Raw genomic sequence first — 57671 nt, 5'->3', positions numbered from 1 at the left:
AGGTCACGCAGGGCAGGCGCTGGCAGACGGCGTTCTCTGGCGATACGCGGGACCTGCCACAGGGCGGCTGCCGGGGTGATGTGCGGATCCAGCCCGGATGCCGAGGCGGTGACCAGATCCACCGGGACCTGAGCCGGGGCGTCCGGATTGGCGGCGCGCAGGGTGTTCACCCGCTCTGCCACCGCGTCCACCAGCGGTCGGCTGCTGGGGCCGAGATTACTCCCGGAGGAATTGGCGGCGTCATAGCCGGTTCCGGCGGCAGAGGGGCGGCCCTGAAAATAGCCGGGCCGGGTAAAGGTCTGGCCAATCAGGTCTGATCCGATGACGGTACCGTTATCATGGACCAGACTTCCCCCGGCCTGCCGGGGGAACAGGGTCTCCGCCAGTCCGGTGACAGCCAGGGGATAGGCCAGCCCGGTCACCACGGTCATCACACCGGTCAGGACCAGGGCAGGGCGCAGAAGCGACAGCATTGCAGACTCTCCTTTTATTCGCTCAGGCAAGGCCCAGGGCGGTAACGATTAGGTCAATCACCTTGATTCCGGCGAAGGGGACGATCAGTCCGCCAAGGCCGTAGATCAGCAGATTGCGCTTCAGCAGGGCGGCGGCGCTGGCCGGGCGGTACCGCACCCCGCGCAGGGCCAGCGGGATCAGGGCAATGATGATCAGGGCGTTGAAGATGATTGCCGACAGCACCGCAGACTGAGGGCTGCTCAGACCCATGACATTCAGGGCCTGAAGCTGCGGATAGGCGGGGATGAACAGGGCCGGGATAATGGCGAAGTACTTCGCCACATCGTTGGCGATGGAGAAGGTGGTCAGGGATCCCCGGCTCATCAGCAGCTGTTTGCCGATCATTACGATTTCGATCAGTTTGGTCGGGTCGCTGTCGAGGTCGACCATGTTCCCGGCTTCCCGAGCGGCCTGTGTTCCGGTGTTCATTGCCACCCCGACATCGGCCTGTGCCAGTGCCGGGGCATCATTCGACCCGTCGCCGCACATGGCAACCAGCCGTCCGCCCTGCTGATACTCGCGGATCAGATCCAGCTTCTTTTCCGGGGTAGCTTCGGCCAGCACATCATCAACCCCGGCCTCGGCGGCGATGGCGGCGGCAGTCAACGGATTATCCCCGGTGATCATCACGGTCCGGATGCCCATATCCCGCAGCGTGGCGAACCGTTCACGGATGCCGGGTTTAACGACATCCTTCAGGTAAATCACCCCCAGCGGGCGGTCATCTCTGGCGACCACCAGCGGTGTGCCTCCGGCTTTCGCGACCCGCTCAACGGCTGTTGTCAGATCCCGGATCAGGGCGGCGGGCAGGGCGCGCCGCTCGGCAATGGCTTTCAGGATGGCGTCGGCGGCCCCTTTGCGGATTTCGCTGACCGCTGTCATCACCCCACCCCAGCTGATGCCACTCAGGCTGACGCCGCTCATCCGGGTCTGGGCGCTGAAGGGCAGGAAGGTCATGCCGTCGCGGGTGGGGTCGGTGAAGCCGAACCGGCTGCGGGCCAGAGCCACCACGGACTTCCCTTCCGGGGTGTCATCGGCGAGCGAGGACAGAAACGCCGCTTCGGCCAGTTCGCGCTCACCCGCGCCACCGACCGGCAGAAACTCGGCAGCCTGTCGCGCCCCCAGTGTGATCGTGCCGGTTTTGTCCAGCAGCAGCACGTCGATATCTCCCGCAGCCTCAACGGCCCGGCCTGATTTGGCGATGACGTTGAAGGTCACCAGACGGTCCATCCCGGCGATGCCGATGGCTGACAGCAGGCCGCCGATGGTGGTGGGGATCAGGGTGACAAACAGGGCCGCCAGAAAGACCAGCGGGATATCGGCTTTTGACCATGCGGCAAACACCGGCAGGCTGGCGACGACCATCAGGAAAATCAGGGTCAGACCGGCCAGCAGGATGGTCAGGGCAATTTCATTCGGGGTTTTCTGACGCTTGGCCCCTTCGACCAGATGGATCATCCGGTCGAGAAAGCTGTCGCCGGGATTGGCGGTGATGCGGATGACAATGCGGTCAGAGACCACACGGGTCCCCCCGGTGACGGCGCTGCGGTCGCCACCGGATTCGCGGATCACCGGGGCGGATTCGCCGGTGATGGCACTTTCGTCGACCGTGGCGATGCCTGCGATGACGTCACCGTCCCCGGGGATGACATCCCCGGCCTGACAGACCACCAGATCCCCGGCCCGCAGCAGGTGGGCGGGGACGGAGTCGCCGCTGACGGCTTCAGCCGTCGGCAGGCGGTGGGCCAGCACGTCACTGCGGGTGCGGCGCAGACTGTCAGCCTGCGCTTTGCCCCGGCCTTCCGCGATTGCTTCGGCAAAGGTGGCAAACAGGACGGTGAACCACAGCCATGCGCTGATCTGGATCATCACCGCCAGATGAGCGGTCTCCCGCAGGGTCAGGACTGTTGAGACCAGCGCAACGGCTGCGGTGGCAAACAGCACCGGGTTACGGATCAGCGACCGGGGATCCAGCTTGCGGACCGCATCAACGGCCGCGTCGGCAAGCACCCGCCGGGTGATCCACGACAGACCGCGCCCTTTGGGCTGGCTGCCAGCAGTATGGGAGGAGGACATGATCATTTCCTCAGAACAGAAGTCCGGCAGCGAGCGAAAGATGCTCGGCAAGCGGCCCGAGGGCGAGGACGGGGAAGAAGGTCAGACCGCCGATGATCACCACCACCAGTGTCAGCAGGGTGATGAACAGGCCGGAGTGGGTCGGGAAAGTCCCGGCAGAGACCGGCACCGGACGGCGGGCCGCCAGCGCTCCGGCAATGGCCAGTACTGGCACGATCACCGCAAACCGCCCGATCAGCATGGCCAGGCCCAGCAGGGTGTTGTGCAGCACGGTGTTGGCCCCAAATCCCGCAAAGGCAGACCCGTTGTTGGCGGTGGCGGAGACATAGGCGTAGAGCAGTTCGCTCAGGCCATGTGGTCCGGCATCCTGCAAAGATCCGGCCCCCAGCAGCAGTGCGGTGGCCCCAAGGCCAAGGATGCAGGCCGGAAAGGCCAGAACGGCAAGCATCGCCAGCGTGATTTCCCGCGCCTCGATTTTTTTGCCGACATATTCCGGGGTCCGTCCGACCATCAGCCCGGCGATGAACACCGCCAGCAGGACGAACAGCATCATGCCGTACAGCCCGGCCCCGACGCCGCCGATGATCACTTCACCCAGCATCATGTTGACCAGCGGTACCATTCCGGCCAGCGGCATCAGGCTGTCGTGCATGGCCACCACTGCCCCGCAGGAGGCTGCGGTGGTCACGACGGAGAACAGCATAGAGGCGGCAATGCCAAAGCGGACTTCTTTCCCCTCCATCGCACCGCCCGGCTGCCACGGGCTGAGGGCCTGATCGGCACCGATGGCGGTCAGGGCCGGGTTTCCTGCTGATTCGGCCCCATAGGCGACGGCGACCCCGATCAGGAACAGGATACCCATGCTGGCAAACAGCGCCCAGCCCTGCCGCATGTCCCCGACCATCCGCCCGAAGGTGTTGGTCAGGCCCGCGCCGATCAGGAAAATCGCGGTCATGTGAATCAGATTGGTCAGCGCATTCGGGTTTTCAAACGGGTGAGCGGCGTTGACGTTGAAGAAGCCACCGCCATTAGTGCCCAGATGCTTGATCATCATCTGGCTGGCCACCGGGCCGAGGGCGATGGTCTGCTTTGCCCCTTCCAGCGTCGTGGCTTCGGCATAAGGGGCCAGAGTCTGGGGCACGCCCAGCGCCACCAGTGCCAGGGCCCCGACGACACACAGGGGCAGCAGGACGTACAGAACCGAACGGGTCAGATCGACGGTGAAATTGCCGATGCCGCTGGCAGACCGGCGGGCAAAGCCACGGATCAGGGCAACGGCAACCGCCATGCCACTGGCGGCGGACACAAAATTTTGGACCGTCAGCCCGGCCATCTGGGTCAGATAGCTGAGGGTGGTTTCACCGCCGTAAGACTGCCAGTTGGTGTTGGTGGCAAAGCTGGCGGCGGTGTTGAAAGCCAGATCAGGGGCAACGGCGCCCAGACCGGCAGGATTGAAGGGCAGCAGCCCCTGCACCCGTTGCAGGGCATACAGCAGCAGGGCCCCCGCAAGAGTAAACAGCAGCAGAGTCCCGGCATAGCGGGTCCAGTGCTGATCTTCTGTATCGGTGGTGCCGCACAGGCGGTACAGCGGGCGTTCCAGCCAGCGCAGGGCGGTGATGCGGCCATCGTATACGCGGGTCATATACCCGCCGATCACCGGGGTCAGCAGGCAGATCAGGGCGACGAACACCACAATCTGCAGGATGCCGTTGGCGTCCATGGTGTGTCCTCAGAACTGATCGGGATGGAACAGGGCATAGAGCAGATAGGCTGCCAGCCCCAGTGCAGTGGCCGCCGTCAGGGCAAGGCCGAGCGGATCGTCGGAAAACGTCATTGCCGCCTTCCCTTCAGATCCGGGCGCACAGGCGCATCAGCAGCGCCGCCGCCCCGAAGAAACCGGCGAGCAGGCCGGTGAACAGCAGATCGGACACGGGGTCCCTCCATCGTCAAATGCCGGGAGGTCTGTCCCGGCTCTACGGAGGCACTGTCGCGCCGCTGACCGTTAAGGATCGATACGGTTCTGGGGCCGGATTTTTATGACTTCTTTATGCGGCTTAAAAATCCACATCGGGAAGGATTGCCCCCCGGGCGATCCGCAGATGCGGCCCCAGACTGTGCAGGCTGTCGGTCAGGGCCTGCGGTGTAGACCAGCGGACCCCGCGCAGGGCCTGTGGGGGCAGGGGGCGGCGGCGTGACCAGCCGATCAGCCAGTATCCGCCATCCTCTGCCGGGCCAAAGACCAGATCGGCCTGACGCAAGGCGCGCAGGGCGGCGGCGATGTGATCCGGGGTGACTGCGGGGATATCCGTGCCGATCAGCACCACCGGCCCCCGACCCGGGGCTGTGCGCAGGGCGTGCAGCATCCGCTGCCCCAGATCCCCCCGCCCCTGCGGGACCCGATGGCAGGGCAGGCCGGAAGGCAGGCGCAGCGACTCCGGGGTCGGGGTCAGGCATAGCCGGGTGATCCAGCGCCGGTCCCGGCTGAACCGGTGCAGCAGGACTGTCAGTTGCCCTTGCTGAAACCGCAGGGCGGCCAAAGCCCCGATGCGTCGGGCCAGCCGAGATTTTCCCGCCCCATAGCGGGGGCGTCTGCCAAACAGGATCAGGCTCGGGGTGTCGTTCATCGGCGGTACCGGTCCGCCAGAGTGCGCGGGTCTTCCCCCAAAGCATAGCGCAGCAGCAGGGCCGCATTTTTCAGGGGGCGGCGGATCCAGCCATCACGGCGGTACCGGTCCGCCCCGGTGGTCAGGGCGGCAGGCAGCAGGCGCAGTTGACGGCGGCCGATCCGCCGGACCAGATCGACATCCTCCATCAGGGGCAGGGGGCGGTACCCTCCGACGGCCCGATACAGGGAGGCCGAGAGGAACAGCCCCTGATCCCCCCACGGCAGCCCCAGCCAGCGGCTGCGCAGGGTGGCGGCCCCGGCGATCACGGTGGCCAGTGGGTGAGGGTCGTCAAAGCGTAGGGCAAAGGCGGCGGCATGGCCGGGAAAGCGGAGGCGGTGATCGGTCAGCAGGTCGGCCCATCCCTCCGGCAGTGTGCTGTCAGCATGCAGGAACAGCAGCCAGCCGGCCCCGGCCTGCAGGGCAGCCTCGGCTCCGGCACTCAACTGTCTGCCCCGCCCGGGTGGGCAAGAGAGAATCCGGGCTCCACAGTGCCCGGCACTGGCAAGGGTCGCATCGTCTGACCCGCCGTCCGCCACCCAGATCTGCGCCACCCCGCCTTTGTGCAGGGCTGGTAGCAGCCGGGTCAGTCCCGTTCCGGCGTTCAGGGTGGGGATGATGACATGCAGCATGCCCTGACTATAGCCGGGATCAGTCCAAAGAAAAGGGAGCCTCCGCACCGGCGGAGGCTCCCCTTCAGGAGTGTTCAGGAATATGGCCTTAACGGCCTGTGGTCAGGGATGCGGACACCAGCGGCAGACGCCAGCCCTCAATCGGGGTTCCTTCCGTGTTGAGGTGGGCGACCATGTAGTACAGGCGCTGGGCTTCCGGGGTGTCGTATTCCCAGCGTTCCTGCAGATAGTACGGCGGGATCGACTGGTAATAGACCGTCGCGGTGACGGTGGCGACAGAACCGGCAGCAGACGGCACCACATAGCGGATGGTGCGGCTGGCCGGGTCATCGCCGACCGGCAGCGGAACGTGCCGGGCCTTCTGCACATCAAGCAGCCACGGCCGGGTGATGTCTGCATAGGGGCCGGTCGGGGACCAGCCCTTCGGCAGCAGGCGGGTATCCTTGGCCTCATAGGCCACCTCAAGGAACGAGGTGGTCAGACGCATGGTCCGCAGGTCAGGTTCCTGCGGGCCCTTGGCCGCCTGCAGCCCCTTCACCGGGGTGGCAATCCGCTCTTCGAACAGATAGGCCTGATTCTGGCCGGTGATCAGCGGATCGCCGGTCAGGATCTTCAGCGGGTCAGAGGTGGTTTCGTTTTCCAGCACCACACCGTTCTGGTCGGTCAGCTGACCGGCCGCATTGGTGCGTCCCGAAGCCCACAGAACATTACCTGCGGCATCCTTGGCTTCAAACAGGATGTAGGCCCGGCGGAAGCCGACCCCGGACGGGAACTTGTGGCCGGTCTTGTTGACCACAGTCACGTCATAGGCGTTGCCGCCGCTGACCGTACCGCCGGATTTTACGCCGACATCGACGGTCATCTTTTCGGCGAAGGTCATGATTTCCTTCTGTGCCAGCACCAGCGCCGGCTGCCCGTTGGGCACACGGCCCAGCGGCTGGCTGCTGTTGCCCAGCAGGTTCGGGAACTGCTGGAACATCATGTTGGCATACAGGTTCAGGCCCAGCAGGGTATGACGGCGGAAATCTTTCTTCGGTTCCGGGGTGATCGCGGCATCCGGGGCCCGGTTGTCCAGCGGGGGCAGCCACGCGGTTTCAACGTTGGCAATGATTTCCGTAAGGGGCTTGGCTGTGCCGTCAACCGGATCATCCGGCAGACGCGACGGCATGTGGCAATCCTGACAGCTCTGGCCCTGTGTGCCGGTCCGGCCTGAGAACGAGCTGTTCAGCCACTCGACAAAAGTCGATTGCTCATAGGCGGTCCGGTATTCTTTGTTGGCGGTTTGATGTTCGGTCACCACCGGGGTGATGACGGTGTGGCAGGATCCGCACAGGGCCGAATCCTTCATCTGCGGGCCATGCACCGGTTTGACGCCGATGGCCTGTTCCATCAGATAGGGTTTGATGTCTTCGGTCGCGAACGGCCCGTAAACCAGCCCCGGATGATCCGGGTATTTGAAGTTGCCGGTGAAAGACGCTTCCGTCCCCAGTCCGTCGGCTTCAATCTGGTGGCAGATGGTGCAGGTCACCCCGTCACGGGCCAGAGCCCCGTACTTGGTGGCGGCATCAATCGTCTGTTTCGGTTCAAGATAGGTGTAGGCTGTGGAGAACAGCGGCCCCTTCGGCTTCTGATCCGGGGGGAAGATCACCGGCAGGTTTTCTGCGGCATCCTGCCCGTTATCAAGATGGAACTGGCGCTGGGCTCCGGCCTGATGGCAACGGGTACAGAAGTTTCCGGCCTGATCGGCCAGATCCGGGTGGCGCTTGGCTTCCCAGGCGATCTGGGCATGGAAGATCGGGTCACGGCCCGCCAGCCCCATCATCGACGCGCTCCATTCCCCATAGGGGGAAATGTCCCACATCTTGGTCTTGGACGGATCTTTCGGGTCAACCCCCGCCTGATCGATGGTGGTCATCGACGGCTGGGCGTTGTTCTGCAGCACGTAACTCCAGTGGCAGCCGTTACAGTTGTCGGACGTGACGTAGACATCACGGCAATCGACCATTTTGGTGCTGGTGTTGCGCGGTCCGGTCTTGGCGGCATTGCCGCTGGCGGCCAGCAACGAGGTGGTCGGGAAGGGGACTGCCCCATCCGCCCCCTGATGGGCCTTACAGACGTTTTCCGGCAGTTTTGCCGGCAGCGCCGGCGTGTGGGAGAAGATGAAGTCCAGCGGCAGCCAGGCCATGTCCGCCTGCGACTTCGGCAGGGTCGGGGTCTTCGGGAAGGCTGTCGTGATGGCCGGGTTCGGTTCGGGCAGTGGGGGAACGGGTGTCCCTTCAAGGATCGCCCGCAGATACAGTTCGACCACATTGTTCAGGGCCGGGCCGATTTCACCCTTCAGCAGCAGGCCGATATCGCCGATCAGCTTGTCAACCAGCGGCAGCAGGTAGGACGGAATCTGCCCCCCCTGCATCTGGCCGGTCAGGTCCTTCAGCTCCGGGGACTGGGCCAGGAGCGTCTTCAGGCGGGTATGGCGGTCCGCCTCGCTGAGGCCGAGATACCGGTCAAAGTCACCGCGCAGGGTGCCAAGGCGGTCAGGCAGGGTCTTGCCGTTCAGGCCGGACGTGTCCGCCGCGGTCTTCAGACCGGCGGCCTGCATCTGGCTCAGGGTCTTAGAGAACAGCGACTGTCCCGCAGGGGTCAGCGACGGCGGCGACGGCGGGGTCGGGGTCGGGGCCTGTGGGGTGGCGAAGACGCCGGGCTGAACCTGAAAGATCCAGCTGTACTGCTGCGCGGCCCCCTGCAGGTTTTGCAGGCTTGAGAACGTCACCTGCTTGTTGTCTGCGGCGGCGTGACAGCTCAGGCAGAAGTTATCCCCCGGCTGGGCGTAGGAAAACAGGGTCGGCGCATTGAACGGCGGGCCCTTGGGCAGGAAAATAAGCTGCCACATCCAGCCGTCATGACTGGCCTTGCTGTTGCGCACCATGATGGCCCACCCGGCGGTGCGGTCGGCGCCGTAGGTGGTGTCCAGCGGGTCAGAGCCATACATCTGCTTGACGATCATTGCCCCATCGGGAATGTCGCCTTTGCGGCCGTTCTGCAGCCATTTGACCACGGCGTCAGAATAGAACACCCGTACCCGCTGGTGGGTGTCAAAACCCTGCCCCTGAAAAACCGGGCCGGTCATACGGATATCTTCGCTGAAGCTGGCGACATCGTGGGCCCAGCCCAGATGCCCCCCGGCGAGCAGGAACAGGATCACCCCTGCCATCTGATCGCCACCGTACAGCTGACCGCTTTGTAAGGGATCCTGCATCCCGGTCAGATCCTGCACGGCCCGCCACGCGAGGCCGGAGACCAGACGACGGCCGATGCTGTCGAGGGAATTATAGTTCTGCAGGGTGACCTTGCCGTCATAGCACAAGGTCTTCCAGACCGGTTCCCCCGCATTTTTGGCGGCATTCGGCCCGGTACAGAACTGCGCCGCCTGAAAGTCAGGGGCTGTCGGCTGCGCTGCGGCAGCCGGGGTGCTGAGCAGGGCGGGACCAAGCAGGCCCGTCATCAGTGTTAACGATTTCAGCAGGGCACGCAAAGCACGCCCTGCTGGCCGCCCGGTTCGGGCGTCAGGAGTACAGATAGACATAAACACTCTCCCCCACTCTCCTGTGGTGTTCGCAGGGGTTGTGCCTTCCCTAATCCAACCCTTCTGCGTGTGCATTTAGGGTGCTGAATATCCTGAGTAAAAGCAAGGGATACTGTAATGACGCAGGCTGAGGATAAATAGCGCGGGAAGGGATGGGGAGAGAGTGTTCTGCCTGTTCAGCAGCAGGCGGAGAGCGCTGAGGAAGACGGCATCACGGCGCGGAAGGCGGCACGGGCCTCTTCGGGGCCAACACCATCACGTTCCATCACCAGCTGGACCAGCGGGTCAGACAGCAGGTCATCCAGCGTCAGGTCCGGGGCCGGAGCAACCCGCTTCTGGGGGAGCGGGCGCAGCACCGGGGCCGGAACATGAGCAACACTGCGGCGGATTCCGGGACGCGGGGTTGCTCGCAGGGCGGCGGGGCGGATCGGGGTCAGAACGTCGGACATGATGTCACCTCTTGGTCTGGGGGAGGGGGGCCAGGGGTGAGTGGGAGGCGGACTGCACAGAAATGGCGGCCCGCTGGTGAGATATTGGGTCGATGCGAATCCTTCGCAAGGGTTGACCGGTATTACCGCTGTCAGGGGCCGGAAGAGCCGGAGCCGCTATGCGGTGCTGCCGATGGGGCGACACTGCCTGCGGATCGTGGCGAAACAACCGGGCAACTGTGGCGAAACCGTGAAAAATCAACGGAAAGCTGGGGAAGAGAACACAGCGACCATCCGGGGGTTTTAGACCGGAGTCGCGGGGCTGTGCTGTGACCGGCATCATTCAGAGGCAAATCCCTGCGCCGCAACGGCCTGCGGAAGAACCGTCAGTCCGCTATGGCAGGGGAACGCAGTGATCAGAGGTCAGAGTCATGCTGCGCTCTTCGGGGGCTGTGGTCAAGGTTCTGTCTTTGGTCATCGGTTCCTCCTTGCCGGGTCGGCAAAAACACGATATGCAATTGCAAGTCATTTGCAATTATCGGTCTGGGTCAGGCCCGGGAGAACCGCAATGTCGATACAGGATCTTTATGATGGGCAGACTGTCGCCCCTCCGTTGTGGCTGGGCAGTGGTGCCCCGCGAGTCGGATCTGCCGCCGGATGGGCTCCGGACCTGATTGTTCTGATGGCTCTCGGGATGGCGCGGCGGGGTGAAGTGACGGCGCAGGATCTGGCCGCGGCGCTGGAAACGCTGGATCTGCCTGCTCTGCCCTGTGCGGATGTGGTCTGGCATCTGGTGCAGGGGCTGGTTCGCTCTGGCGGGCTGCGTCCGGCAGTGCCACAGCAGGGGGATTCGGGCTATGTGCCGGGGCCACTGGCGGAACGCCTGCTGCTGCGGGCAATGACCGCCCCGCTGGAAGGGGCAGGCGGTGTTTTGCGGACGGTTGTCCGCGTGCGGATGGCTTTTCTTGATCTGCTGTCACCGGCAGACCGGATCCGGGCTCTGGAGCGGATGCTGCTGGCATTGGAAGTGGCGGCAGAAGGGGTCAGCAGCGGGTTTGAGGACCGCTGGGGCGGGGTCTGGGGGAACCGGTGGATCCTGCAGGATCTGGCTGCGGCCAGCGATACCATCCAGCAGGTTCGCGGTCTTCTTGATGAGGCGCGGGTCAATGTCCAGCGTCGGGGCGTGCCTGATGTTGCCTCTGACACCGTATCCTCCCCCCTGTTTTACGCCGCAGAGTGAGGTCTGATCATGTGTGCATCGCACGCCCTGTCCCTGCCGCCCGCCTTGGTGTCGCCGTCCCTGCCGTTGTCGTCCCTGCCTCCTCAGGGGCTGTCGTCTGCGGCCCGGCGTAAGCGGCTGGATGAAGTGCCCAGCCGCTGGCTGTGCAGTGTTATCGGGACCTGCCTGACACTGGCAGACCTGCGCAAACTGGCGATTAAGGTCGGGCTGGCCCTGCCGCCGGATGCCTCGGATTACCGCCTGCATGGGGCGATCGTGCATCTGGCGTCAGAGAACAAAGTGCTGGGGAAGACGGTTGCGCGTCTTCTGGATAAGCGCCATGCCGCCACCGTATCGCGGATCACCCGGACCGGGGATGAGGCCGGACTGGCCCGCCTGTGGGCAGATGCCCGCAACAGCGGCGATATTCCCGGTGCATACTGGGCGCTGATGACGCATCCACTGGACTGCCAGGCCCTGCGGGAGCGGGTTTATGGTGAGGTCCATATGCTGTCGCATCTGTCCGGTGCGGCGCAGCGCAGCGATCTACAGCGCACGGCGGGGCTGGAGCGTCAGGTCGCTGACCTGAGTGCTGAGCTTACCCGCCTGCGGGCAGATCTGACGGTGGTCCGGCAGGAACGTGACGCCGCCCGCCGGGACGCGTCGGTCGGCGAAATCCAGCGTCGTCGGGCTGATCAGCTGGCGGAGCGCCTCGCTGAACTGGAAAGCGGTTCGGCTTTGACGGCGGCACAACAGTCCGTGCGGCAGGCACAGGCAGAGAAAGACAGTCTGACCCGCGCCCTGGATGCGGCACAGCGCCGTCTGGAGCAGATGCAGGAGCAGCGCCAGAAGGATGAGGCGGACCGCCGGGGGCTGGAACAGCGTCTGGCGGATGCCGAGCTGCGCTGGCAGGAGGCCCGGCGGGCGGCTCCGGCCGATCTGCTGGCGGCGAACCGCTCAGGCAGCGGGGAGGTGACGGAAGGGGTTGATCTGGCCCGGCGGCAAATTCTGTACGTTGGCGGCATTGGTCATGCGGCCCGGCATCTGGAGGATGTGGTAAAAGCCTGCAACGGCGTTTTTGTTCACCATGACGGCGGACTGGATGATGGATGCCCCCGTCTGGCCGGGGCGGTGTCCTGCGCGGATGTGGTGTTTTGCCCGGTGACCTGTGTCAGTCACGAGGCGGTGACCCATTTGAAGAGGAATTGCCGGAAGGCTTGCAAGCCGTTTGTCCCGCTGCCGAATCATTCTGTCAGCACGTTCCGTCGGGCTTTGAAGCTGGTGGGGGCACCGTCCTGAGGCCCGCACACGGGGGCTGAGGGGCAACCGAAAACCGCACCACCTTCTTTAATAGCGGCTACAGTGGCAGGCGCAGGGTGGCTTCCAGTCCGCCCAGCGCCTTGCTGTCTCCCAGCAGGATATCGCCGCCGTGAACACGGGCGACATCCCGGGCGATGGTCAGGCCCAGTCCGATGCCGCCGGTCTGGCTGTTGCGGGAAGCCTCGGCCCGCCAGAAGGCGCGGAACACATCCTCCCGCCGGTTTTCGGGAATGCCGGGGCCGTCATCCTCCACCACCAGATCCACCCAGTTCGCCCGTTTGCGCAGGCTGAGGCGGACTGTTTTGCCATAGCGGGCTGCGTTGCCCAGAAGATTGGACAAAGCCCGTTCCACCGCCGTCGGACGGAGGGGTAGAATCAGTGGCGGAATATTGACCCCCCGGATCTGCAATCCGGGATGGGTGCGGCGGAACCGCCCGGCCAGCTGGTCCACCAGATCGGTCAGATCCGTCTCCACCACCGCCTCGGTTCCTTCCCCACGGGCAAAGGCCAGATAGCCTTCGACCATCCGTTCCATCTCTGAGACATCATCCTGCAGATCACTGGCGTCAGGGGAGTCCGGCATCATCGCCAGCTGCAGCTTCATCCGGGTCAGCGGAGTCCGCAGATCGTGGGACACCCCGGCCAGCATTTCCGTCCGCTGGGCGATCTGACGCTGGATTCTTTCCCGCATGACGTTGAAGGCGTGCGCCGCCTGCCGGACTTCCCGCGCCCCTTCTTCCTTGATCGGGGGAACGTCCTGCCCTTTGCCGAAGCGTTCGGCACTGTCAGCCAGCCGTCGGATGGAACGGACCTGATTGGTCAGGAACAGGGTGGCAATCCCGATCAGTACCAGCGAGGTGCCGACCATCCACAGCACAAAAATATAGGTTGTTGAGCTGTACAGGCGCTTGGCCGGTATTTCGATGGTCATGACAGCGGTGGAAAGCTGGACCCGGACCAGAATGATGCGGTCAAACAGGCCGCCGTCGATCACCACCGGGCGCTCGATCCGGTCCTGCAAAAGCTGTTCGACCACCGAGACCATGTCATAGTCCGGCTGGTCATATTGCATATTGGGCAGAATCGCCCCTTCTGACAGGCTGATCGCCAGCCCCATCTGGGTTCGGGCCAGTGTGAAAATCCAGTCCCGCTCTTCTGGATCGGGGAACCGGGTCATCAGCTCCATCACCGTGGCGACATCACCGACAATACCTTCCGCCAGTCGCCGGGCAACGGTATCCCAGTGGCGGTCGTAAAAGATGATCGCCGTGACCACCTGCAGCAGCACCATCGGGGTGACCAGAATCAGCAGGGACCGACCGAGCAGACCACGCGGGGCCAGCCGCCGGACTGGCATCGGGGTCCCGAACAGGCGCAGATGCAGGCGGGTCAGCCGGGCCATCAGGGTCAGCCGGGCCGCAGGGTATAGCCGGTGCCGCGCACCGTCAGCAGGTAACGCGGCTGACGGGGATCGGCTTCGATCTTCTTCCGCAGGCGGGTCATCTGCACATCCACTGCCCGGGCACCGCCTTCAATCCCCAGCGCTTCGGCCAGGGCATCGCGGCTGACCGCGTCGCCGGCCTGCCGGGCCAGAGCCTGCAACAGATCCTGCTCGGCGGTGGTCAGATAGACCGGCTCGTCATTACAGGTCAGTTCCTGCCGTTCCAGATCGAACAGAAAGTCCCCGAAGCGGATCTGGCGCGGGGTTTCCTCCACCACCGGGCGGGGGCGCCGCCGCAGGATGGCATTGATCCGCAGCAGCAGCTCCCGTGGGTCAAATGGTTTGGTCAGGTAGTCATCAGCCCCGCCGGACAGGCCGGTGATCCGGTCTTCCGGCTCGTCGCGGGCGGTCAGCATCAGCACCGGAACATCGGATGTCTCGCGGATGCCCCGGGTCAGGCTGACGCCATCTTCGCCGGGCATCATTACGTCCACCACCAGCAGGTCAAAATCCATCAGCGAGAGGTGGGCTCGGGCTTCGGCAGCATCGGCCACGGCGGTCACCACATAGCCGCGTTCTGACAGAAAGCGCCGCAGCAGGTCGCGCAGACGGGTGTCATCATCGACCACCAGCAGGTGGGCACCGTCGCCGTTGATGTCATTGATCGGGCTCATGGCCGGGACCGCCGCAACAGGGCCGCCGGAGTGCCGGGGGCGGGCAGGAAGCGGTCCCGGTCGGGTTCGTCGATCATCCCGATCATCACTTTCCGGAAGCCGTCGACGGCTTCCCCGCCCGCTTCCCGGAAGGCGCGGGCCACCAGCTGGCGTTGGCGCTCTGACAGCTGCCGCTCCAGTTCCACCCCTTTGTCGGTCAGGTCCAGCAGCCGTTGCCGCCGGTCGTTCTGGCCGGGTTTCTGGACGATATAGCCTTCGCGGACCAGTTCGCTGAGGACACGGGACAGGCTCTGTTTGGTGATCCGCAGAATCCGCAGCAGGTCTGAAACACTGATGTCCTTATGACGGCCGACAAAGTAGATGACCCGGTGATGGGCCCGGCCCAGCCCGAGGTCGGTCAGCACCACATCCGCTTCGGCAGTAAAGTCGCGGTAGGCAAAGAACAGAAGTTCCATAGCCTTGCGCAGTTCCTCCTCACGGAGGAACAGTTGGTTGACGCCTGCCTTGAGATCACTCATCGGATATCAGTTTCCTGCTGCCGGGATCATGTCCGGTCTTTGGGGCCGGATCGTGGCGATTCCATAGCTTCCCTTACGGCAGACCGCAACAGTGCAGCACCGTATTCCCAGAGTAACCGCTCCGGCAGATGATACCAAAGCTGATTTGTGATCACGGCTATCGGCCAGACTTACAGCAGATCCCCTCTTTAACGTTTTCCCCGCGTCTGCTTACAGCAGATCCCCCCCTTTAATGTTTTCCCGCGTCTGCTTACAGCAGATCCCCCCTTTAATGTTTTCCCGCGTCTGCTTACAGCAGATCGCGGAGGCGGTGCCATGCCATTGCCAGCACCAGCAGAGGGGTGCGCAGGTGGGTGCCGCCGGGGAAAGGCAGATGTGGGATGCGGCTGAACACATCAAAACGCTCCGCCTGACCGGCCACGGCCTCCGCCATCAGCCGTCCGGCCAGACCGGTCAGGGCAATACCGTGGCCGGAATACCCCTGTGCGAACAGTACGTTCGGTGCCAGCCGCCCGAAGTGGGGCAGTCGGTTGACCGTGATTGCGACATGACCGCCCCAAGCGTAGTCCATCCGCGTGTCCTCCAGTTGCGGAAAACACCGCAGCATGGTGCGGCGGATCGCCGATCCGACATCGGCGGGATCCAGACGGGAATAACTGACCCGTCCGCCGAACAGCAGCCGGTGGTCCGATGACAGCCGGAAGTAATTCAGCACAAAATTCATATCGCAGACCGCTGCCTCTGAGGGGATCAGGGCCCGGGCCCGCTCTTCCCCCAGCGGTTGGGTGGCGGCGATATAGGTGCCGACCGGCATGATCCGCCGCCCGAGACGACGTTCTGTTGCCCACAGATAGGCATTGCCCGCCATCAGGACAAACTTGGCCCGTACCGTGCCGTGCGGGGTTTCCACCCGGACCGGGTTTCCGGCGTGCCAGCGCAGCATCGGTGTCTGTTCGTACATCTGTGCCCCGGCGGCGCGGGCCGCGGCGGCAAGGCCCAGCGTGTAGTTCAGGGGGTGCAGGTGGCCGCCATGCGGGTCATGGAGGCCACTGGTATAACGCGGGCTGGCGACCTGACGCCGGGTTTCGGCGGCATCCCAGACCGTCAGATCCCGGCGGCCAAGGCGGGTCCATTCCTCATAGGTGGCCTCGATATCGGCGCGGTGGCGGGGTTTCTCCCCCACAAACACCGTGCCATCACGGAAATCGCAGGCAATGGCGTGGGTCCGGATCAGATCCCGGGTCAGGGTCAGGGCCTCTTCGCACAGATCCCATAACCGCAGAGCCTCTTCCGGCCCGGTCAGGCGGGCGATGGCGGCGATGTCACGGTTGAACCCGGCGATCATCTGTCCGCCGGACCGGCCAGAGGCCCCGAAGGCGATCCGTTCCGCCTCCAGAAGGGTGACGCGGTAGCCGCGCTCAGCCAGATGCAGGGCTGCCGAGCAGCCGGTCAGCCCACCCCCGATAATGCAGACATCGGTTTCCCCGTCTCCGTGCAGGGGGGGCAGGGCCGGGGCCGGGGTGGCCGTGGCGGAATACCAGGACGTGGTCGGAGGATGCATGACGCCCGTGCTGTGGACAAAACAGGAGCTAAAAGCCTGAACCAGTTGCTGTGCAATATCAACTTGCGCGACGCGGCAAAGGTTGCGACAGTCACAATACAGCGCTTTTGGCCCGCGTTCCCCGCGTCGGCACGGCGCCTGCCGGGGGGTGTCCGTACCCCGGCGCTGCCCACAACTGCCCGGAACACGAGAAGGGGCCCCACATGCGTAAGTCCAGCGCGTTTCTGTTCGGCCTTGCTGCCGTTATGTTCGCTTCGGTCGGGGCACAGGCCGCCGAAGAAAAGAAGCTGAACCTCTACATCTGGTCTGACTACCTTGGCGAAGACACCATTGCCAAGTTTGAGGAAGAGACCGGCATCAAGGTTACCGTTGACGTCTATGACTCCAACGAAATGCTGGAAGCCAAGCTGTTGGCCGGTAAGTCGGGCTATGACCTTGCGGTGCCGACCGGGGCGTTCTTCCAGCGTCAGGTGCAGGCCGGTGTGTTCCGCCCGCTGGACAAGGCCAAGATCCCCAATCTCGCCAATCTTGATCCGAAGCTGATGAAGAGCGCCTCCGCCTTCGATCCGGATAACAAGAGCGGGATCATTTACATGTGGGGGACCGACGGCATCGCCCATAATCCGGAGAAGGTTGCCGCTGTCGCCGGTAAGGACGCGCCGGTTGACTCCTGGGCGCTGATCTTCGATCCGAAGTGGGCGGAAAAGGTTTCCAAGTGCGGCCTCTACCTGATGGACAGCCCGTCGGAAGTGTTCCCGGCGGCCCTGAAGTATCTGGGGCTGGACCCGAACTCCAATGATCCGAAGGATCTGGAGAAGGTGGAAAAGCTGCTGATGGGCGTGCGCCCGTACATCACCAAGTTCCACTCCTCTGAATCCATCAACGCGCTGGCCAATGGCGATATCTGCGTTGCCATGGGCTATTCCGGTGACATGTTCATCGCTGCGTCCCGCGCGGAAGAAGCCAAGAACGGCGTGAAGGTCGAATACAACATCCCCAAGGAAGGGGCTGAAATGTGGTTTGACTTCATGGGTGTGCTGAAGGATGCCCCGCATCCGGAAAACGCCATGCTGTTCATCAACCATGTGCTGAAGCCGCAGATCACCGCCGGGATCTCGAATAAGGTGTTCTACGCCAACGCCAATGCCAAGGCGACCGAGCTGGTCGACAAGGAAATTTCAGGGAATCCGGCTGTTTATCCGACGGAAGCGGTGCTGAACAATCTGTTCGTCAAGAAGACCCCGGACCAGAAGGCGGAGCGTCTGCGCACCCGCATCTGGAATAAAATCAAAACCGGGAAGTAAGACCCCCGGTGCCTGATCGAGCCGCCCGGCCCTGAGGAAGGTCCGGGCGGCTGCGGTTTTCTGTATCTATGTCCTCTTATCCCGTCTCTCGCATTGTAAAGGGTCTGTCCCGGCATGTCTCAGCAAGCCCGCAGCCTTCAGGATCAGGTCGCCCGGACCGAGAAAGGCGAAGCCTCCGATCTGCTCAAGCCGTTGATCCAGATTGAAGGCGTCACCAAGACGTTTGGCGACTTTGTCGCCGTTAACAATGTGTCGCTGACCATCTATCAGGGGGAGCTGTTCTCTCTGCTGGGGGGGTCGGGCTGCGGCAAAACGACGCTGCTGCGGATGTTGGCCGGGTTTGAGACGCCGACCTCGGGGCGGATCCTGATCGACGGTCAGGATATGACCCGGGTGCCGCCGTATGAGCGCCCGGTCAACATGATGTTCCAGTCCTACGCTCTGTTCCCGCATATGACGGTTGAGCAGAACGTGGCCTTTGGCCTGAAGCAGGATGGCATGCCGCGCGATCAGGTCCGTCAGCGGGTGGCGGAGATGCTTGATCTGGTCGAGCTGGGTCATCTGGGCCGCCGGAAGCCGCATGAACTGTCCGGCGGTCAGCGGCAGCGCGTGGCTCTGGCCCGGGCGCTGGCCAAGCGACCGAAGGTGCTGCTGCTGGATGAGCCGCTGGGCGCACTGGATAAGAAGCTGCGCGAACGTACCCAGCTTGAGCTGGTCAACATTCAGGAAAATCTGGGGATCACCTTCGTGGTCGTGACGCACGATCAGGAAGAGGCGATGACCATGTCGACCCGCGTGGCGATCATGAATCAGGGCCGCATCCTGCAGGTCGATACGCCGCACGCCATGTATGAATATCCGAATACCCGCTTCGTGGCGGAGTTCTTCGGGTCGGTCAATATCTTCGAAGGTCCGCTGCTGGAAGATGAGCCGGGGCATGTGGTGATCGGCTGCCCGGATCTGAGCGTGCCGATCTACGTCGGCCATGGCATCAGCTCCCGCGAGGGGGCGACTGTCTATGCGGCTGTGCGTCCGGAAAAAATCGCGCTGTCGAAAGAGCCGCCGGCGGATGGCACCTACAACACCTCGACCGGGGTGGTGGAGGATATCGTCTATCTGGGCGGTGAAAGCACCTATCTGGTGCGTCTGGACAGTGGCCGTCTGGTGCGGGCAGACCTGCAGAACCAGACCCGCTCTTCTGAGCCGGAACTGACCTGGCATGACCGCGTTCATGTGTCGTGGGAACATTCCAACGTCGTGGTGGTGACATCATGAGCGCGCCGATGCTCGGCGGGGGCGGCGGTGCCCCGAAGGAGCGTCGCCATCCCAACAGCGCCGGGGCGGCGACCCGCCGTCTGGGCGTCGGTGGCCGGGGGCTGGTGATCGCAGTTCCCTATTTCTGGCTGCTGCTGTTTTTCCTCGCGCCGTTCCTGATCGTTCTGAAGATCAGTTTCGCTGAATTTCAGGTCGGTGTTCCGCCTTACACTCCGCTGGTGGAATGGGTGGATGATCAGTATCTGCAAATCCGCATGTCGTTTGCCTCGTACTTCTATCTGTTCGGGGATGAGCTGTATGTGGCGGCCTATTTCAACTCTCTGAAGATTGCTTTTTTCTCGACCCTGTTTGCCTTGCTGCTGGGGTATCCGATGGCCTATGGCATTGCCCGGGCTGATAAAAGCATTCGTAACCTGTTGCTGCTGGCGGTGGTTCTGCCGTTCTGGACCAGCTTTCTGATCCGTGTCTACGCGTGGATCGGGATTCTGAAAAACAACGGTCTTCTGAACAATTTCCTGATGTGGGCCGGGGTGATCAACGAGCCGCTGGAGATTCTGAACACCGAAATGGCGGTGTATATCGGCATCGTTTACGCCTATCTGCCGTTCATGATCCTGCCGCTGTATTCGACGCTGGAAAAAATGGACATGTCGTTGCTGGAAGCGGCGATGGATCTGGGCTGCCGCCCGTGGAAGGCGTTCCTGAAGGTGACGCTGCCGCTCTCCATGCCGGGGATCGTTGCCGGATGTATGCTGGTCTTTATTCCGGCGGTGGGGGAATTCGTGATCCCCGATCTGCTGGGTGGGGCTGATACCCTGATGATCGGTAAGGTGCTGTGGGCTGAATTCTTTAACAACCGTGACTGGCCGGCCGCATCAGCTGTGGCTGTGGCGATGCTGGTGTTTCTGGTGGTGCCGATCATGCTGTTCCAGAGTTATCAGGCCCGGCAGGAAGCCAAAGCGAAGGAGCAGGGCTGATGACCAACCGCTCTCCGTTTCTGATTTCGGCTCTGGCCTTCGGGTTTGCCTTCCTCTATGTGCCGATTCTGCTGCTGATCGTCTTTTCGTTTAACGAATCAAAGCTGGTGACGGTCTGGGGGGGCTTTTCTTTCAAGTGGTATGGAGAGCTGTTTCAGGATGAGCAGCTTCTCGGTGCCGCCAAGGTCAGCCTGCTGATCGCGGCGATGTCGGCAACGCTGGCCACCCTGCTGGGGACTATGGCCGGGCTGATCATGGCCCGTTTTGGCCGCTTCAAAGGGCGGACGCTGTTCTCCGGCATGATCACCGCCCCGATGGTGATGCCGGAAGTGATCACCGGTCTGGCGATCCTGCTGATGTTTGTGGTGCTGGAAGAGCTGACCGGCTGGCCGGATGGCCGTGGCATCACCACCATCACCATCGCCCACACCACCTTTGCCATGGCCTATGTGACCATCGTCATCCAGTCGCGCCTGTCGCAGATGGATGACAGTGTCGAAGAGGCAGCAATGGATCTGGGGGCGCGACCGCTGAAGGTTTTCTTCCTGATCACTCTGCCGATCATTGCCCCGGCGCTGGTGTCTGGCTGGCTGCTGGCTTTTACCCTGTCTCTGGATGATCTGGTGACCACCAGTTTTGCCGCCGGTCCGTCGTCTTCGACGCTGCCGATGGTGGTGTTTTCCAGCGTCCGGCTGGGCGTTACCCCGAAGATTAATGCTCTGGCGACAATTCTGGTCGTTCTGGCGACGATGGCGATTGTTGTTGCCGGGTACATCATGCATCGGCAGGAACAGCAGCGGAAACGGGCGATGCAGCGGGCGCTGGCTGAGCAGGATGCGATGTAACCCTTTTGCGTTTTGATACGTATTTCAGAAAAGCGGCATCCGGAGGGGTGCCGCTTTTTTTCATGTCGTTCTGTAGGTACCGGCAGGCGTCCCATGCATGGGGCGCAGGGCGGCATGCAGGCAGGACATACGGTATATAGGTCAGTTTTATTGACCTATATCCGAATGAATGATACCAATAAACTATCAATGACGTAATTTTATGTCTTTGATGCCGGGCGGCCGCCTCTCACCTCTGTCACCCTGTCCCCGCTTTGCGGGGATGGGGAGGACTGTTTCAACCCTTCGACAGCATCAGTCTGATGGGGTCGTTGCTGACCCTGACGATGCCGTCTTTACAGGCAAGAGGCCCCCGATGAATGTTTTGCCCTTTGATGATCGTGATGGGTTTATCTGGTTGAATGGCACTTTGGTGCCGTGGCGGGATGCCCGCCTGCACGTTCTGTCGCATGGATTGCATTACGCCAGCTCGGTGTTTGAAGGGGAGCGGGCCTATCGCGGGCGCGTCTTCAAGTTGACCGAACACAGTCAACGCCTGATCGACTCCGCTGATATTCTTGGTTTCCGGCTGCCTTACAGTGTGCAGCAGCTGAATGCCGCCACTGAGGCGGTGATTGCCGCCAATGGCTTTTCAGACTGCTACATCCGTCCGGTGGCATGGCGCGGGTCGGAGATGATGGGCGTTGCAGCCCAACAGACCACGGCGCAGGTGGCGATTGCAGCCTGGGTGTGGCCCAGTTATTGGGATGCTGAAACCAAAATGCAGGGAATCCGGCTGACGGTCGCGCCGTGGCGGCGTCCGGCGCCGGAGACTGCGCCAACCCGATCTAAGGCTGCCGGTCTCTATATGATCTGCACCCTGTCGAAGCATGCGGCGGAGCAGGCCGGATACGATGATGCCCTGATGCTCGATTATCGCGGACAGGTGGCGGAAGCCACCGGGGCAAACATCTTTCTGGTGCAGGATGGGGTGATCCATACGCCGGTGGCGGATTGCTTCCTGAATGGGATCACCCGCCAGACGGTGATCGACCTGGCCCGTCGCCGGGGTTATCAGGTGGTTGAGCGGGCAATCCAGCCGGAAGAGTTTACCAACACGCAGGAAGTGTTTCTGACCGGAACGGCGGCAGAGGTGACGCCGGTGCGCCAGATTGCCGACTGGCACTTTACCCCCGGCACCGTCTGCCGGACCCTGATCCATGACTATGCCCTTGAGACCGGGGCAGCAGAATAAGGAGGCCGCAGGAGTCCCGCTGTTTCCGGCGGGGCTCCTGCCCCGGAAACTTGCGCCAGAAAAATGTCTGACCGGACAGGGCTGCCCTTGCCAACGGCGCGGGGATGGAGTTCTGTCAGAAAAATCCTGCAGGCTGTATGGAGCAGGTCAGGTGCGGCGAATTCTGGTGTTTGATTCCGGGTTGGGCGGATTATCGGTGCTGGCGGAAATCCGTCGGCTGATTCCGTCGGCGGCCCTTACATATGCCTGCGATGCGGCAGGATTTCCCTATGGCAGTTGGGAGAAGGGCGCGCTGGTCCGGCGGATCCGCAGTGTTCTGACGGCCCTTATTGCTTCCGAGGGGCCCGATGTGGTGGTGATTGCCTGCAATACCGCCTCGACGGCAGCGCTGGCTGAAATAAGACAGGATCATCACGGGCTTCCGGTGATTGGCACAGTGCCTGCCATCAAACCGGCAGCAGCGGCCAGCGCAGCGAAAGTGATCGGGGTTCTGGCCACGCCGGGAACGGCCTCCAGCACCTATCTTGAGGATCTGTGTCAGCGCTTTGCAGGCGACTGCCGGGTTGTGAAAGTCGGGGCTCCGCATTTGGCTGAGCTGGCGGAGCGCTATCTGGGGACCGGAGTTGCCGATGCCGGTGCCGTGGCCGCCGAGGCGGCGCCACTGTTTGCCGATCAGGATCTCGACACCGTTGTGCTGGGGTGTACCCATTATCCGCTGCTGTTGCCGGTGTTGCAGCAGGTGGCGCCCCGTCCGGTCTTGTGGCTGGACTCCGGGGCCGCGATTGCCCGCCAGACAGTGCGGGTGCTGGAGGCACCCGGTCTGACGCCGCTGACGTCTACCGCAAGGGGCGCCGACAACCGAGTGCTGTGTACCGCTATTCTGCCGCACTATCCCCCCGCCTTTGCCCGGATGGACCTTCCGGCACCGCATCTTTTCGCCATTCCCGAGGGGGCTGATCGCGGGTGCGGCTCTCTTTAAAAGAGTTTTTATTATTAAAAACCCCTCAAGATAGCAATTCATGGTAGTGTGACAGCGGGAAGGGCTCTCTGGAGGAGAGTCACGTGACTGGCACACGATGGGGAAAATCAGAACGTCACCACCGGGCTGTGGGCGCAGCCGGATCCTTGGGGGCAGTTCTGATTCTGATGATGACAGGAAGCGGCGCCTTTGCCGCATCGCAGCCATCCGCCGTTCTGGCCCCGAAGCCGGAGCTGGCGGGGACGGGCAAGCCGGGGTGCGAGCTGGTGCCGCTGAATGCGGAACAGTGGGGCGGAAAGCCGTTCCGGGCAGCCCCGGTGCTGCGTCCGCAGGGGGGCACGCTGACAACGGATCTGACGGTTGATTACCACGATACCGTCATTGCCGGATGCCAGACGCATCTGCGCGGGTACGACGGGGCTCTGGTTGGTAAAACCCTGCGGGTCCGCCCCGGGGATACTCTGTCGATCACCTTGCGCAACAGGCTGTTGCCGGAGCCCGGCCCTCAGCCATCCGATATCAATACGCCGCACAATTTCAACACCACCAATTTCCACAGTCATGGTCTGCATGTGTCCCCATCCGGCAATGCTGACAATGTGCTGCGTCTGATGCCGCCGCAAAGCACATCGCTCGTGGAAATCCATATTCCGCAGGATCATCCGACGGGTACGTTCTGGTATCACAGCCATGTCCACGGCTCGACCGCGCTACAGGTGTCCAGCGGTATGGCCGGGGCGATCATTGTGGAAAACCCCGATGATCCGCGCAGCCTCGATTCGGTGCCCGAGATCCGGGCGGCAAAGGATCAGGTGCTGCTGCTGCAGCAGATTTCCTATGACGCCAATGGCGAGATTGAAAACTATGACCAGTTCGGCCCCGGAGGCTGGGCTCAGTCCGGCCGTCTGCCGACCATCAACGGCCAGATCATGCCGGTGTTTGAGCTGCGCCCCGGCGAAGTCCAGCGCTGGCGGCTGATCCATGGCGGGATCCGTGAGACGTTCCAGATCGGTATCACCCGACAGGATGGCAGTGATCCATGGACGTTGAACGAGATCGCTCTGGATGGTCTGTCCCTGGGGTATATGAACAGCTGGAAAGAGGTGGAGCTACAGCCCGGCTACCGTTCCGATGTGCTGGTGAAGGCCCCGCCCTTGCCGAAGGGGGCGAAGGAGGCGGTCTATTACGTCTATGACCAGCCCACCTCCGCGGAAAAGTCTCTGCTGCTGACAGCGGAGGCCCGGCAGCCTCTGGCGAAGGTGGTGGTCCGGGGGGCGGCCATGGCGATGGCCTTGCCCTGTGCCACGTCGGGTCCGGGGTGTGCGGCGCTGGCCCGGACCAAGGCGATGACGGATATCACCGATGCAGACCTGACCGGTCCGGCGCAGGAGGTCAGCTTCATGATCGGGCAGGCGGCCCGGCAGGCTGATGGCCGTTATGCTTATTGCTCGGATGATAAAGACCCGGATTGCACCCTGCGCTTTATGGTCAATGCACAGCCTTTCCCCAGCGACGGCCCCCGCCAGCTGACGCTGGGGACGGCCTCGGAGTGGACGGTGCAGACCCTGCCGGTACCGGGCACGCCGGAGGATCAGAAGATCATCGTCGCCCATCCTTTCCATATCCACGTCAATCCGTTCCAGATGACCCGTCCCGGCCCGCAGGGCGTGATGGAAACCGTGTGGCGGGATACCCAGCTGGTTCGTCCCGGCGACAGGCTGACCCTGCGCAGCCGGTATGAGGATTATATCGGAACGTATGTTTTGCACTGCCACATTCTCGATCACGAGGATCAGGGGATGATGGAGCTGGTCGAGGTGGTTGAGCCGGGCGGAACCCATGGTGCCGCCACACCGTCACCACACAAACATCACTGAAGGCAGCCGGGCTGATCTGATTTTCGGGGGATTTTTCTGATGACATTCAAAATATTCTGGCCCCGCCTGCCGGGCCGGATCCGGCGTGGCCTGTCTGCGGCTGTGCCGGTTCTGCTGGCAGCGGGACTGCTTTTCAGTGCTGTTGCCGATGCGCAGGCAGCGGTACGGCTGCGAAAGAATATCGACGATCTGACACCGCAGGAACTGGCGGCCTATGAGCATGCCATCGACATGATGCGGAAGAAGAGTCTGGCGAATAAGAATGACCGTGAAGGCTACCTGTGGCAGGCCTGGGTCCATAACTGCAATGGCGTGCCTGTTCCCGATTCCGGGGCTGCGGTGCCGATTGTGGCGGATCCCGCCAAAAACGGCTGGTTTTCCGACAGCGACGCCTTTTGCCCGCCCATGAAGTCCCCGCCTGCCGGGTTCCATACCGAGCACCCGGGAATGTGTGAGCATGGTAAGGATCTGTTCCTGCCATGGCACCGGGCAGAGTTTTTCTATTACGAACAGGCATTGCGGGCCGCCGATCCGGAAGGGACATCCGGTCCCTCCACCAAGGATGTGACGGTACCGTACTGGAACTTTATCCAGATCCCCAGCGGGGTCCGCTTCCCTAAGGCGTTTGAGAATAAAACATCTCCGCTGTTTTATCCGGGCCGCACCGAGGGGCCACCGACCGCTGAAGATAAGCAGCGGACCTCCCCCTATCTGCTGGCCTACCTGATCCGCGATCTGCGGTGGCCGCAGTTCGGCGGGTATCGGGTCGGAGGGCCGGGGAATTACGGCGCGTTCGAGTCGATGATTCACAACTATATGCACGATGCATATATCGGCGGGGTCCTGAAGCGTCCCAGCACTGCCGGTCTGGATCCGCTCTTTTTCTCCTACCATGCCTTCATCGATTACATTCTTGAGGAGTGGATCGACAGCCATGCTGCGGCAGAGATCACCTCGCCGGGGCAGTATCTGCGCGGTCAGCAGTCTCTGGCCTTTGCCAATCCGCCGGGCTTTACCCCGGGATCCGGGCTGCAGACGATGGGGCAGGTGAAAAACTATCTGGATATCACCGCCCTGGGCTATGGCTTTGATCCCGGTGGCCGCCCGCAGTTTTTCACCGAGGCGGAGCTGACCCGGCTTACACAGGCCTATGATGCCGAAAACAAACAGGGCTTCGGCGTCGCCCCGGAAAGTTTCTTCACCTATCTGCTCAGCGGGGATGACGGGGCCGGTTACCAGTCAGGGGCAAACCCCTCTGTGACACAGTCGGTCTCTGTCACCCTTCCGCTTCCGGCAGAGGGATCGGTTGCCGCAGTGGAACTGGTGCGGAAACCGCTGCATCAGGGGTACAGCTATCAGGCCGATGTATATCTGCACCCGGCATCGGTTGCCGCAGACCTGAAGGACACTGCCTTCCGAAGCCGGTATCTCGCGACCTCGGTTAACTACTGGGAGCTGTCGGGCGCCGGTCATGATCACGGCGAGATGTCATCAACCCGGCTGACGGCCTCTGTCCAGCAGCCGGTCGCCAGCATTCAGGCCGGCCCGCTGCGCAAAGAGGCGTGGATGCTGACCGTTGGCATCACACCGTCGGGCACCGGAGCCCGGCCCGATGATTTTGAACAGCCGCGCCTGACCGCGATACCGGCCCACTGAGAGAAGGAGGCAGCACGATGACGACTGACCGTCCGGGATTTGAGCAGGATATCCGCCCGATTTTTGCCCGCTACGTGGCCTGTATGAAGAACGTTGTTCTGACGGATGAGGACGGGGCCGCCGAAATGGACCTGTCGAGTTATGACTGTGTTGTGCGGTTCCACCAGCCGATCGCGGTGGCGATCACCGGTTACCGGCCGGGCAGCACCGCGCCGCACCCGATGCCTCCGGGGGGAACCCCGCTGCCGGATGCGCAGATTGATCTGTATCTGAAATGGGTGGAGACCGGAATGGCCCGCTGAAGCGGTTGGGAAAACGGCGGCGGGGGTCAGACCCCGCCGCCGACATCCAGAATTGCCCCGGTGGTATAGGGCGACGCATCCCCGAGCAGCCAGACGATGGCGGCAGCCACTTCCGCCGCTGTTCCGGCGCGCTGCATCGGCACAACTTTTTCCCACTTCTGCATCCGGTCAGGAATGCCGCTGGCAGTATGAATATCGGTATCAATCAGGCCGGGCCGGACGCAGTTGACCCGCACGCCTTCCGCCGCCAGTTCTTTCGACAGGCCGATGGTCAGGGTATCCACCGCGCCTTTGGTGGCGGCATAGTCAACCCATTCATGTGGGGATCCCCGCCGGGATGCGCCGGAGGAGACAAGAACCACCGCCCCGCCGGAGCCGCCCCGCCGGGTCGAGAGGCGGCGTGCGGCTTCCCGCGCCACCAGCAGGCTGCCAAGGACGTTGACCTCGACCATCCGGGCCAGCCGGTCCGGGGTCGTATCCGCCAGATCGCCTGCTTTGGCGACAATCCCGGCATTGCCGACCACACCCCGGATCGACCCAAGGGTCTGTTCGACAGCATCAAAAGCCGCGCAGACCTCTTCGGCCCGGGCGACGTCAGCCTGCACCGCGACGGCATGGCCCCCGGCAGCGCGGATTTCCGCGACCACCGTCTCTGCGGCCGCATGGTCACTGACATAGGTCAGGCCGACCTGCCAGCCGCAGGCGGCCAGCTGGCGCGCGGTTTCTGCTCCGATTCCACGGCTGCCACCGGTGATCAGGACCACGGGGGCGGAGGAGGGGGAGGTCATTCGCGCTTCAGGCCTTTCACGGCCAGTTCGGCCAGATAGGTTGCCCACAGGCTTTCCTGCCGCTGGCCGTAGTCTGCCAGCGTTTCCCAGGTGTACAGGCCGGTATCGTGACCGTCGTCGAAGATGATTTTCACGGCATAATGGCCGACGGCTTCCAGATCGCGGATTCCCACGGTCTTCTTTCCCGCCACGGTCTGCTTCTGCTCGGGGCTGTGGCCCTGCACTTCGGCTGACGGGCTGTTGACCCGCAGGAACTCAGCCGTAAAGGTATAAACGGCCCCGGTGTCGAAAGTGACGGTCAGGGTGCGGTCGGCCCGGTTTACCGCCAGTTCGGTCGGTTCCATGGTTCCTTACCCAGCAAAGTCGTCAAGGGAGCGGGCTTCGTCAATCAGCATGATCGGAATGCCGTCGCGGATCGGATAGGCCAGCCCGGCTTTGTCGGAGACCAGCTCCTGCCGGTCCGCATCATAGCGCAGCGGGCCTTTTGACAGCGGGCACACCAGAATTTCCAGCAGCTTCGGGTCGACGGCCCGGACGGCGGCGGTTTCGGACATCACAAAACTCCAGAAAGCGGAATGACGGGTTATTGCCGGGGCAGTGTACCGGGGAACTGTGCCATTTCCAGCAGGGTGATCAGGGTATCGGCCCGGTGCTGGGCGGTCGGGGCTTCCAGCAGGGCCTGCTTTTCTGACGGGTCAAAGGGGAAGGTCATCGCCACCGTATTGATCAGATCGGCAGGGGGCAGGTCAGCCAGTGCCCGGTCGTTCACCGGCATGCCAATGGTGGTCAGAAACTCGGTCAGCGCCTGCATCAGCCGGGCCCGGTCGACCTGTACCGGCGGCTGCGGGCTCAGGTCGTCGGCAAAGGGCATCCAGTCCGGGTCAACCATCCGGTAGGCCCGTGTCATCGGGCGCTCTTCGCGGATACGGAAGCGACAGACCCCGGTGAGGGTGATCATCAGGCGTCCGTCCGGGGTTTCCGAGAAGCTGGAAATCCGCCCGGCGCAGCCGACAGAGAACAGGGACGGTACCGTTTCGGTTTCCATCAGGGCACCGCCGACCGGCTGAACCATCCCGATCATCCGCCCCATGCCAAGGGCATCCTGCACCATGCTCAGATAGCGCCGCTCAAAGATATTCAGCGGCAGCCGCGACCATGGCAGCAGAAGGGCCCCCGACAGGGGAAACACCGGCAGCACCGGCGGCAGATCGGCCAGCCGTGGATGAAACGGACCGGGAGCAGACTCAACGACCATGACATCCCCTTCCTGTGTGGTGCTGTGCCGACGGTGCTGCGGCTGGCTCCGTCAGGAGAACAGCAGCGCCGACAGCTTGCGGCGGGTGGCGACCGTCACCGGATCGGTGTGCCCGAAGGCTTCAAACAGCTTCAGAAGCTGGGTTTTGGCCTGTTCTTCGTTCCAGCTGCGGTCAAGGCGGATAATGTCGAGCAGGGTATCGGCGGCCTGCTGGCGCAGATTGGCCCCGAAGTATGCCATCGCCAGATCATAGCGTGCCTGCATATCGCCGGGGTTGGCGGCGACCTGTGCTTCCAGCGCGGCGAAGTCGCCGGAGGCCTGACCGGCCAGTTCCACCTGCGTCTTTACCGAGGCAATCGCCGGGTGTCGCAGCAGGTCGGGCGGGAGCTGGGCCAGAATTTCATCGACCGGCCCGTTTTCGCCCATCGCCAGATAGCAGCGCATGACCCCGGCGATGCCGTCACCGTTCGCCGGATCCTGCGCCAGAATCTGCTGATAGATGTCCATGGCGGTGGCGGCGTCGCCTTCTTCCAGCACGGCTTTGGCCTGCGCCAGCGCTTCGTCGATCACATTGCCTGCGTCACCGCTGAGACGGGCGATAAAGCTTTTGATCTGGCTTTCCGGCAGGGCGTTCGAGAAGGCATCAACCGGGCGGCCGTTGACAAACCCGAAGACGGTCGGCACAGCCTGCACCCGCAGCTGGGCGGCAAGCTGCTGTTCTTCATCAACGTTAATCTTGACCAGCTTGACCTTGCCGGCAGACAGGCGGACCTGCTTTTCCAGCATCGGGCCGAAAGTCTTGCACGGGCCGCACCACGGGGCCGAGAAGTAAACAATGACCGGAACCTCGCGCGAGGCTTCAATCACGTCCTTCATGAAGGTGGCGGCAGTGCCGTCCTTCACCGCATCGGCGGCAGCGGTCGGGCGGGGCGCGTGTTCGTCGAGAATGAAGCTCATGGGACTGGAAACCTGATAGTCAAAGGGTGAACCGGTTCAGTCTTCATAGATGGACCGTCTGCCCGGCGCTGGCAAGGTCTGTTATCAGCGGTGGGCCGGACGGGCGGCCAATCCCGGGCCAATCCCAGGGCCGGTATCGCGGCGACATTTTTTTGAAAAAACAGGCTTGCAAAGCCCCTGAAAGACCGTCTATAAACCGCCCCACCAAATGACGGGTTACAGCCCGGAACGCGGTGACCCACCGGATAAATCCGGGCGCCATGCGGGCGTAGCTCAGGGGTAGAGCACAACCTTGCCAAGGTTGGGGTCGAGGGTTCGAATCCCTTCGCCCGCTCCAATCAAAAAAGCTGCCTTAACCGGCGGCTTTTTTGCTTTTCAGGGCTTTGCGGTCAGGGGGCGGCCTTTCGGGCTCTCGCCCGAAGTTTTTATCTCCGGGCTCGCGCCCGAAGTCTTTATTCCCGGGCTCTCGCCCGAAGTCTTTATTCCCGGGCTCTCGCCCGGCTGGGCGCACACCCAAACCACCGCCGGAATGCCCGGCTGAACGCCGACAGTTCCGAATAGCCCAGCAGACAGGCAATGTCTGACATCGGCACATGTGTCTGGCTTAAATACAGGGCCGCCAGATCGCGGCGCACCGCGTCAACTGCCTCAGAAAAGCTTAATCCCTCATCCGCCAGCCGCCGTTGCAGGGTCCAGCGGGCCATGCCAAGCGTGGCGGCGACATCGTCAATATGGGGGTATCCTTCCGGCAGGCGGCTGCGGATGTCAGACTGTACCCGCGCCAGAAACGGCACGGTGCCGGTGCCGCCGGTCAGGGTTTTCAGATCCTGACGCAGGCGGGTCAGGCGGGCCAGATCCCCGCCCGGCATCCGCCGCTCAAAGTCCCGGTCCCGCACCACCAGACAGTTGGTGCGCTGCCCGAAATGCACGGGCGCCCCGAAGGCTCGGCTGTGATCCTGCGCGGTACCGGGGCGCAGATGTTCAAACTGCACTTCCTCCGGTGCCCAGGCCGTACCAAGGCAGGTGCGGAACACGTTGGCGAACATCCCCATGGTCAGTTCTGCGTCCTGCCGCCGGGCGGCGATGCGGCTGTCGAGAATCCGGTATTCCAGCCGCCACAGGTCGCCGTCATGGGTCAGGCGGGTTTCTGTTGCCTGTTGATGAAAGGGAAACAGGCGGGCCAGATTGTCCAGCGCGGCGCCCAGTGTCGGTGCTGACAGGGCGATTTCTCCGATCAGGCCGAGCGCCTGCGGGCGGAACTGCTGACCGTACCACAGGCCGAAATTGTCATTGCCGGTATCCCGGGCCGCCAGTTCCATCATGGCGCAGTAATTGCCCAGATCCAGCGGCAGCACTGGATTGCCAAGGCAGTCTTCCGGGACACCGGCCTGTGTCAGCACCCGTCCGGCATCGCCCCCGCAGGCAGCAATGAAATCGGTGATGCCCGAGGCCGCCGCAGCCAGCACATTTCTCTGGCCGGGGGCGGGACCGGCCGGGGACCGGGAGGGTGGCGACGAAACCATGAAGCCTCCTGACCTGAGAACGGGATATGGGATGATCCCGGTGGGTGCCGCAGGGGCTGGCCCACCGGGATCCGGGGGAAGGTCCGTTGCTGACGGGTCAGTCAGCCAGCGACCGGGCTTCGATCTGGGCCACGGTCAACAGGGCATCGGCCTCGGCATTTTCCCGCAGGCCCGCCGTGAAGCGGTAGAAGATGAACGCCACCGCCATCAGGCCCAGAAACAGGCCGAACACAACCGGGTTGAAGTAGATCATCGTACCAAGGGCCAGCACCGCGGTCACCAGCGCGACAGCCGGAAACACCGGGTAAAACGGGGCGCGGAACGGGCGGTCCAGTGCCGGTTCGCTGCGGCGCAGTTTGAACAGGGCAGCCATCGACATGATATACATCACGATTGCCCCGAACACCGACATCGTGACGATGTTGGCGGTCAGCGGCTGGCCGCCGATGGTGATCAGGCTGTCGGAAAAGATGGCGGCGATACCGACCACACCCCCGGCGAGGATCGCCTTGACCGGGGTGCGGGTGCGCGGGTTGACGGTGGCAAAAGCCGGGGGCAGGAATCCGGCGCGGGCCAGTGCGAAGATCTGCCGGGAATAGCCCATGATGATGCCATGGAACGAAGCAACCAGACCGAACAGCCCGATCCATACCAGCATATGCAGCCAGCCGGAGGATTCGCCGACCACCATCTTCATCGCCTGCGGCAGGGGATCGTTGATGTTGGACAGGGAGCTCCAGTCACCGACGCCGCCCGCCATGATCATGGTGCCGAAGGCTAGAAAGACCAGCGTCAGGATACCGGCGATATAGGCTTTGGGGACGGTTTTGGTCGGGTTCTTCGTTTCTTCGGCGGCCATTGCGGCGCCCTCGATGGCAAGGAAGAACCAGATCGCAAACGGAATGGCGGCAAAGATGCCGGTCAGCGATTCGGTGGAAAAGCTGCTCTGGCCAGCCCAGCCGTTGGCGGCAAAGGTGGCGAAGCTGAAGCCCGGGGCCACAACGCCCATGAAGACCAGAAGCTCAATAATCGCCAGCACGGTGATGAACAGCTCAAACGTCGCGGCAATGGTCACGCCGACAATGTTCAGGCCCATGAAGACGATATAGGCCCCGACGGCGGCCAGCTTGGGGTCAAGGGCCGGGAACTGCACGTTCAGATAGGCCCCGATCGCCAGCGAGATGGCCGGAGGGGCAAAGACGAATTCGATCAGCGTGGCCATTCCGGCAATAAATCCGCCGGTTGGCCCGAAAGCGCGGTAGCTGTAGGCAAAGGGCCCCCCGGCATGGGGGATGGCGGTGGTCAGCTCGGTGAAGCTGAAGATGAAGGTGGTGTACATGGCGGCGATCAGGATGGTCGTCACCAGAAAGCCGAGGGTCCCGGCGGCGGCCCAGCCATAGGACCAGCCGAAATATTCACCGGAAATCACCAGACCGACCGCAATGCCCCAGAGGTGCAGGCCGGACAGGCTGCGGTGCAGCCCGGGTTGAGGGGTCTCTGACATCGTGGTCTCCCAGACAACGAGATTGTGTGCCCCGGCCCGCCCCTGTCGACGGTCCGGGTGCAGGCATCACGGAACAGGCGGAAGGGGATCAGTCGCCCGGGTTGTCTCCAGGGTCGGCGCTTCCTCTTTCAGATCAACCCCGGTCAGGCGGCGCTGCCGGGCTTCGGTCATCAGCCACACCAGCTTTTCAGCGGCCAGAGCCGGAGAAAGGCCGTTGGCGTGGATGTTCGACAGACAGTTGCGTTCGGAGTCCTTACGGCCCGGACGCGGGTCATAGGTCAGGTAGATGCCCAGCGAGTCCGCCACCGACAAACCGGGGCGTTCGCCGATCAGCACGGCGGCCAGTGTAGCGCTCAGGGCCAGGCCGACCGGGTCGCCGAGGGCGACGCGGGCCTGCCGGGCGGTGACGATCCGGACCGTCCAGCCGGGGACCCGTGCCAGAACCTCATGAACGACCGGGGCCGCCCACCGCTGGACGGCGGCGGCGGACAGACCGTCAGCGATCACCAGAGCCAGATCGCATGGGGTGTCCGCGGCGGCGTGCAGGCGGGCCGGGCTGCCGGCGTCCAGACGCCGCCCCAGATCCGGGCGGCGCAGATAGGTGGCGCGGTCGGGGGCATCACTGTGTACGGCGATGACCGGGCCGGTGGCCTGCAGAGGCAGGGCGTCTGACAGGGCATCCCAGTCGACGGTGCCATACACGGCATCGCGGGCGAGGGCATGGGCCATCTGAAAGTCCAGCAGGGCCGGGGTCGGCAGGGCGTCTCCGGCCCGGCCCAGCCCGATTCGGGCCCGTGTGGCGGCCCGGAAGCGCGCGAAGGGATCCAGCGGCAGAATAGTGGCGGTCGGGGCGGTCATGGCAGCGACTCCCTCATCCCAGAAGACGGCGGAATGCCGGCTGATCGGGCGGCGGCAGGCGTCCGCTGTCATCCAGCAGACCCATCCGGGCCAGCCAGCCGTCAAACTCCGGGGCCGGACGCAGGTTCAGGCGGTGGCGCAGGCCAAGAATGTCGTGGTAGCTGAGGCTTTGGTAATTCAGCATCACATCATCGGCACCGGGGACGCCGATGACGAAATTGACCCCGGCGGTGGCCAGCAGGGTCATCAGGGTATCCATGTCATCCTGATCGGCTTCGGCATGATTGGTGTAGCAGACGTCGACCCCCATCGGCACGCCGAGCAATTTGCCGCAGAAGTGATCTTCGAGACCGGCGCGGATGATCTGCTTGGAATCAAAAAGATATTCCGGACCGATGAAGCCGACGACGGTATTGACCAGAAACGGATCAAACGCACGCGCCACGGCATAGGCCCTGACTTCGACCGTCTGCTGGTCCACGCCGTGGTGGGCGTCCGCTGACAGGGCGCTGCCCTGCCCGGTTTCGAAATACATCACGTTGTTACCGGCAGTGCCGCGCTTCAGGCTGCGGGCGGCATCCTGTGCCTCGGCCAGAACGGACAGCGAGATCCCGAACCCCCGGTTGGCGGCCTCCGTCCCGGCAATGCTCTGGAACACCAGATCCAGCGGGGCACCGCGCTCAATGGCCTGAAGGCTGTTGGTGACGTGGGTCAGCACACAGGACTGGGTGGGGATGTCATATTTGCCGCGCACCTCATCCAGCATGCTCAGCAGGGTCATGCAGGCGCTGAGATTATCGGTGGCCGGATTGATACCAATGACGGCATCACCGATGCCGAACAGCAGGCCATCGAGGGTGGAGGCGGCAATCCCCAGCGGATCATCGGTCGGGTGATTGGGTTGCAGGCGGCTGGACAGGTGGCCTTCCAGTCCGACGGTGGTGCGGAACGCGGTGACGACCCGGCATTTTCCGGCGACGGCCATCAGGTCGGCATTGCGCATCAGTTTCGATACCGCGGCGACCATCTCCGGCGTCAGGCCGGGGGCCAGAGCGCGCAGGCTTTGCGGGGTGGCAGCATAGGACAGCAGCCAGTCCCGGAACTCCCCGACTGTCAGCGGTGAGACCGGTGCAAAGGCGGCGGCATCATGGCTATCGCAGATCAGGCGGGTGACTTCGTCGGTTTCATAAGGGATCAGCGGCTGATCAAGAAAGATCTTCAGGGGCAGATCGGCCAGCACCATCCGGGCGGCAACCCGGCGGGTATCGGTGTCGGCAGCCAGCCCGGCCAGTTCATCCCCTGAGCGGCGCGGCGAGGCGCAGGCCATCACTGCGGCCAGACTGTCAAAGGTATGGCGTTGTCCGCCTGCCTGTCTGCTGAAAGAAGCCATGGGATCGGGCCCTGTGTTGCTGATCCTGTCCGCTGAGTATGGCAGCCCTCTGTTCAACCTTATTTGACATTTCAGCACAAAAAAGAAGCGCAATTCGCATATGCACAATTTATATGCACGGCGCAGCATCAAGGGAGCAGCTTTTTTCCGCATTGTCGAAAAAAGGGCTTGCAAAAAAGAAGAAAACCGACGATAAACCGCCCCCTGACGTCTGGAGCGTCATCCACCGGAAACGGTGGCCGCATGGAGTGCGGGCGTAGCTCAGGGGTAGAGCACAACCTTGCCAAGGTTGGGGTCGAGGGTTCGAATCCCTTCGCCCGCTCCAGTTTCAGATTGCTGCCGTATTCAGTACGGTGTGCCATGCGGGCGTAGCTCAGGGGTAGAGCACAACCTTGCCAAGGTTGGGGTCGAGGGTTCGAATCCCTTCGCCCGCTCCAGTTTCAAGAAACGGTCTGCCGCACAGCGCGGTGGGCCGTTTCGCTTTTCGGGCTTATCCCAGATTTCAGGCAGGCAGCCTCTTGACGCCTTGCGGTTTCGGTCCACCTTCAGAAGGGAGCTTTCTGTCTCTCTGCATGCCGAGGTGCGTGATGACCTTTGTTCCCCCCGCTGAGACCTCTCTGCCCCATGAGCCGCAGACTGATCCTGACCGCCGGACTCTGCTGAAGGCGCTGGCCGTGTCTCCGCTGGCTGCTGTTCTGGCGTCTCCGGCATTGGCTTCCGTTGCCGCATCAACGACAGCGGCGGTAACGCTTGATGTGTCCGGGATTGGCCCGGTGCAGGCGGCGCTGGCCCTGCCGGACACCGCCAAAGCCCCGGCTGTGGTGCTGATCCACGAGTGGTGGGGGTTGAACGATCAGATTAAGAGTGTGGCTGCCGATCTGGCCCGCAGCGGGTATGTCGCGTTGGCGGTTGATCTGTTCGGCGGCAAAGTCGCCACCGATGCTGATGCGGCCAAAGCCCAGACGCAGGCGGTGAAGCCTGAGGCCGCGACGGCGACCATGGTGGCGTGGATCAACTGGCTGCGTCAGCATGAACGGACCACGGGCAAGGTGGCAACGCTGGGCTGGTGCTTCGGCGGCGGTTGGTCGGTCAATGCCTCGCTGGCAACGCCGGTGGATGGCACGGTGATTTATTACGGTCGTGTGCCGTCAGATCCGGTCGCGCTGAAAGCCCTGAAAGGGCCGGTGTTGGGGCATTTCGGTGAAAAAGACCAGTCGATAAATCATGCGATGGTCGATCCCTTTACGGCTGCCCTGAAGCAGAATGGGCATCCTGCTGAGATCCACTGGTATGACGCGGATCACGCTTTTGCCAATCCGACGGTCGCCCGCTACGATGAGGCTGACGCCCGACTGGCGTGGGAGCGGACACTGGCATTCCTCAAAAAGACCATCGGCTGACCGACAGATCTGATTGAGTGCAGGCTAGCGGGTAGGGGCCCAGAGAGGGGTGTAGAGCAGGGAATGTGCAGCGGGGACCGGACCTGATATGGTCCCCGCTGTTTTGCAATCCGCTTTGCTCTGCCGGAGATCATCCCGTGTCGCAGAATTCTGTCATTCTGTATGCCTTCCGCCTGACCGGGGCCGGAAGTGCCGAGGCCTTGGCTACCGATTCGGTTGCCCTTGCCGCAGCCCTTGTCGCTGCCACCCCGGAAAAGCCGGTGTGGGTGCATCTGACCGGCGGTCAGGACGGAACCCGGGCTTTTCTGGAGAGCGTGGTGCAGGCGGGGATCATGCCACCGATGGCGGTGGATGCCCTGATGGCTGAACAGACCCGGCCCCGCTGCCTGCCGATGGATCCCGGCGTGCAGATCAACCTGCGTGGGGTCAATCTGAATGCCAATGCTGACCCAGAAGACATGGTCTCGGTGCGTCTGTGGGTCAGTGCCTCGGTGGCGCTGAGTGTCCGGATTCGTCGTCTGCTGGCGCTGGATGATGTGCGGCAGGCGCTTCTGGATGGCAAGGGGCCTCAGACCACGGGGGACTTTCTCGTGCATGTGGCCCGTTCGCTGGGGTTACGGACCCAGCCGGTGGTCGACGCCCTGAAAGAGCAGATCGATGATCTGGAGGAAGAGGCAGAAGGCCATCATACGCAGGGGATGCGGGACCGGCTGGCGGAAGAGCGGCGGCGGATCATTGCGCTGGCCCGGTATCTGCGCCCGCAGGTCGATGCGCTGGATACCCTGCTGGCCCTTGATTTGCCCTGGCTGTCACACCGTCGGCGTCAGCAGATGGCGACCACCGCCGACCGTTTCCGCCGTCTGACCGAAGACCTTGATGCCGCCCGGGATCATGCTGCGGTGTTGCAGGACCAGATCGCAGCCGCGATCGCCGACCGTCTCAGCCGCACGGGCTTTTCCCTGACCGTTCTGGCCAGTGTGTTTATGCCCCTCAGCTTTCTGACCGGTCTGCTGGGCATCAATGTCGCGGGCATTCCGTTTGCTGAAGCGCCACAGGCGTTCTGGTGGGTCTGCGGGCTGCTGGTCCTGCTGGCAGCCGGGCAACTGGCGTATTTCCGGTTCAGGCGTCTGCTGTAGCCAGCAGACGCCTGAGAGGGATCAGTGGAAGGCCTGATGCAGCTCGCAGGTCTGATCCGGCGGCATAAAATGACAGAGGTTCATCAGGGCTGACTGGCTGCCGCGGGCATACAGGCGGACAATTGGCCCGGTCCCCGGCCCCGAGCCCGGAATGAAGCCATGCAGATAGTAGGGCGCCAGCGATGCCATATCCGGCTGGGTGGCGGCCAGCGCATTCCAGCGGGTCTGGGCTTCGGTCTCAGACCCGAAGATGCCGAGGTGCGCCAGAACGGTGGTATCCCCTGCTGAAGGGGCCAGCGCCCGTGCCGGTTTGCGGTCTGGCGGTGCCGGGCGGGCGGTGCCTTCTTCCTGTACTGGGGCTGGTGCGGTGACCGGTGTGTTTTCACCGGCAGTGCTGACCACCGGGGCCGGTTTGGGCTTTTCCGGGGTTTTTGGCGGGGCGACGCGGTTGAGCAGCGGGATTCGTCCGGCATCAAGATCGGCCAGCGCTTCCCTGGCGTCTTCATTCCCCAGTTCGGCGGCCTTCCGCAGCCAGTGACGCCCTTCTTCCGGGTTGCGGGGGACACCGGGGGCGCCATCCAGATACAGCATCCCCAGATTGACCATCGCCCGGTCAAAGCCCTGATCAGAGGCTTTGCGGTACCAGAATTCCGCCTGCGTTGCGTCTGCGGGAACGCCCCGGCCCCAGCGGTACAGATGGCCCAGGTTCCGCATGGCGGCCTGATCGCCACCGCGGGCGGCTGCAAGCCATTCTTTGGCTGCAGTGGCGAAGTCCCCGGCTTCATAGGCTGCCAGTCCGGCCGGGAAATCCGCGCGGGCCCCGGCAACAGGTGCGGTCAGGCCTGCCGTGATGACGGCGGCGCAAAGGAAGAGGGAACGGCAGGAGAACGGACGGGGGGCCACGGACTAACTCCTTCACAACCGGGGCGGCACCGGCTTTTACAGGCGACCGGTGAACTGGCGCCCGCTGAGCAGGGTGACCAGATGTGCCAGCCCCAGCAGAATAACCAGAATCGCCACTGCCGCCAGAGGTCTCCATGGAAAATGCCAGATTTTTCCAAGCTCTCGTGGGGCCCGGTCACGCCACACCGCCAGCGCGGTCAGGATCCCGGCGGTAAGAATGACCATAAGCGTCAGTATGGTTTCATCATTTTGCACGTGCGAAGCCCTTGAAATTAGCCGGAATCAGGCGTTCTCTGTGTGGTAGGGGAAAAATCCCCGTTTAAAATAATACACACGCTCAGGATTCAATCTCATGGGACTTCTCCAGCAGACCGCCAAGCAGGATCTGATCGATCGTGCCGTAAAGCTGGTACATGATCGGCTGTCCGGCGACCGTGCCGCAATGGCCGAAAGTTTCCTCCGTCAGTATACGCGCGATGTGCCCCCGGCCGATCTGGAAGAGATCGAAGCCGAGCAGCTTTACGGCTCGGCTGTATCGCTGCTGGGCTTTGCCCGTCAGCGGACCCCCGGCACCCCGAAGATCCGGGTGTTCAATCCGCGTCTGGACGAGCATGGCTGGACCGGCGACCACACGGTGGTCGAAGTGGTCAACGACGACATGCCGTTTCTGGTCGATTCGGTGTCTTCGGCACTGACGTCGCATGGCCTGAATGTGCTGCTGGTGGTGCATCCCATTCTGCACACCCGCCGTACCGCGGAAGGCGCGCTGTCCGAAGTGCTGGATGCTGACGCCCCGGTGGCCGAAGGCGTGCTGACCGAATCGGTGATTCACATCGAAATCAGCGAGCAGGGCGATCCGAAGATCCTGAAGATCATCGCGGATGATCTGGAAACCGTGCTGCGGGACGTGCGTCACGCGGTGGCCGACTGGCCGCAGATGACCCAGCGGGTGCATGCGCTGGCGACGGAAATCACTGAAGGCGACGCCCCCGCCGATGGCATCGAGGAAAAGGCTGAGGATGTCAGCGCCTTCCTCAGCTGGCTGGTGGATAACCATTTCACTCTGCTGGGCACCCGTCATTACGCTTTCACCTATTCCGCTGACACCACCGTTGACGGCGGAATTGCGGTGGAAGGCTCTGACGGTTTCGGCATTCTGCGGGATCCGGATTATCTGGTGTTCGACGAACTGCGCCATATGTCCGACCTGCCGCCGGAAATGCGCGCCTTCGTCAGCCAGCCGACCTATCTGCTGATCACCAAGTCCAACCGCACCTCACGGGTTCACCGCCCGGTGCATATGGATGTGATCGGGGTCAAGCGGTTTGATGCCGTTGGCCGTGTGGTCGGCATTGATATGCTGGTCGGCCTGTTCACCTCCAACGTCTATACCAACAGCGCCAGCTTCGTGCCGGTGCTGCATACCAAGATCGACCGCATCATGCGCCGGGTCGGCTTCCGCCCGTCCAGCCATGACGGCAAGCGCCTGCTGTCGATTCTGGAGAACCTGCCCCGGGATGAGCTGTTCCAGGCCAGCGATGACAAGCTGATGGAAATTGCCGTCGGGATCCTGCATCTGCAGGACCGGGCCCGCACGGCGGTGTTTGTCCGTCAGGATGAGTTTGAACGCTTTGTGTCGGCGCTGGTGTTTGTGCCGCGCGACCGCTTTGACACCGCCCTGCGCCTGACCATCCGCAAGATCCTTGAGGAGTCTTTCGCCGGTCAGCAGATCGCCTATTCCACACAGGTCGGTGACAGCCCGCTGGCCCGCCTGCACTGCATGATCAAGACCGTTCCGGGGCAGATCCCGGTGTGGGACGTCAAGCAGATTGAAAGCCGCATCTCCGAAGCGGCCCGGGCGTGGACCGACCATCTGCACGATGCGATCCTGCAGGCGAAGGGTGAGGAACGCGGAGGCCGTCTGCTGCGCCGCTACGGCATGGCGTTCCCCAGCTTCTACAAGGAACGCTATACGGCCCAGAGCGCGGTGTTCGACATCGACCGGATCGAGGATGCCCTGCATGGATCCGGCCTGTCGCTGAACCTCTACCGCCCGCTGGAAGCGTCGGAAGATCAGGTCAGCTTCAAGGTGTACCGGGTCGATCAGCCGGTGACCCTGTCTGAAATTCTGCCGATGCTGGAAAACATGGGCTTCCTCGTCAGCGGCGAAATGCCGTTCGAGGTGTCTCTGGACGACGGCAAGCGGTCGGTGTGGATCCATGACTTCTCGATGCGCAGTGCTGACGGCACCGCTGTTTCGGTCGGTCAGATCCGCGCGGCGTTCCACGAGGCGTTCCTGTCAATCTGGCAGGGGAACGCTGAAAATGACGGCTTTAACCGTCTGGTTGTGTCCTCCGGGCTGGCCTGGCGCGAAGTGGTCATGCTGCGCGCCTATGCCAAGTACCTGCGGCAGGCGGCCTTCACCTTCTCGCAGCAGTCGATCGAAACGGCGCTGGCCAATCACGCGGGCATCACCCGTCATCTGGTCAAGCTGTTCCATGTCCGCTTCGATCCGGCCGGCAGCGATGCCGATGAGGAAGCCGGTCTGGAAAAGCGGATTCTGGAAGATCTGGAATCGGTCACCAGCTCCGATGAAGACCGGATCCTGCGCCGGTATCTCAACCTGATTCAATCGACCCTGCGCACCAACTTCTATCAGGCAGCGGCTGACGGCGGCCCGAAGGCTTACGTGTCCTTCAAGATCGACAGCCGTAAGGTTGAAGATCTGCCGCTGCCGCGTCCGATGGTGGAAGTGTGGGTGTACAGCCCGCGGGTGGAAGCGATTCACCTGCGCGGTGGCAAGGTGGCACGCGGCGGTATCCGCTGGTCTGACCGCCGGGAAGACTTCCGGACTGAAATCCTTGGCCTGATCAAGGCCCAGATGGTGAAGAACGCGGTGATCGTGCCGGTCGGATCCAAGGGCGGTTTTGTGGTCAAGCGGCCCCCGGCCACCGGCGGGCGGGAAGCTTATATGGCGGAAGGGATCGAGTGTTACCGCACCCTGATGCGCGGTCTGCTCGACATCACCGACAATCTTGTGGCCGGGGCAGTGGTGCCGCCGCCGCAGGTCCGCCGCCGTGACGACGACGACCCGTATCTGGTGGTTGCCGCCGATAAGGGGACGGCGACCTTCTCTGACATCGCCAATGCGATTTCGCAGGAATATGGTTTCTGGCTTGATGACGCCTTTGCCTCCGGCGGTTCGCAGGGGTATGACCACAAGGCGATGGGCATTACCGCCAAGGGCGCGTGGGAAGCGGTGAAGCGTCACTTCCGCGAAATCGGGCACGATACCCAGACGCAGGATTTCACCTGCGTCGGTGTCGGCGACATGTCGGGGGACGTGTTCGGCAACGGCATGCTGCTGTCGCGGCATATCCGTCTGCAGGCGGCGTTCAACCACATGCATATCTTCATTGATCCGACCCCGGATGCGGCGTCGGGCTTTGAAGAGCGCCAGCGCCTGTTTACACTGCCGCGCTCGACCTGGGCTGATTATAACCGCGATCTGATTTCCGCCGGTGGCGGGATCTTTGAGCGGTCAGCCAAGCGCATTCCGGTCAGCCCGGAAATGAAGGCGGCTTTCGGGCTGACGGTTGACAGCATTGCCCCCAACGATCTGATCGTGGTGCTGCTGAAGGCTGACGTTGATCTGCTGTGGTTCGGCGGGATCGGGACCTATATCAAGGCGTCGTCCGAGACCAATGCCGATGCCGGTGACCGCGCCAATGATGCGGTGCGCGTCAATGGCAGCCAGATCCGGGCAAAGGTGGTCGGTGAAGGGGCCAATCTTGGGATTACCCAGCGTGGCCGTATCGAAATGGCCCAGCATGGGGTGCGCCTGAACACCGACGCCATCGACAACTCGGCGGGGGTTGACTGCTCTGACCACGAGGTCAACATCAAGATCCTCGTCAATCAGGTTCTCGCCAATGGCGACATGACCCTGAAGCAGCGCAATCAGCTTCTGGCAGAGATGACCGATGAGGTCGGTGCGCTGGTGCTGCGGGATAACTATCTGCAGACTCAGGCTGTGTCGCTGATGCGGTCGCGGGGTGTGGATCTGCTGGACCATCAGGTCCGCCTGATCCGCATGCTGGAACGCGCTGGCCGTCTTGACCGCGGCATCGAGTTCCTGCCCGATGACGAGACCATTGCCGAGCGTCTGAACAACCGGACCGGATTGACCCGCCCGGAACTGGCGGTGCTGATCGCTTATTCCAAGCTGTGGCTGTTTGATGAAATCATCGACAGCGATCTGCCCGATGATCCGTCGATGGAAGCGGATCTGATTGCCTATTTCCCGACTCAGCTGCGGGAAACCTATGCGACCCAGATCAAGGCCCATAAGCTGAAGCGTGAAATCATCGCCACGCACGCTGCAAACAGCATCGTTAACCGTGCGGGCATCACTTTCATGACTCAGATCATGGAAAAGACCGGCCAGCCGCCAGCGGTGATTGCCCGGGCTTATGTGGTGTCCCGCGATGCCTATGGGCTGCGGCAGCTGTGGACCGATATCGAGGCTCTCGACACCAAGGTGTCGGCGGATATCCAGCTTGATATGCTGAATGCCGCCAACCGCCTGATTGAGCGCAATACCCTGTGGGTGCTGCGTCATGTCGCCCAGCCGATTGATCAGGGTGCCCTGATCGCCTCGCTGCGGGAAGGGGCGGAAGCCCTGCTCGGTGCGGTGGACAGCCTGTGCTCTGCGGATATGGCGGATGCCATCGCCCGCCGGGTGGAGACCCTGACCGCTGCCGGTGTGCCGGATGATCTGGCCCGCCGTGTCGCATACATGGGTCTGCTGGAGTCGGTGCCCGATGTGGTGCGCCTGTCGGGCGAGCTGAACACCAGCATCGCCGTGGCTGCGGCCCAGTACTTTGCGGTTGGCAGCCGCTTTGGCCTGAGCTGGCTGCACAGCGCGGCGGAAGCCCTGCTGCTGTCCGGCAGTCATTGGGAAAAGCTGGCGGCAGCAGCGGTGATCGACGAGCTGTATGCCCTGCAGCGTGCGGTGACAGCGCGGATTCTGACCACGCAGCCGGATACGGCGGCAGATCAGGCGCTGGCGCGTTGGGCCGAAGGCTACCGCGCGGCGGTGGACCGGACCGACCAGCTGTTGGGTGAGCTGCGGGCAGCGGCCAGTGTCGATCTGGCGATGCTGACCGTGGCCAGCCGTCAGTTCGGCTCCTTGGCCGGGTAAGCGGTCAGGCGTTCTGGAAACCGGAAACCGGGGTGTGGCAACGCACCCCGGTTTTTGTTTATCGAAGAAAAAGATAACTCTGCGTCGCATTTGCAGATGCGAAGCGGATTCCCCTCGGCCTGAAAAAGCACTATGACAGTGCAATGCATCGGGGCTGGCGATTCCTGCCTTGATCCGCTTTCAGATCCCTCAGGTTTAAGGACCGCACAGATGGCCCCCAATAAGAAGAACCCGCTGAAGCTCAATCCGCTGCAGCTGAAGACGCTGACCCTGCTGCAGGTGCTGGCGAAGCTGTCAGGCACCAGCCAGCCCGATGCTGCCACCGGCCAGCCGTTTATTACCACCTTCCCCGATCCGCATGGCAACCACTTCCATCTCGGGCCCTACGTGGTGATGTCGCAGGATGCCACCGGCCTGCGCAATGAAGCGGTCTGGGTTGCCCTGACCCGCAAGGGACTGGCGGAAAGCCGCTGGCCGGTCGGCATTGTGCTGACGCAGGCCGGTCAGGACTATGACACCGGCCTGCAGAGCAGCATCCTCCACGGTTCTGATCACTGACCGGGGTAGCCGGGATGACCACGCCGCCCCCCGCACCGGCAGACCGGCTTGATCGTGGGCGGGTTGCGGCGTGGTGTCTGTTTGATTGGGCCAACAGCGCCTTTCCGGCGTTGGTGATGACGTTTATTTTTGCCACGTACTTCACCAAAGCCGTGGCCCCGACCCCGGAGCAGGGCACCGCGCTGTGGGGGTGGGCGATGGGTGCCGCCGGTCTGGGGATTGCGGTGCTGGCCCCGGTCGGCGGCGCGATTGCCGATCAGGCCGGGCGGCGCAAGCCGTGGCTGGCGGCAACCCTGATCCTCTGTGCCGGTTGTACGGCCGGGCTGTGGTGGGTGACGCCGGACCCGGGGTCTGTGCCGCTGGCTTTGATTCTGGTTGCTGTGGCGACGGTCGCCTTTGAAACTGGCATGGCTTTTTATAATGCCCTGTTGCCCGCGGTGGCTCCGCCCCGGCGGCTGGGGGCGGTCTCCGGCTGGGGTTGGGGTTTGGGCTATGCCGGGGGATTGGTGCTGCTGGTGGTGGCGCTGGTCGGCTTTGTGCAGGCCGATCCGGCTCCGTTCGGGCTGGATCCGGCACGGGCGGAGCCGGTGAGGGCGACCATGCTGCTGGCGGCCCTGTGGATGGCGGTGTTTGCCCTGCCGTTGTTTCTGATGGTCCCGGAGCGGCCCCGCAGCCGACCGGCAGGGTCTGTTGTGCGGCGCGGGCTGGCTGATCTGGCCGGTCAGGTGGCTGCCCTGCGACGGGATCGGGTGCTGGGGTGGTTTCTGCTGGCGCAGATGCTCTATCTCGACGGCCTGAACACCCTGTTTGCTTTTGGCGGAATTTATGCCGCCGGAACTTTCGGGATGGGGCTGGATGAAATCATCCTGCTCGGTATTGCCCTGAATGTGACCTCCGGTCTTGGGGCTGCGGTGTTCGGCTGGCTTGATGACCGTCTGGGGGCACGCTGGATCATTGTTGTCGGGGTGGCAGCAATGACCGGGCTGGGGATCGGTCTGCTGCTGGTTTCTTCCAAGGTGCTGTTCTGGGCGCTGGTGCTGCCGCTGGGGCTGTTCTTCGGGCCGGTCCAGTCCGGCAGCCGGACTTTGATGGCACGGATCGCTCCGGAAGAGCGCCGGGCGGAACTGTTCGGGCTGGCGGCGCTGTCGGGTAAGGTAACAGCCTTTGCCGGGCCGATGCTGCTGGCATGGGTGACGGTGGTCAGTGGATCGCAACGGGTGGGGATGGCAACGATCCTGCTGTTCCTGATTGCCGGGCTGGCGATTTTGTTGACGCGGGTCAAACCATAAAGGCCGTTCACGCGTATACTTGAATACTTCTTACTTTCCGCAGACGATCCGGGGCCGGGCCATGCCGCTGAACCGCCATGAAAGCAATGTATTGAAATTCCTGTTCCAGCATCTGGCCGTCGGCACGCTGGGCGGTTTCGTTTTCGGCATTCTGTTGCTGTGGACCGATATCGGCGGCATCCGCACCATGGCAATGCGCTCTGACAGTCCGGCCCTGATCCTGATTCTGCTGTTCTTTGGTCTGTTTGTGACCTTCGGCAGCGTTGGGATGGGGATTGGCATCATGAGTCAGGGCGAGGATAAGAACTGACCCCTCAGTGTCCCGGACCGACACGCCGGGACACTGAGGGCTTGTTGCGCCGGTCAGTGACTGAACAGCACCGGCAGAGTGGCATTATCCAGAATATGGCGTGTCACGCCGCCCAGAATCAGTTGCCGCAGGCGGGAATGGGTGAAGGCCCCCATCACCAGCAGGTCAGCGCCAAGACCGCCACAGGCTGTCAGCAGGGCAGCGCCGACGGCGGCCCCACCGATGCCCGCGCTTTTTACCGGCTGCACGCTGGCGGTAACCCCGTGCCAGGCCAGATAAGTTTCCAGATCGGCGGCGGAGGTGGTGCTGTCCGGCTCTTCAGCGACCAGAATGGTTACCTTTTCGGCCTTCAGCAGCAGCGGCTGGGCGGCGGCAATTGCCCGCATTGCTTCCGGGCTGCCATTCCAGGCAATCGCGATATGGGTGCCCAGCGTGTTGACCGGGCGCGGCGGTGCGACCAGAACCGGACGCCCGCTGTCCAGCAGCACAGCATTCAGGGTTGCCTGCAGCGCAGGTTCTTCTTCAGCCCCGGGGCGCCCGACGATGATCAGGTCGCTCATCCGGCCCTGCAGGGCTGCAACATCGTCTTCCGCGCCGACCACTGTTTTCAGGGTCACCGACAGGGTACCGGGGCCCGGCGGTTCATCCGTGACAGTCAGGTCAAAGCGGTTCACCACCTGCTCAAACAGGGCAGTGACCTCTGCCTCGCGCTCTTTTCCCTGTGTTTCGGTCAGGCGCATCACCTCATCCACCAGGGCGCCGGACATGGCTTCCCCGATCAGGGGGATGGAGGTCGCCGGATCGGGGCGGACATGCAGGACGCGGACATGACAGCCCTGCGTCCGCCCCAGCAGGACGGCGGTTTCCAGTGTGGCAAGGCCGGTGCGGGCATCGGGGATGACCGCCTGAAGAATTTTCAGTCCGGACATTGTTTCTCTCCTGAGTCTTGTCATTCCGGGGGAGTCTCGGGGCGGAATGTCCCGGGGCGAAGGATGGGGCAGAAAAGCCCCTTAGGATTGAATGAGTATGACCTTATTTTCAGCTGGCGGGAAGTGCGCCGGGCGCAGGGCTGTCCCCCGCAGGCGGTCTGCCGGAACCAGTGTCAGAATATTGAAATTTTTGCGGAAACCCTGTGCCGGTAAAAGAAAACGGGCCACCCGGTGGGGCGGCCCGTCTGTGTCGGCGTCAGGCGCCGTGACACTTTTTGTACTTTTTGCCCGATCCGCACGGGCAGGGGTCGTTCCGTCCGACTTTCGGCCCCTGACGGACCACGGTGCGCGGGCCGTTGTTGCCGTCGATATACATCCACGCGCCATCCACTTTCCGGAAGTAGCCGGTTTCGTGGTGGGAATAATCTTTGCCGCCCAGCTTGAAGCGGGCAACGAATTCCACATACCCCTCTTCGTCGTCTTCGCCACCCTGTTCGGTGCTGACCACGGTCAGGCCCAGCCATTCGCTGGACTTGGCCCATTCTTCAACGTGGGTCCGGTTGAAGTCGGTGCGGGCTTCCGGGGCAATGCTGTTTTCGATGTGGTCCACATTGCCGGTGACGAAGGCGCTGTAGCGTGACCGCATCAGGGCTTCGGCCGTCTTGGCCGGGGCAGCACCGGTCAGGATCGGTTCACAGCAGGCGGCAAAGGTCTGGCCGGAGCCACAGTGGCAAAGAAGGTCGGTCATGAACGGTCTGCTTTCTTGAAAAACGGATGGGTCATCATAAGGCGGGTAATCCGGTTCAGGCGGGCTGCCTCAGGGCAGCCCGGGCCTGCCGGTCGGTGTCGCGGCGGGATCCCGAGCTGTTGATCCGGGCCCAGTGGATCGGCCCGGTATCATAGGTTTGCTGCTGCTGCAAGACTGCAACGGTGGCATCGGAGGCATTCCGCGTGCGTTTGCGGATGCGGTCAGCGGCAACATCCATTGCCGCTTCCAGCCACAGGCCACGGAAGGGAACCCCCGCCGCAGCAGCAACGGCGGCGATTGCATCCCGTTCCTCGGGCCGGGCAAACACCGCATCGGCGATCACCGGCAGGCCGGATCCGAGTACGGTCAGCGCATCGGCATACAGCGCGGCATAGGTCTGTGCCGATGCATCCGGGGTATAGGCCTCCGGCGGCAGGGCTTCATAAGGGCCGCGGCCAAACAGGCGTTTGCGGATCACGTCGGTGCGCAGCACGACCGCCCCGGCGGCCTGCCCCAGACCGTCAGCAAGCCGTCGCGCGCAGCGGCTTTTACCCGACCCGGACAATCCTCCGACCGCCACCACCTGCGGAGAGGACGGCAGAAGATACCGTTCCGCCTCCCGCAGGTATCGCCGGGCCTCGCTGTGCAAGGGGGTCGGATCCTGATGGTAGGCGGCCATGACTGGCGATAACATGGGCCCGGATCTGGGCCCGCAGGGACAGGAACAGCGGCAGCAGAACCAGCCCGCCGAGATCGTTGGTCTGTTCCAGCCAGGCATTCAGTACGGTCGATGCTTCCCGGGAATAGCCAGCGTGCCGGAGATCCATCAGCAGGAAGGCCAGATCGTACAGGATGTCAATCTGGGCGAAATCCTGATTGAATTCGATGCAGTCAAAGGCGACCGGCTTTCCGTCCAGCAGGCAGATGTTGCGCAGGTGCAGATCACCGTGGCACTGCCGGACCAGTCCGTCACTGCGGCGCTGATCGAGCCGGGCAGTCAGGGCGTGAATCCGTGACCGGGTCGCAGAGAGGACATGGTCAATCTCCCGCCCCTTGAATACCGTTCCCCGATGGGCCTCCATCGAGGTGGCAATGCCGTCCAGCGTGTGATGCATGGCGGCGGCCCCGCCATAGGACCGGGTCGGCGCGGCTGCTTTGTGGAAGGCGGCCAGCCCTTCAGCCAGATCCAGCAGCAGGGTGCGGTCAAGGCCCTGAGCGGCGGCGATCTGGTCCAGCAGGGCGGTCTGCGGAAAGCGGGCCATCCGGATCACCCAGTCTACCGCCGGTGCGTCCGTCGGCGGATTGTCCTGCAGCGACAGGCTGCCGTCCGGGGCGCGGCACAGGGCCGCAAGGCCGAGATACAGGGACGGTGCGGTCCGGCGGTTCAGGTCAATCTCTGCCCGGCAGGCCCGCTCCCGCGCTGCCAGCGGAACAAAATCCAGAAAGGGCAAGGTGACCGCTTTCTTGATTTTCAGCGCCTGACTGCCAGCCAGAAAGACGGCGGAGATATGGGTGTCGATACGCTCAACAGCGGCATTGGGGGGCAGTCCGTGGGCTGCCGGAGTGGCCAGAAAATCCAGTGCGGCCCCCTGATCATAGGGGGTATGGTCCGCAGCGACGGGCGGAAGGGGCGGAGTGTCTGTCTGTCTCATGGTCTGCACGGTACCTGAAAACACCGGTCAAGAAAACGGCCCAGCCTGCCCGGCAGACTGTCAGATATGCCATGGGTTGCGTAAGGGGTCTTGTCTCAGGTTTGTGAAGCGTTTAGGGTCTGCCCCTGTCTCTGACCAGACCACAGCGTGCCCGCTTGGCGGAATCGGTAGACGCAGCGGACTTAAAATCCGCTTTTCGCAAGAGAGTGCCGGTTCGAGTCCGGCAGCGGGCACCACTGGGGCCGGATCGTCTGCCGGTCCCGCCGTCCTCCTGACATAAAAAGAAGTCCCGGTCCGGGACGTTATCGTTTCGCCCTGTGGCTGTCAGCGAATGGGGATGCTCGGCTTTTTTGACGGTCATCAAAGCATTTCGCGCGCTGTGGATTACGACTTAAGGTTTATGATCTGGTGGGGTGGCCTGCCGGTCATGGCGAAAGGCATAATTGACCCTTGCGGCTGGTTCTGGCTCCATCACACTTGGGCAATCGGGTTTGACGTCTTAACGGTGCGTCCCCTCCGGACCGCGCTTTTGCGCGGGTTTGTAGGGAACATGTTAACGTCTTGGGTGTTATAGCGTTGTGGACACACAGCGGCGCAAACATCGGGTAGTGCGGAATGGGAAGGGTGTATTCCCTGTGATCAGGCAGGGCCGGACCGGTACAGGTCACCGGCCCTCTGAAATCAGGGGTTGATGCGTTGCTGTGCGGTCTGCTGAAGGTTTTAAGGAGCAACCGCATGATCGGCCTGTCCCGCAGTTTTCAGGCTGCACAGAGTCCGAAGGATCTGGTCGCCGGACACCGTCATCTGGCGGAACTTGTCAGTGCGTCGCTGGTGATCAACCTCGTCGCGCTGGCTTTGCCGCTGTCGATGCTGCAGGTCTATGACCGGATTCTGCCGAATCACAATACCGCCACGTTGGATATGCTGACGCTGGGGGTCTTGACGGCTATCGTGCTGGAAGCGTTGCTCCGCACCGTGCGGGAGGGGATCGCCGGTCTCGTCTCCGCCCGCTTTGAACACCGGGGCCATTACGAAACGCTGCGTCGTCTGCTCAGCCTGCCCCTGTCGGGTTTCGAGCGTGATGGCGGCGGTACCCATCTTGAACGCCTGTCAGCGATTGACCGTCTGCGTGACCAGTTTGGCGGGCGAACCCTGCTGGCCCTTGTCGATGCGCCGTTCGTGGTGATCTACCTCTCGGTCATCATGTTCCTTGGGGGCTGGCTGGTGCTGGCCCCGATTGTGGCCTCAGCGATCTTCATCGGTGTTTCGATCTGGCAGGGCCAGCAGCTGCGGGGGGCGACCGAGCAGACCGGCGAACAGGACGAGCGGCGTTTTAACTTTATGCTGGAAACCCTGTCCGGGATTCAGACCGTCAAGGCCCTGTCTGCGGAAGTGCAGATGCTGCGCCGCTTCGAGCGTCTTCTGGAAGGGGCGCTGGGCGGGCGGCGCGGTCTGGCGATCCGTCAGGGGAACGGCCAGATCACCGGGGCGATTTACATGCAGGCCCTGACCGTGCTGACCGTCGCCTTTGGGGCGCTGATGGTGGTGGATCATGCGATGACCGTCGGCAGCCTTGGTGCCTGTACCATGCTGGCCGGGCGGATTGCTCCGCCGATTCAGGCGGCAATCGGGGTGTGGCTGCGCCGTCAGAGTGTGCATACCGCCATCCAGCGGGTGGAAGAGACGTTCTCGATGCCGGTGAACATCTCGATGAAGCCGTTGGAAGTGACGGAAGGCGTTCTGACGCTGGAGAATGTCAGCCACGGCAAGCGTCCTGATGGCACTTTTGTCGTGCAGGACGTCAACCTGACCCTCCGTCCCGGCGAATCCATCAGTATCCGTGGGGAAAACGGCAGCGGGAAATCCCTGCTGCTGTGGCTGATGACCGGGCAGGTCCGTCCTGATAAAGGCCGGGTGCTGATTGATGGTCAGGATCTGTCCTCGCTTGACCCGCAATCTGTCGCCGCGCTGATCGGGGTGCTGCCGGAACAGGGCGAAGTCTTTACCGGGACCCTGATGGAGAACCTGACCCTGTTCGACGCCGAGAGGGAGCAGGACGCCCTGAAGGTGGCCGATGAGCTGGGTCTGAACGAAGTCGCCGCCAGTCTGGCGCAGGGGTTTGATGCCCCGCTGGGGGGGCGGATCGGATCTTCCCTGCCGCGTGGGGTAATCCAGCGTATTGCCATTGGCCGCGTTTTGACTGCGGATCCGCTGCTGCTGCTGTTTGATGATGCCAATGCCCTGCTCGACGGGGCTTCAGATCAACGCCTGACCGAAGCGATTGAGCGGCGGATGCCTACCTGTGGTGTGGTGATTGTCAGCCATCGTCCGTCGACGCTGCGGATTGCCACGACACATTACGAAATCCGCGATGGCCGTCTCCAGCTGCTGGAAAATCCGATGGCGCCGGTGCCTGTAAAGCCGCCGGCCGCTCCGAAGGCTGCCTTGCCGCCCGTTGCGCCGGGTCCGGCTGCCGCTGAGACAGGGCCCCAGCCCGGCAGCGGATCGCAAGGGGGGATGTAAGTCATGACACCGCCGACCACTGAAAATGCCGCTCAGGTCCGGGCCGGTCAGATGCCGGAGACACCGGTTGCTGTGGATGCCGAGGTTCTGACACCGGTCCGCTATGCGTCCCGCGAACTGGAGCTGCCGCCGGAAAACCTGCTGAAGCGCAATGATTTTGGCCTGTGTCTGCCAGTTCTGCTGCGGGTTCTGGGCTGGGCCGGAGATACCCGCCATCTGGTGGAGGCTTTGCCGTATTTCGAGCCTGATCTTGACCTGACCGCTTTGCGGCGAACGATGGTCAATCTTGGGTATACCAGCAAGATACGATCTGCCTCGGTGGCGGGATTGCCGGACCGTGATCTGCCCTGTCTGTTCCTGCCTGATAACGGGCTGGCGATGGTGGTGTTGGAACGGGATGGTCGCCAGTTTCACGTTTTCGACCCAGCCAAGGGTATGACCTCCATAGACGGTGATATTGCCGGGTCTGTGCTGACGTTTGACGCGATCGTTGATGCGGACGAGCAGGCGGTGGCGTTGAAGCATGGCTCATGGCTGCTGTCGACGCTCAAGCGGTTCCGTCCGCATCTGGCACTGGCGATGATCCAGACGGTCTGCATCACCCTGCTGGCCATTACCTCGCCGATGTATGTGATGGCGATTTATGACCGTTTCATCACCTCGGCACAGGATCGTACGCTGGGGGCACTGCTGTTGGTCATGCTGGTGGCGCTGGCGGCAGAGATGGTGCTGCGCTCACAGCGGACCCGCCTGCTGGCTCAGGTGGGGTCCCGTATCGACCTGCTGGTGGGACGGGCGATTTTTGAGCGGTTGATGGGGCTGCCGCCTTCCGTGACGGAAAATGCATCGGTCGGGGCGCAGATCTCCCGGATTAAGGACTTTGAGACCGTCCGTGAATTCCTGACCGGTGCCAGTGCGCAGTCGGTGCTGGATGTGCCATTTTCGATCCTGATTATTGCGACGATTTTCTTTCTCGGTGGCTGGCTTGGTCTGATCCCGGCGGTCGGGGCTCTGGCCCTGATGCTGCTGGGCCTGTGGGCGCGGGAACCGTTGCGTCGGCAGGTGGCGGAAGCTGCCCGCAGTGTTGCCGCCCGGCAGGAACTGGCGATTGAGGCGATCCGCCGTCACCGTCTGCTGCGGACCTCCGGTGCGCTGGGTGTCTGGCTGGAGCGGTATCGGGTGCGATCAGCCCGTGCGGCGCAGGCGAACTTTGCGACGGCCCGGACCACGGCCCTGCTGTCGGTGCTGGCGCAGGGCATTGTGATGACCTGTGGCATTGTCACCCTGTGGTTTGGGGCGACGGCGGCGATGCATGGCTGGATCACCACCGGCGGCCTGATTGCCACGATGATCCTGCTGTGGCGGGCACTGGCACCGTTTCAGGCGGGATTTATGGTGCTGGCCCGGTCGGAACAGGTACAGTCCTCGGCCCGTCAGATTGACCGTCTGATGGAAATGCCGCCGGAACGGATTCCCAACTCGATCATCCGTCCGGTGCGGGCATTGGGGGGCGCTCTCAGCGTCAACCGTTTCAGCCTGCGGTACAGTCAGGACAGTGAACCTGCTCTGCTGGGGGTGACGTTTGATGTGAAGCCGGGCGAAGTGGTCGCCGTGGTCGGTCGCAACGGGGCGGGTAAAACCACCCTGATCAAAAGCGTCGCCGGAATGCTGCGTGGCCAGACCGGGATGGTAAAGATTGACGGCATGGATGTGCGCCGGTTTGACCCGGTGGAGTACCGCCGGGTGATCGCCTATTCCCCGGAGGATCCTGAAATTCTGCGCCGGACCGTCGCCCAGAACATTCAGCTCTCCGATCCGTCGGCAACGCCGGAGGAACTGCGGGATGCGGCGGAAAAAGCGGGAATCCTGAACGACACCCGCGAACTTCCTCAGGGGCTGGAGACGCGTTTTGGTGACCAGAAAGTCGCTTCCCCCAGCGTGCGGACCCGTATCGCGCTGGCCCGCGTTCTGCTGCGGAAAGATGCCCCGATTGTGCTGCTGGACGAACCGGCGGGCGGCCTCGACTTTGACGGCGACACCGCACTGATGAACGTGATCCGTCATCTGAAAGGCCGGGCGACGGTTCTGGTGGTGACCCATCGCCCCAGCCATGTCCGCCTGTGCGACAAGCTGCTGGAGCTGCGGGACGGTCAGGTCGTCCGCTTTGTGCCTGTTGATACCCTGAAACCGAATACGACACCGAACACAGCCGGCGCTGCGCCGCAGGTTACCGCCGGGGAGAATACCAATGCCTCCTGAAACCATGATCCAAGACGCTATGGGCCACCCGGTTGTTGAGCGTGGCCGCCGTAAGCCGCGCCCGATGGCCCATGTTGTCCATCTTGAGGAAGACATCCGAGACCAGCGGCGGAACACCATTCTGTCGATCTCGGCGATTGTCCTTGCGTTCACGGTCTGGGCCTCCACCCAGCCGGTGGCGGAAACTGCGGTGACCTCCGGTCAGGTGGTCGTGAAGGGGTCGATCCAGAAGATCCAGCACTTTGAAGGCGGAATTGTCCGTGCGGTGCCGGTGCGGGACGGCGTGCACGTCAAGGCCGGTGATCCGGTGGTGATTCTTGACCCGGCCGGGTTCGAGGCAGAGGAAGGCCAGCTGATGGCCCGCAAGGCCAGCCTTCAGCTGCAGGCGGAGCGTCTGCGTGCTTTTGCGGAAGGCCGGGCTTTTGACGGTGGCAGCAGCGGCGGTCTTTATACCGGGCTTGGGCAGGATCAGATCGCCATCCTGCGGGCGCAGGAACAGTCGCAGTTTGACCGGCGGGCGGTACTCCAGACCCGGTTGGAACAGCGGCAGGCGGAACAGGACGGTATCCTGCGCGAGCTGTCGGCCACCAACCGTCAGATTGACGTGCTGACGCAGGAGCGGGACGTTTATAAGAATCTGTTCGAGAAGGGGATCGGGTCACGCGTGAATCTGCTGCGGGCAGAGCGGGAGCTGGCCACCGTGCAGGCAGATCATGCCCGCGCTGTTGGCCGACTTGAAACAGTACGGTCAGCCATTGAGGAAGCCAGAAAGCAGCTGACGGAACTGGTCAGTGTCGGTCGCGAGGATGCGATGAGCCGTCTGGGTGCGGTGACCAGTGAACTGGCAGAGGTCGAGGAGAACCTCAACCGGGCCCGTGACAAGGTGAGCCGCCTGATGGTGCGGTCACCGATGGATGGCGTGGTCAAGGGGCTGGCGGTCAATCATTCCGGAGAAGTGATTGCTCCGGGCCAACTTCTGATGGAAATTATTCCTGAAGATGGTGAACTTCAGGTCGAGTCGCGGATTGCCACCAAGGACGTCGGGGCCGTTGCCGTCGGTCAGACCGTGCGTGTGAAGGTGACGGCGTTCGATTTTGCCCGTTATGGCAGCATTGACGGCAAGCTGGATCAGGTCTCGGCCACCACGTTCTTCGACGAACAGAACCAACCTTACTATAAGGCTAAGATTTCCTTGTCTCAGGATTGGGTCGGTAAACAGCATAACCGGCTGATACCGGGGATGGTTGTGCAGGCTGATATTCTGACTGGTGAGAAAACTTTGATCGAATATCTGTTGAAGCCTGTCTATATCGCTGCAACACAGGCGTTCACCGAACGGTGACCGGCGCCTGTCTGCGCGGCAGTAAAGGGTGCTCTGGCAGCGATGATGCCCGGACAGAGATAGGGGCTGTTCTGGGCGTCGCCGGAGATATGTGATAAAGTGGGGAATGCCCGTTTGTCGGGGTATTGGGGGACAGAATGGCTGACGAAAACATTCGCGTTGTCGAACCGGAAGAAATTGAACTGACATCGGAGGTTCCTGTCAGTACTTCCACGGTTGCGGAGGCGCCTGCCCAGGCTGCCCCCATGCAGACCGGTGACGACGAGCTGGACGGCGACATGGATGCGATCGAGCGCGCGATCGACGATCCGGCCGGCGATAACGGTGATAGCGTCGGTGGCCTTGGTGCCGTGCATACCGGCAGCCGACGTGATCTGCAGCCGACCAATGCCAGCCTGCCGATTGAAGCCCGCCCCTCTGAAGAAGGGGCCCTCAACCGTGATCCGGCTGAAGCCCCGGGGGTGACCCCGTCTGACCGCGGAGAGCAGCCGGAGCAGGCGACCCCGCAGGCGGGGGATCAGCAGGCTGAGGCCGCAGCTGACCCGTCTCCGGCCCCGCAGCGGGCGGAAACGGTACCGACCGTTGATGTCAATGCCGCGGACCCCGTGACGATCATTGACCCGAATACGGCCCCTGCCGCCGATCTTCCTGCCGCCGGGGCGGCCCCGGTGGAAGCACTGGCAACTCCACAGCAGGCTGCCGAAACCCCGACCGTTGATCTGCCGCCGGCAGAAGCGGCAGAGCTGGGCAGCCAGAGCCTGACGACGCTGGAAGACACAGCGATCGGGCTGAACCTGACACAGCTGCTGTCCAGCGGGACCGGGACCCTGAGCGTGTTGATCACTGGCCTGCCGCCGGGGACCGTGCTCAACCATGGGGTTCAGACTGGCAATGGCTGGGTTCTGACCGCCGCTGATATTCCCGGTCTGACCCTGACACCGCCGGAAAACTATTCCGGTTCGGTGACTATGAACATTCAGGCCACCACCACTGGGGTTGGCGGTGATGTTGCGACCAGCCAGTTCAGCATTCCGCTGACCGTGACGCCGGTTGCCGATCAGCCGCCTGTGTCGCTGGCGCCGCCCGCTTCGGTGCTGGAAGATGCGGTGATTCCGCTGAATCTTGACACCCGTCTGGTTGATACCGACGGTTCGGAAACTCTCAGCATCCGTCTGACCGGTGTACCGGGAGGGGCAACCCTCAGCGCCGGGACCAAGAATCCGGATGGCAGCTGGTCTCTGACCACCGAGCAGCTGGCCGGGCTGACGATGACCCCGCCGAAAGATTTCAGCGGAACCATCAATCTGACCGTGACCTCGACTGCGACGGAGTCCGCCAACGGAGACTCCAAGACGTCAGTGGCAACGGCCAGCATCGTCATTGACCCGGTTGCGGACGCTGCCAATCTGGCGGTGAAGGCTGCTACGGGGAAAGAAGATCAGCCGATTGCCCTGGATGTATCGGCCTCGCTGAACGACACCGATGGCTCAGAAGTGATGAGCGTCGTCATTTCCAACGTGCCGGCCGGAGCCACTCTGGCACAGAACGGTAAGGCCCTGACTGCCGGTGCCGACGGGTCTTATACGCTGACTGCAGCCCAGCTTGCCGGACTGACAATTAAGCCGCCAGCAAACAGCGATGACGATTTTACGCTGAAAATCAGCGTGACGACGACGGAAACCGCCAACGGCAGCAGCAAGACGGTCGAAGCTGATCTTCCGGTAACGGTGACGCCGGTTGCTGACGCTCCGACTCTGACCGGCCCGACCGGCGGTATTGCCGGGACGGAAGATACGACGGTGACGCTGGATATCGCGTCGGCGCTGACGGACAGCACGAACGAAAGCCTGAGCATCAAGATTGAAGGTGTGCCGGGCAACGCGACGCTGAAGAGCGGCGCTGATACCCTGAAGGCGAATGCGGACGGCAGCTATACGCTGACGCCGGAGCAGCTGAAGGGCCTGACGCTGACACCGGGGGAAAACGACCGGACCTCTGTGACGCTGAAGGTGACGGCGACGTCGACGGAAGCGAATACGGCGGCGGATCCGTCGGAACAGCAGGCTG

Annotated in this window: 47 protein-coding genes, 4 tRNA genes and 1 pseudogene (1 of these 52 running past the window's edge); 25 read left to right on the top strand and 27 right to left on the bottom strand. The window is 63.0% G+C overall.

The genetic code is table 11. The features are described 5' to 3' along the window. The 8 genes from kdpC to G365_RS20710 all read right to left on the bottom strand — a co-directional run. On the bottom strand, positions 1 to 473 hold the 5' portion of the coding sequence (gene kdpC / locus G365_RS0107510) for a potassium-transporting ATPase subunit KdpC (RefSeq protein ID WP_019644894.1). Its footprint begins 109 nt before the window's first position; the window shows 473 of its 582 coding nt (coding positions 1-473); its start codon is at positions 471 to 473; the stop codon falls past the left edge of the window. 22 nt (positions 474 to 495) lie between these two features. Continuing rightward, positions 496 to 2595, bottom strand: coding sequence for a potassium-transporting ATPase subunit KdpB (gene kdpB, locus G365_RS0107505; protein WP_019644893.1), 2100 nt, complete (start codon positions 2593 to 2595; stop codon positions 496 to 498). Between the two features lie 4 nt (positions 2596 to 2599). Beyond that, on the bottom strand, positions 2600 to 4309 hold the full coding sequence (gene kdpA / locus G365_RS0107500; protein ID WP_019644892.1) for a potassium-transporting ATPase subunit KdpA: 1710 nt from the start codon (positions 4307 to 4309) through the stop codon (positions 2600 to 2602). Between the two features lie 9 nt (positions 4310 to 4318). After that, a complete protein-coding gene (gene kdpF, locus G365_RS23475; protein ID WP_019644891.1) occupies positions 4319 to 4423 on the bottom strand; it encodes a K(+)-transporting ATPase subunit F in 105 nt (34 codons plus the stop codon). Between the two features lie 220 nt (positions 4424 to 4643). Continuing rightward, a complete protein-coding gene (locus tag G365_RS20715; protein ID WP_019644890.1) occupies positions 4644 to 5213 on the bottom strand; it encodes a TIGR04282 family arsenosugar biosynthesis glycosyltransferase in 570 nt (189 codons plus the stop codon). Beyond that, on the bottom strand, positions 5210 to 5884 hold the full coding sequence (locus G365_RS0107480; protein ID WP_019644889.1) for a TIGR04283 family arsenosugar biosynthesis glycosyltransferase: 675 nt from the start codon (positions 5882 to 5884) through the stop codon (positions 5210 to 5212). Before G365_RS0107480 ends, G365_RS20715 begins: the two co-directional genes overlap by 4 nt. Before the next feature lie 88 nt (positions 5885 to 5972). Next, entirely contained in the window at positions 5973 to 9386 is a 3414-nt protein-coding gene (locus tag G365_RS0107475; RefSeq protein WP_169545081.1) for a cytochrome P460 family protein, read from the bottom strand. A 257-nt stretch (positions 9387 to 9643) separates the two neighbouring features. Further along, positions 9644 to 9916: a hypothetical protein gene (locus G365_RS20710; protein ID WP_019644887.1), complete on the bottom strand. Its 273-nt coding sequence runs from the start codon at positions 9914 to 9916 to the stop codon at positions 9644 to 9646. A 547-nt stretch (positions 9917 to 10463) separates the two neighbouring features. Between G365_RS20710 and G365_RS0107465 the strand changes: the two genes are divergently transcribed. Next, complete coding sequence (locus G365_RS0107465) at positions 10464 to 11135, top strand: hypothetical protein (RefSeq protein WP_019644886.1); 672 nt, start codon at positions 10464 to 10466, stop codon at positions 11133 to 11135. A 9-nt stretch (positions 11136 to 11144) separates the two neighbouring features. After that, positions 11145 to 12413, top strand: a complete 1269-nt coding sequence (locus tag G365_RS0107460) for a DUF2325 domain-containing protein (protein ID WP_019644885.1) — start codon at positions 11145 to 11147, stop codon at positions 12411 to 12413. A gap of 58 nt (positions 12414 to 12471) precedes the next feature. On the opposite strand, the gene G365_RS0107455 is transcribed toward G365_RS0107460, so the two are convergent. The 4 genes from G365_RS0107455 to G365_RS0107440 all read right to left on the bottom strand — a co-directional run bounded on the left by G365_RS0107455 (position 12472) and on the right by G365_RS0107440 (position 16628). Further along, positions 12472 to 13836, bottom strand: coding sequence for an ATP-binding protein (locus G365_RS0107455; protein ID WP_019644884.1), 1365 nt, complete (start codon positions 13834 to 13836; stop codon positions 12472 to 12474). 5 nt (positions 13837 to 13841) lie between these two features. Beyond that, a complete protein-coding gene (locus tag G365_RS0107450; protein ID WP_019644883.1) occupies positions 13842 to 14549 on the bottom strand; it encodes a response regulator in 708 nt (235 codons plus the stop codon). Continuing rightward, positions 14546 to 15067, bottom strand: a complete 522-nt coding sequence (locus tag G365_RS0107445) for a MarR family winged helix-turn-helix transcriptional regulator (RefSeq protein ID WP_019644882.1) — start codon at positions 15065 to 15067, stop codon at positions 14546 to 14548. Before G365_RS0107445 ends, G365_RS0107450 begins: the two co-directional genes overlap by 4 nt. 289 nt (positions 15068 to 15356) lie before the next feature. Next, complete coding sequence (locus G365_RS0107440; RefSeq protein ID WP_019644881.1) at positions 15357 to 16628, bottom strand: NAD(P)/FAD-dependent oxidoreductase; 1272 nt, start codon at positions 16626 to 16628, stop codon at positions 15357 to 15359. A gap of 203 nt (positions 16629 to 16831) precedes the next feature. Between G365_RS0107440 and G365_RS0107435 the strand changes: the two genes are divergently transcribed. The 9 genes from G365_RS0107435 to G365_RS0107395 all read left to right on the top strand — a co-directional run bounded on the left by G365_RS0107435 (position 16832) and on the right by G365_RS0107395 (position 27077). Then, entirely contained in the window at positions 16832 to 17932 is a 1101-nt protein-coding gene (locus tag G365_RS0107435) for a polyamine ABC transporter substrate-binding protein (RefSeq protein WP_019644880.1), read from the top strand. 114 nt (positions 17933 to 18046) lie between these two features. After that, positions 18047 to 19207 (top strand): ABC transporter ATP-binding protein, encoded by a 1161-nt coding sequence (locus tag G365_RS0107430; protein ID WP_019644879.1) that lies wholly within the window; start codon positions 18047 to 18049, stop codon positions 19205 to 19207. Then, a complete protein-coding gene (locus tag G365_RS0107425; RefSeq protein WP_169545079.1) occupies positions 19204 to 20184 on the top strand; it encodes an ABC transporter permease subunit in 981 nt (326 codons plus the stop codon). Before G365_RS0107430 ends, G365_RS0107425 begins: the two co-directional genes overlap by 4 nt. Next, complete coding sequence (locus tag G365_RS0107420) at positions 20184 to 21029, top strand: ABC transporter permease subunit (protein WP_019644877.1); 846 nt, start codon at positions 20184 to 20186, stop codon at positions 21027 to 21029. The genes G365_RS0107425 and G365_RS0107420 overlap by 1 nt, the downstream gene beginning before the upstream one ends. Before the next feature lie 355 nt (positions 21030 to 21384). Beyond that, positions 21385 to 22263: a branched-chain amino acid aminotransferase gene (locus G365_RS0107415; protein WP_019644876.1), complete on the top strand. Its 879-nt coding sequence runs from the start codon at positions 21385 to 21387 to the stop codon at positions 22261 to 22263. A gap of 151 nt (positions 22264 to 22414) precedes the next feature. Continuing rightward, entirely contained in the window at positions 22415 to 23242 is an 828-nt protein-coding gene (gene murI / locus G365_RS20705) for a glutamate racemase (protein ID WP_019644875.1), read from the top strand. A 167-nt stretch (positions 23243 to 23409) separates the two neighbouring features. Continuing rightward, on the top strand, positions 23410 to 25119 hold the full coding sequence (locus tag G365_RS20700; protein WP_155976177.1) for a multicopper oxidase family protein: 1710 nt from the start codon (positions 23410 to 23412) through the stop codon (positions 25117 to 25119). 39 nt (positions 25120 to 25158) lie between these two features. Continuing rightward, positions 25159 to 26775 carry a tyrosinase family protein gene (locus tag G365_RS0107400; RefSeq protein ID WP_019644873.1) on the top strand — a complete coding sequence of 539 codons (1617 nt, stop codon included), beginning with the start codon at positions 25159 to 25161 and terminating at the stop codon, positions 26773 to 26775. A 17-nt stretch (positions 26776 to 26792) separates the two neighbouring features. Continuing rightward, a complete protein-coding gene (locus G365_RS0107395) occupies positions 26793 to 27077 on the top strand; it encodes a hypothetical protein (RefSeq protein WP_019644872.1) in 285 nt (94 codons plus the stop codon). 26 nt (positions 27078 to 27103) lie between these two features. Here G365_RS0107395 and G365_RS0107390 read toward each other — a convergent pair whose 3' ends face one another. The 5 genes from G365_RS0107390 to G365_RS0107370 are packed head-to-tail and all read right to left on the bottom strand — an operon-like array spanning position 27104 to position 30077. Continuing rightward, positions 27104 to 27865, bottom strand: coding sequence for an SDR family oxidoreductase (locus tag G365_RS0107390; protein WP_019644871.1), 762 nt, complete (start codon positions 27863 to 27865; stop codon positions 27104 to 27106). After that, positions 27862 to 28209 (bottom strand): gamma-butyrobetaine hydroxylase-like domain-containing protein, encoded by a 348-nt coding sequence (locus G365_RS0107385; RefSeq protein ID WP_019644870.1) that lies wholly within the window; start codon positions 28207 to 28209, stop codon positions 27862 to 27864. Before G365_RS0107385 ends, G365_RS0107390 begins: the two co-directional genes overlap by 4 nt. Positions 28210 to 28215: 6 nt before the next feature. Next, the gene (locus G365_RS0107380; protein WP_019644869.1) at positions 28216 to 28419 is read right to left on the bottom strand and encodes a Trm112 family protein; all 204 of its coding nucleotides are present in this window, start codon (positions 28417 to 28419) and stop codon (positions 28216 to 28218) included. Between the two features lie 29 nt (positions 28420 to 28448). Continuing rightward, entirely contained in the window at positions 28449 to 29120 is a 672-nt protein-coding gene (locus tag G365_RS0107375; RefSeq protein WP_019644868.1) for an LON peptidase substrate-binding domain-containing protein, read from the bottom strand. Between the two features lie 51 nt (positions 29121 to 29171). After that, a complete protein-coding gene (locus G365_RS0107370) occupies positions 29172 to 30077 on the bottom strand; it encodes a thioredoxin family protein (RefSeq protein ID WP_019644867.1) in 906 nt (301 codons plus the stop codon). 262 nt (positions 30078 to 30339) lie between these two features. Between G365_RS0107370 and G365_RS0107365 the strand changes: the two genes are divergently transcribed. Then, positions 30340 to 30414 (top strand) — tRNA-Gly (locus tag G365_RS0107365). 142 nt (positions 30415 to 30556) lie between these two features. On the opposite strand, the gene qhpR is transcribed toward G365_RS0107365, so the two are convergent. From qhpR to G365_RS0107345, 4 genes are all read right to left on the bottom strand, one after another. After that, positions 30557 to 31600 carry an AraC-like transcriptional regulator QhpR gene (qhpR, locus tag G365_RS0107360; RefSeq protein ID WP_019644866.1) on the bottom strand — a complete coding sequence of 348 codons (1044 nt, stop codon included), beginning with the start codon at positions 31598 to 31600 and terminating at the stop codon, positions 30557 to 30559. Between the two features lie 97 nt (positions 31601 to 31697). Continuing rightward, positions 31698 to 33104 carry an ethanolamine permease gene (eat, locus tag G365_RS0107355; RefSeq protein ID WP_019644865.1) on the bottom strand — a complete coding sequence of 469 codons (1407 nt, stop codon included), beginning with the start codon at positions 33102 to 33104 and terminating at the stop codon, positions 31698 to 31700. A gap of 66 nt (positions 33105 to 33170) precedes the next feature. After that, positions 33171 to 33962, bottom strand: a complete 792-nt coding sequence (gene eutC, locus G365_RS0107350) for an ethanolamine ammonia-lyase subunit EutC (protein ID WP_081628494.1) — start codon at positions 33960 to 33962, stop codon at positions 33171 to 33173. A gap of 13 nt (positions 33963 to 33975) precedes the next feature. Next, the gene (locus G365_RS0107345; RefSeq protein ID WP_019644863.1) at positions 33976 to 35352 is read right to left on the bottom strand and encodes an ethanolamine ammonia-lyase subunit EutB; all 1377 of its coding nucleotides are present in this window, start codon (positions 35350 to 35352) and stop codon (positions 33976 to 33978) included. A 250-nt stretch (positions 35353 to 35602) separates the two neighbouring features. On the opposite strand from G365_RS0107345, the gene G365_RS0107340 reads away from it, so the two are divergent. From G365_RS0107340 to G365_RS0107325, 4 genes are all read left to right on the top strand, one after another. After that, positions 35603 to 35677: transfer RNA gene (locus G365_RS0107340), tRNA-Gly, on the top strand. A gap of 37 nt (positions 35678 to 35714) precedes the next feature. After that, positions 35715 to 35789, top strand: a tRNA-Gly gene (locus G365_RS0107335). Positions 35790 to 35939: 150 nt separating this feature from the next. Next, a complete protein-coding gene (locus G365_RS0107330) occupies positions 35940 to 36752 on the top strand; it encodes a dienelactone hydrolase family protein (RefSeq protein ID WP_019644862.1) in 813 nt (270 codons plus the stop codon). A 137-nt stretch (positions 36753 to 36889) separates the two neighbouring features. Further along, positions 36890 to 37888 carry a zinc transporter ZntB gene (locus tag G365_RS0107325; RefSeq protein ID WP_019644861.1) on the top strand — a complete coding sequence of 333 codons (999 nt, stop codon included), beginning with the start codon at positions 36890 to 36892 and terminating at the stop codon, positions 37886 to 37888. Positions 37889 to 37909: 21 nt separating this feature from the next. On the opposite strand, the gene G365_RS22805 is transcribed toward G365_RS0107325, so the two are convergent. Both G365_RS22805 and G365_RS0107315 read right to left on the bottom strand, forming a co-directional pair. Further along, positions 37910 to 38791, bottom strand: a complete 882-nt coding sequence (locus G365_RS22805; RefSeq protein WP_019644860.1) for a tetratricopeptide repeat protein — start codon at positions 38789 to 38791, stop codon at positions 37910 to 37912. Between the two features lie 36 nt (positions 38792 to 38827). After that, on the bottom strand, positions 38828 to 39016 hold the full coding sequence (locus G365_RS0107315) for a hypothetical protein (protein WP_155976176.1): 189 nt from the start codon (positions 39014 to 39016) through the stop codon (positions 38828 to 38830). A 127-nt stretch (positions 39017 to 39143) separates the two neighbouring features. On the opposite strand from G365_RS0107315, the gene G365_RS0107310 reads away from it, so the two are divergent. The 4 genes from G365_RS0107310 (at position 39144) to G365_RS0107295 (ending at position 46151) form a co-directional block, all read left to right on the top strand. Further along, positions 39144 to 43994, top strand: a complete 4851-nt coding sequence (locus tag G365_RS0107310) for an NAD-glutamate dehydrogenase (protein WP_019644858.1) — start codon at positions 39144 to 39146, stop codon at positions 43992 to 43994. A 210-nt stretch (positions 43995 to 44204) separates the two neighbouring features. Beyond that, the gene (locus tag G365_RS0107305; RefSeq protein WP_019644857.1) at positions 44205 to 44552 is read left to right on the top strand and encodes a hypothetical protein; all 348 of its coding nucleotides are present in this window, start codon (positions 44205 to 44207) and stop codon (positions 44550 to 44552) included. 14 nt (positions 44553 to 44566) lie between these two features. Next, positions 44567 to 45841 carry an MFS transporter gene (locus G365_RS0107300; RefSeq protein ID WP_019644856.1) on the top strand — a complete coding sequence of 425 codons (1275 nt, stop codon included), beginning with the start codon at positions 44567 to 44569 and terminating at the stop codon, positions 45839 to 45841. 61 nt (positions 45842 to 45902) lie between these two features. Then, positions 45903 to 46151 (top strand): hypothetical protein, encoded by a 249-nt coding sequence (locus G365_RS0107295; RefSeq protein ID WP_019644855.1) that lies wholly within the window; start codon positions 45903 to 45905, stop codon positions 46149 to 46151. 53 nt (positions 46152 to 46204) lie between these two features. Here the strand turns inward: G365_RS0107295 and G365_RS0107290 are convergent, their stop codons facing one another. The 4 genes from G365_RS0107290 to G365_RS20690 form a co-directional block, all read right to left on the bottom strand. Next, complete coding sequence (locus tag G365_RS0107290; RefSeq protein ID WP_019644854.1) at positions 46205 to 47080, bottom strand: universal stress protein; 876 nt, start codon at positions 47078 to 47080, stop codon at positions 46205 to 46207. A 256-nt stretch (positions 47081 to 47336) separates the two neighbouring features. Beyond that, the gene (locus tag G365_RS0107280; RefSeq protein ID WP_019644852.1) at positions 47337 to 47828 is read right to left on the bottom strand and encodes a YchJ family protein; all 492 of its coding nucleotides are present in this window, start codon (positions 47826 to 47828) and stop codon (positions 47337 to 47339) included. 55 nt (positions 47829 to 47883) lie between these two features. After that, positions 47884 to 48393 carry an AAA family ATPase gene (locus tag G365_RS22800; protein WP_019644851.1) on the bottom strand — a complete coding sequence of 170 codons (510 nt, stop codon included), beginning with the start codon at positions 48391 to 48393 and terminating at the stop codon, positions 47884 to 47886. Next, positions 48377 to 49480: a phosphotransferase gene (locus G365_RS20690; protein ID WP_051089859.1), complete on the bottom strand. Its 1104-nt coding sequence runs from the start codon at positions 49478 to 49480 to the stop codon at positions 48377 to 48379. The genes G365_RS22800 and G365_RS20690 overlap by 17 nt, the downstream gene beginning before the upstream one ends. Positions 49481 to 49629: 149 nt before the next feature. Between G365_RS20690 and G365_RS0107270 the strand changes: the two genes are divergently transcribed. From G365_RS0107270 to G365_RS20680, 5 genes and pseudogenes are all read left to right on the top strand, one after another. Further along, positions 49630 to 49716, top strand: a tRNA-Leu gene (locus G365_RS0107270). Between the two features lie 499 nt (positions 49717 to 50215). Continuing rightward, positions 50216 to 52003, top strand: coding sequence for a peptidase domain-containing ABC transporter (locus tag G365_RS0107260; protein ID WP_019644849.1), 1788 nt, complete (start codon positions 50216 to 50218; stop codon positions 52001 to 52003). A 3-nt stretch (positions 52004 to 52006) separates the two neighbouring features. Continuing rightward, complete coding sequence (locus G365_RS20685; protein ID WP_019644848.1) at positions 52007 to 54262, top strand: peptidase domain-containing ABC transporter; 2256 nt, start codon at positions 52007 to 52009, stop codon at positions 54260 to 54262. Beyond that, positions 54252 to 55604 (top strand): HlyD family type I secretion periplasmic adaptor subunit, encoded by a 1353-nt coding sequence (locus tag G365_RS0107250; RefSeq protein WP_081628476.1) that lies wholly within the window; start codon positions 54252 to 54254, stop codon positions 55602 to 55604. Before G365_RS20685 ends, G365_RS0107250 begins: the two co-directional genes overlap by 11 nt. A 137-nt stretch (positions 55605 to 55741) precedes the next feature. Further along, positions 55742 to 57671: pseudogene (locus G365_RS20680) on the top strand (hypothetical protein); the annotation flags it as partial.

The sequence above is a fragment of the Novispirillum itersonii subsp. itersonii ATCC 12639 genome, assembly GCF_000381985.1.
GTDB classification, from domain to species: Bacteria; Pseudomonadota; Alphaproteobacteria; order Rhodospirillales; family Rhodospirillaceae; genus Novispirillum; species Novispirillum itersonii.
This window is presented reverse-complemented; position numbering and strand designations above follow the sequence as displayed.

Bases quoted from the DNA above. Each gene is read 5' to 3' on its own strand.
- G365_RS0107400 (WP_019644873.1), top strand. From the start codon at position 25,159: ATGACATTCAAAATATTCTGGCCCCGCCTGCCGGGCCGGATCCGGCGT.
- kdpF (WP_019644891.1), bottom strand. From the start codon at position 4,423: ATGACGTTTTCCGACGATCCGCTCGGCCTTGCCCTGACGGCGGCCACT.
- G365_RS20690 (WP_051089859.1), bottom strand. From the start codon at position 49,480: ATGAGACAGACAGACACTCCGCCCCTTCCGCCCGTCGCTGCGGACCAT.
- G365_RS0107305 (WP_019644857.1), top strand. From the start codon at position 44,205: ATGGCCCCCAATAAGAAGAACCCGCTGAAGCTCAATCCGCTGCAGCTG.
- G365_RS0107260 (WP_019644849.1), top strand. From the start codon at position 50,216: ATGATCGGCCTGTCCCGCAGTTTTCAGGCTGCACAGAGTCCGAAGGAT.
- G365_RS0107425 (WP_169545079.1), top strand. From the start codon at position 19,204: ATGAGCGCGCCGATGCTCGGCGGGGGCGGCGGTGCCCCGAAGGAGCGT.
- G365_RS0107445 (WP_019644882.1), bottom strand. From the start codon at position 15,067: ATGAGTGATCTCAAGGCAGGCGTCAACCAACTGTTCCTCCGTGAGGAG.
- G365_RS0107370 (WP_019644867.1), bottom strand. From the start codon at position 30,077: ATGAGCTTCATTCTCGACGAACACGCGCCCCGCCCGACCGCTGCCGCC.
- G365_RS0107480 (WP_019644889.1), bottom strand. From the start codon at position 5,884: ATGCTGCATGTCATCATCCCCACCCTGAACGCCGGAACGGGACTGACC.
- G365_RS0107395 (WP_019644872.1), top strand. From the start codon at position 26,793: ATGACGACTGACCGTCCGGGATTTGAGCAGGATATCCGCCCGATTTTT.
- G365_RS0107315 (WP_155976176.1), bottom strand. From the start codon at position 39,016: ATGGTCATTCTTACCGCCGGGATCCTGACCGCGCTGGCGGTGTGGCGT.
- G365_RS0107420 (WP_019644877.1), top strand. From the start codon at position 20,184: ATGACCAACCGCTCTCCGTTTCTGATTTCGGCTCTGGCCTTCGGGTTT.
- G365_RS0107250 (WP_081628476.1), top strand. From the start codon at position 54,252: ATGCCTCCTGAAACCATGATCCAAGACGCTATGGGCCACCCGGTTGTT.
- G365_RS0107475 (WP_169545081.1), bottom strand. From the start codon at position 9,386: ATGACGGGCCTGCTTGGTCCCGCCCTGCTCAGCACCCCGGCTGCCGCA.
- G365_RS20710 (WP_019644887.1), bottom strand. From the start codon at position 9,916: ATGTCCGACGTTCTGACCCCGATCCGCCCCGCCGCCCTGCGAGCAACC.
- G365_RS0107345 (WP_019644863.1), bottom strand. From the start codon at position 35,352: ATGGCTTCTTTCAGCAGACAGGCAGGCGGACAACGCCATACCTTTGAC.
- G365_RS0107380 (WP_019644869.1), bottom strand. From the start codon at position 28,419: ATGTCCGAAACCGCCGCCGTCCGGGCCGTCGACCCGAAGCTGCTGGAA.
- G365_RS0107415 (WP_019644876.1), top strand. From the start codon at position 21,385: ATGAATGTTTTGCCCTTTGATGATCGTGATGGGTTTATCTGGTTGAAT.
- G365_RS0107280 (WP_019644852.1), bottom strand. From the start codon at position 47,828: ATGACCGACCTTCTTTGCCACTGTGGCTCCGGCCAGACCTTTGCCGCC.
- G365_RS0107290 (WP_019644854.1), bottom strand. From the start codon at position 47,080: ATGTCCGGACTGAAAATTCTTCAGGCGGTCATCCCCGATGCCCGCACC.
- G365_RS0107295 (WP_019644855.1), top strand. From the start codon at position 45,903: ATGCCGCTGAACCGCCATGAAAGCAATGTATTGAAATTCCTGTTCCAG.
- G365_RS0107465 (WP_019644886.1), top strand. From the start codon at position 10,464: ATGTCGATACAGGATCTTTATGATGGGCAGACTGTCGCCCCTCCGTTG.
- G365_RS0107430 (WP_019644879.1), top strand. From the start codon at position 18,047: ATGTCTCAGCAAGCCCGCAGCCTTCAGGATCAGGTCGCCCGGACCGAG.
- G365_RS20685 (WP_019644848.1), top strand. From the start codon at position 52,007: ATGACACCGCCGACCACTGAAAATGCCGCTCAGGTCCGGGCCGGTCAG.
- G365_RS0107435 (WP_019644880.1), top strand. From the start codon at position 16,832: ATGCGTAAGTCCAGCGCGTTTCTGTTCGGCCTTGCTGCCGTTATGTTC.
- G365_RS0107460 (WP_019644885.1), top strand. From the start codon at position 11,145: ATGTGTGCATCGCACGCCCTGTCCCTGCCGCCCGCCTTGGTGTCGCCG.
- qhpR (WP_019644866.1), bottom strand. From the start codon at position 31,600: ATGGTTTCGTCGCCACCCTCCCGGTCCCCGGCCGGTCCCGCCCCCGGC.
- G365_RS0107450 (WP_019644883.1), bottom strand. From the start codon at position 14,549: ATGAGCCCGATCAATGACATCAACGGCGACGGTGCCCACCTGCTGGTG.
- G365_RS0107440 (WP_019644881.1), bottom strand. From the start codon at position 16,628: ATGCATCCTCCGACCACGTCCTGGTATTCCGCCACGGCCACCCCGGCC.
- G365_RS20715 (WP_019644890.1), bottom strand. From the start codon at position 5,213: ATGAACGACACCCCGAGCCTGATCCTGTTTGGCAGACGCCCCCGCTAT.
- G365_RS0107385 (WP_019644870.1), bottom strand. From the start codon at position 28,209: ATGGAACCGACCGAACTGGCGGTAAACCGGGCCGACCGCACCCTGACC.
- G365_RS0107300 (WP_019644856.1), top strand. From the start codon at position 44,567: ATGACCACGCCGCCCCCCGCACCGGCAGACCGGCTTGATCGTGGGCGG.
- G365_RS0107330 (WP_019644862.1), top strand. From the start codon at position 35,940: ATGACCTTTGTTCCCCCCGCTGAGACCTCTCTGCCCCATGAGCCGCAG.
- G365_RS0107390 (WP_019644871.1), bottom strand. From the start codon at position 27,865: ATGACCTCCCCCTCCTCCGCCCCCGTGGTCCTGATCACCGGTGGCAGC.
- G365_RS0107455 (WP_019644884.1), bottom strand. From the start codon at position 13,836: ATGGCCCGGCTGACCCGCCTGCATCTGCGCCTGTTCGGGACCCCGATG.
- eat (WP_019644865.1), bottom strand. From the start codon at position 33,104: ATGTCAGAGACCCCTCAACCCGGGCTGCACCGCAGCCTGTCCGGCCTG.
- G365_RS0107310 (WP_019644858.1), top strand. From the start codon at position 39,144: ATGGGACTTCTCCAGCAGACCGCCAAGCAGGATCTGATCGATCGTGCC.
- G365_RS0107375 (WP_019644868.1), bottom strand. From the start codon at position 29,120: ATGGTCGTTGAGTCTGCTCCCGGTCCGTTTCATCCACGGCTGGCCGAT.
- eutC (WP_081628494.1), bottom strand. From the start codon at position 33,962: ATGACCGCCCCGACCGCCACTATTCTGCCGCTGGATCCCTTCGCGCGC.
- G365_RS20700 (WP_155976177.1), top strand. From the start codon at position 23,410: ATGATGACAGGAAGCGGCGCCTTTGCCGCATCGCAGCCATCCGCCGTT.
- kdpB (WP_019644893.1), bottom strand. From the start codon at position 2,595: ATGATCATGTCCTCCTCCCATACTGCTGGCAGCCAGCCCAAAGGGCGC.
- kdpA (WP_019644892.1), bottom strand. From the start codon at position 4,309: ATGGACGCCAACGGCATCCTGCAGATTGTGGTGTTCGTCGCCCTGATC.